This is a genomic window from Flavobacterium erigeronis (assembly GCF_054075165.1).
On the sequence record NZ_JBSKGP010000002.1, the window covers coordinates 288,356 to 346,026 of the forward strand.

At 35.2% G+C, this 57,671-nt stretch carries 54 protein-coding genes (2 of these 54 running past the window's edge); 25 read left to right on the plus strand and 29 right to left on the minus strand.

Translation table 11 applies throughout. From position 1 onward, the window contains the following. The 5 genes in view from ACWA1F_RS05255 to ACWA1F_RS05275 are tightly spaced (at most 23 nt apart) and all read left to right on the plus strand, a layout consistent with a single transcriptional unit that may run on beyond the window. Positions 1–455, plus strand: partial view of an L-histidine N(alpha)-methyltransferase gene (locus tag ACWA1F_RS05255; protein WP_456892179.1) — the 3' end only. 538 nt of this gene lie to the left of the window's left edge; the window shows 455 of its 993 coding nt (coding positions 539–993); its start codon lies off the left edge, out of view; its stop codon occupies positions 453–455. A 16-nt stretch (positions 456–471) separates the two neighbouring features. Continuing rightward, a complete protein-coding gene (egtB, locus tag ACWA1F_RS05260) occupies positions 472–1,653 on the plus strand; it encodes an ergothioneine biosynthesis protein EgtB (RefSeq protein WP_456892181.1) in 1,182 nt (393 codons plus the stop codon). Between the two features lie 16 nt (positions 1,654–1,669). Further along, complete coding sequence (locus ACWA1F_RS05265) at positions 1,670–2,593, plus strand: ABC transporter ATP-binding protein (protein WP_456892183.1); 924 nt, start codon at positions 1,670–1,672, stop codon at positions 2,591–2,593. After that, positions 2,590–4,158 carry an ABC transporter permease/substrate-binding protein gene (locus tag ACWA1F_RS05270; protein ID WP_456892185.1) on the plus strand — a complete coding sequence of 523 codons (1,569 nt, stop codon included), beginning with the start codon at positions 2,590–2,592 and terminating at the stop codon, positions 4,156–4,158. Before ACWA1F_RS05265 ends, ACWA1F_RS05270 begins: the two co-directional genes overlap by 4 nt. Before the next feature lie 23 nt (positions 4,159–4,181). Next, entirely contained in the window at positions 4,182–5,339 is a 1,158-nt protein-coding gene (locus tag ACWA1F_RS05275; RefSeq protein ID WP_456892187.1) for a MalY/PatB family protein, read from the plus strand. A gap of 90 nt (positions 5,340–5,429) precedes the next feature. Here the strand turns inward: ACWA1F_RS05275 and ACWA1F_RS05280 are convergent, their stop codons facing one another. Next, a complete protein-coding gene (locus ACWA1F_RS05280) occupies positions 5,430–6,101 on the minus strand; it encodes a YceI family protein (protein ID WP_456892189.1) in 672 nt (223 codons plus the stop codon). Between the two features lie 520 nt (positions 6,102–6,621). On the opposite strand from ACWA1F_RS05280, the gene ACWA1F_RS05285 reads away from it, so the two are divergent. After that, positions 6,622–7,734 carry an NAD(P)-dependent alcohol dehydrogenase gene (locus tag ACWA1F_RS05285; RefSeq protein ID WP_456892191.1) on the plus strand — a complete coding sequence of 371 codons (1,113 nt, stop codon included), beginning with the start codon at positions 6,622–6,624 and terminating at the stop codon, positions 7,732–7,734. Between the two features lie 103 nt (positions 7,735–7,837). Further along, positions 7,838–8,404, plus strand: coding sequence for an NADPH-dependent FMN reductase (locus ACWA1F_RS05290; protein ID WP_456892192.1), 567 nt, complete (start codon positions 7,838–7,840; stop codon positions 8,402–8,404). Positions 8,405–8,478: 74 nt separating this feature from the next. On the opposite strand, the gene ACWA1F_RS05295 is transcribed toward ACWA1F_RS05290, so the two are convergent. Beyond that, a complete protein-coding gene (locus tag ACWA1F_RS05295) occupies positions 8,479–9,366 on the minus strand; it encodes a helix-turn-helix domain-containing protein (protein WP_456892194.1) in 888 nt (295 codons plus the stop codon). A gap of 249 nt (positions 9,367–9,615) precedes the next feature. Here ACWA1F_RS05295 and panB point away from each other — a divergent pair, with 249 nt between their 5' ends. Further along, complete coding sequence (gene panB / locus ACWA1F_RS05300) at positions 9,616–10,437, plus strand: 3-methyl-2-oxobutanoate hydroxymethyltransferase (protein WP_456892196.1); 822 nt, start codon at positions 9,616–9,618, stop codon at positions 10,435–10,437. Between the two features lie 51 nt (positions 10,438–10,488). Next, a complete protein-coding gene (locus ACWA1F_RS05305) occupies positions 10,489–11,100 on the plus strand; it encodes a Crp/Fnr family transcriptional regulator (RefSeq protein ID WP_456892198.1) in 612 nt (203 codons plus the stop codon). A 30-nt stretch (positions 11,101–11,130) separates the two neighbouring features. Here the strand turns inward: ACWA1F_RS05305 and ACWA1F_RS05310 are convergent, their stop codons facing one another. The 10 genes from ACWA1F_RS05310 to ACWA1F_RS05355 form a co-directional block, all read right to left on the minus strand. Then, complete coding sequence (locus ACWA1F_RS05310) at positions 11,131–11,805, minus strand: hypothetical protein (RefSeq protein ID WP_456892200.1); 675 nt, start codon at positions 11,803–11,805, stop codon at positions 11,131–11,133. 22 nt (positions 11,806–11,827) lie between these two features. After that, positions 11,828–12,694 carry an alpha/beta fold hydrolase gene (locus ACWA1F_RS05315; RefSeq protein ID WP_456892202.1) on the minus strand — a complete coding sequence of 289 codons (867 nt, stop codon included), beginning with the start codon at positions 12,692–12,694 and terminating at the stop codon, positions 11,828–11,830. A 279-nt stretch (positions 12,695–12,973) separates the two neighbouring features. After that, on the minus strand, positions 12,974–13,063 hold the full coding sequence (locus ACWA1F_RS05320; protein WP_456892204.1) for a 6-phosphogluconolactonase: 90 nt from the start codon (positions 13,061–13,063) through the stop codon (positions 12,974–12,976). Positions 13,064–13,074: 11 nt separating this feature from the next. After that, a complete protein-coding gene (locus tag ACWA1F_RS05325; protein ID WP_456892206.1) occupies positions 13,075–13,290 on the minus strand; it encodes a 6-phosphogluconolactonase in 216 nt (71 codons plus the stop codon). Positions 13,291–13,418: 128 nt separating this feature from the next. Then, positions 13,419–14,954 carry a glucose-6-phosphate dehydrogenase gene (gene zwf, locus ACWA1F_RS05330; RefSeq protein ID WP_456892208.1) on the minus strand — a complete coding sequence of 512 codons (1,536 nt, stop codon included), beginning with the start codon at positions 14,952–14,954 and terminating at the stop codon, positions 13,419–13,421. A 17-nt stretch (positions 14,955–14,971) separates the two neighbouring features. Next, a complete protein-coding gene (gene gndA, locus ACWA1F_RS05335; protein ID WP_456892210.1) occupies positions 14,972–16,384 on the minus strand; it encodes an NADP-dependent phosphogluconate dehydrogenase in 1,413 nt (470 codons plus the stop codon). A gap of 82 nt (positions 16,385–16,466) precedes the next feature. Further along, positions 16,467–17,105, minus strand: coding sequence for a 3-hexulose-6-phosphate synthase (hxlA, locus tag ACWA1F_RS05340; protein WP_456892212.1), 639 nt, complete (start codon positions 17,103–17,105; stop codon positions 16,467–16,469). A 38-nt stretch (positions 17,106–17,143) separates the two neighbouring features. After that, a complete protein-coding gene (hxlB, locus tag ACWA1F_RS05345) occupies positions 17,144–17,710 on the minus strand; it encodes a 6-phospho-3-hexuloisomerase (RefSeq protein ID WP_456892214.1) in 567 nt (188 codons plus the stop codon). Between the two features lie 285 nt (positions 17,711–17,995). Next, positions 17,996–18,883, minus strand: a complete 888-nt coding sequence (locus ACWA1F_RS05350) for an AraC family transcriptional regulator (RefSeq protein ID WP_456892216.1) — start codon at positions 18,881–18,883, stop codon at positions 17,996–17,998. Between the two features lie 330 nt (positions 18,884–19,213). Continuing rightward, positions 19,214–19,888: an SDR family NAD(P)-dependent oxidoreductase gene (locus tag ACWA1F_RS05355; RefSeq protein WP_456892218.1), complete on the minus strand. Its 675-nt coding sequence runs from the start codon at positions 19,886–19,888 to the stop codon at positions 19,214–19,216. 154 nt (positions 19,889–20,042) lie between these two features. Between ACWA1F_RS05355 and ACWA1F_RS05360 the strand changes: the two genes are divergently transcribed. From ACWA1F_RS05360 to ACWA1F_RS05425, 14 genes are all read left to right on the plus strand, one after another. Continuing rightward, entirely contained in the window at positions 20,043–20,768 is a 726-nt protein-coding gene (locus ACWA1F_RS05360) for an IclR family transcriptional regulator (protein ID WP_456892220.1), read from the plus strand. 601 nt (positions 20,769–21,369) lie between these two features. Then, positions 21,370–21,930 carry a DUF6252 domain-containing protein gene (locus ACWA1F_RS05365; RefSeq protein WP_456892222.1) on the plus strand — a complete coding sequence of 187 codons (561 nt, stop codon included), beginning with the start codon at positions 21,370–21,372 and terminating at the stop codon, positions 21,928–21,930. A 175-nt stretch (positions 21,931–22,105) separates the two neighbouring features. Next, positions 22,106–23,179: a magnesium/cobalt transporter CorA gene (gene corA / locus ACWA1F_RS05370; protein ID WP_456892224.1), complete on the plus strand. Its 1,074-nt coding sequence runs from the start codon at positions 22,106–22,108 to the stop codon at positions 23,177–23,179. Between the two features lie 64 nt (positions 23,180–23,243). Beyond that, complete coding sequence (gene pta / locus ACWA1F_RS05375; RefSeq protein WP_456892226.1) at positions 23,244–25,337, plus strand: phosphate acetyltransferase; 2,094 nt, start codon at positions 23,244–23,246, stop codon at positions 25,335–25,337. Positions 25,338–25,484: 147 nt separating this feature from the next. After that, positions 25,485–26,669, plus strand: a complete 1,185-nt coding sequence (locus tag ACWA1F_RS05380) for an acetate/propionate family kinase (protein ID WP_456892228.1) — start codon at positions 25,485–25,487, stop codon at positions 26,667–26,669. Positions 26,670–26,770: 101 nt separating this feature from the next. After that, positions 26,771–29,515 (plus strand): helix-turn-helix and ligand-binding sensor domain-containing protein, encoded by a 2,745-nt coding sequence (locus ACWA1F_RS05385; RefSeq protein ID WP_456892230.1) that lies wholly within the window; start codon positions 26,771–26,773, stop codon positions 29,513–29,515. 244 nt (positions 29,516–29,759) lie between these two features. Continuing rightward, entirely contained in the window at positions 29,760–32,768 is a 3,009-nt protein-coding gene (locus ACWA1F_RS05390; RefSeq protein WP_456892232.1) for a SusC/RagA family TonB-linked outer membrane protein, read from the plus strand. 4 nt (positions 32,769–32,772) lie between these two features. Further along, positions 32,773–34,236: a RagB/SusD family nutrient uptake outer membrane protein gene (locus tag ACWA1F_RS05395; RefSeq protein ID WP_456892234.1), complete on the plus strand. Its 1,464-nt coding sequence runs from the start codon at positions 32,773–32,775 to the stop codon at positions 34,234–34,236. A 77-nt stretch (positions 34,237–34,313) separates the two neighbouring features. Beyond that, positions 34,314–35,690: a glucoamylase family protein gene (locus tag ACWA1F_RS05400; RefSeq protein ID WP_456892236.1), complete on the plus strand. Its 1,377-nt coding sequence runs from the start codon at positions 34,314–34,316 to the stop codon at positions 35,688–35,690. Between the two features lie 6 nt (positions 35,691–35,696). Next, positions 35,697–36,410 carry a carboxylesterase family protein gene (locus ACWA1F_RS05405; RefSeq protein ID WP_456892238.1) on the plus strand — a complete coding sequence of 238 codons (714 nt, stop codon included), beginning with the start codon at positions 35,697–35,699 and terminating at the stop codon, positions 36,408–36,410. Positions 36,411–36,420: 10 nt separating this feature from the next. Beyond that, positions 36,421–38,721 (plus strand): beta-glucosidase BglX, encoded by a 2,301-nt coding sequence (bglX, locus tag ACWA1F_RS05410; protein WP_456892240.1) that lies wholly within the window; start codon positions 36,421–36,423, stop codon positions 38,719–38,721. 91 nt (positions 38,722–38,812) lie between these two features. Beyond that, positions 38,813–39,586: a glycerophosphodiester phosphodiesterase family protein gene (locus ACWA1F_RS05415; RefSeq protein ID WP_456892242.1), complete on the plus strand. Its 774-nt coding sequence runs from the start codon at positions 38,813–38,815 to the stop codon at positions 39,584–39,586. A gap of 29 nt (positions 39,587–39,615) precedes the next feature. Further along, positions 39,616–41,535 (plus strand): discoidin domain-containing protein, encoded by a 1,920-nt coding sequence (locus ACWA1F_RS05420; protein WP_456892244.1) that lies wholly within the window; start codon positions 39,616–39,618, stop codon positions 41,533–41,535. A gap of 166 nt (positions 41,536–41,701) precedes the next feature. After that, positions 41,702–43,093: a M20/M25/M40 family metallo-hydrolase gene (locus ACWA1F_RS05425; RefSeq protein ID WP_456892246.1), complete on the plus strand. Its 1,392-nt coding sequence runs from the start codon at positions 41,702–41,704 to the stop codon at positions 43,091–43,093. Between the two features lie 138 nt (positions 43,094–43,231). Here the strand turns inward: ACWA1F_RS05425 and ACWA1F_RS05430 are convergent, their stop codons facing one another. From ACWA1F_RS05430 to ACWA1F_RS05505, 16 genes are all read right to left on the minus strand, one after another. Then, positions 43,232–43,534, minus strand: coding sequence for a hypothetical protein (locus ACWA1F_RS05430; RefSeq protein ID WP_306157593.1), 303 nt, complete (start codon positions 43,532–43,534; stop codon positions 43,232–43,234). 5 nt (positions 43,535–43,539) lie between these two features. Continuing rightward, positions 43,540–43,992, minus strand: a complete 453-nt coding sequence (locus ACWA1F_RS05435; protein ID WP_456892248.1) for a hypothetical protein — start codon at positions 43,990–43,992, stop codon at positions 43,540–43,542. Positions 43,993–44,082: 90 nt separating this feature from the next. Further along, on the minus strand, positions 44,083–44,760 hold the full coding sequence (locus ACWA1F_RS05440) for a YiiX family permuted papain-like enzyme (protein WP_456892250.1): 678 nt from the start codon (positions 44,758–44,760) through the stop codon (positions 44,083–44,085). A gap of 100 nt (positions 44,761–44,860) precedes the next feature. Continuing rightward, positions 44,861–45,766, minus strand: coding sequence for a hypothetical protein (locus ACWA1F_RS05445; protein WP_456892252.1), 906 nt, complete (start codon positions 45,764–45,766; stop codon positions 44,861–44,863). A gap of 20 nt (positions 45,767–45,786) precedes the next feature. Beyond that, complete coding sequence (gene kdsA / locus ACWA1F_RS05450) at positions 45,787–46,605, minus strand: 3-deoxy-8-phosphooctulonate synthase (protein WP_306157928.1); 819 nt, start codon at positions 46,603–46,605, stop codon at positions 45,787–45,789. Between the two features lie 267 nt (positions 46,606–46,872). Next, entirely contained in the window at positions 46,873–47,196 is a 324-nt protein-coding gene (locus ACWA1F_RS05455; RefSeq protein WP_456892254.1) for a hypothetical protein, read from the minus strand. 22 nt (positions 47,197–47,218) lie between these two features. Beyond that, positions 47,219–47,668, minus strand: a complete 450-nt coding sequence (locus ACWA1F_RS05460) for a 2-dehydro-3-deoxyphosphooctonate aldolase (RefSeq protein ID WP_456892256.1) — start codon at positions 47,666–47,668, stop codon at positions 47,219–47,221. 20 nt (positions 47,669–47,688) lie between these two features. Next, on the minus strand, positions 47,689–48,375 hold the full coding sequence (locus tag ACWA1F_RS05465; RefSeq protein ID WP_456892257.1) for a lysoplasmalogenase: 687 nt from the start codon (positions 48,373–48,375) through the stop codon (positions 47,689–47,691). Between the two features lie 8 nt (positions 48,376–48,383). Then, entirely contained in the window at positions 48,384–49,655 is a 1,272-nt protein-coding gene (locus ACWA1F_RS05470) for a sterol desaturase family protein (RefSeq protein WP_456892259.1), read from the minus strand. Positions 49,656–49,719: 64 nt separating this feature from the next. Then, the gene (locus ACWA1F_RS05475; RefSeq protein ID WP_111376979.1) at positions 49,720–49,995 is read right to left on the minus strand and encodes an ATP-dependent Clp protease adaptor ClpS; all 276 of its coding nucleotides are present in this window, start codon (positions 49,993–49,995) and stop codon (positions 49,720–49,722) included. 36 nt (positions 49,996–50,031) lie between these two features. Then, a complete protein-coding gene (prmA, locus tag ACWA1F_RS05480) occupies positions 50,032–50,865 on the minus strand; it encodes a 50S ribosomal protein L11 methyltransferase (RefSeq protein ID WP_306157611.1) in 834 nt (277 codons plus the stop codon). A 289-nt stretch (positions 50,866–51,154) separates the two neighbouring features. Continuing rightward, entirely contained in the window at positions 51,155–51,907 is a 753-nt protein-coding gene (gene tpiA / locus ACWA1F_RS05485; protein ID WP_456892262.1) for a triose-phosphate isomerase, read from the minus strand. Positions 51,908–52,051: 144 nt separating this feature from the next. Beyond that, complete coding sequence (locus ACWA1F_RS05490; protein ID WP_456892264.1) at positions 52,052–52,549, minus strand: TlpA family protein disulfide reductase; 498 nt, start codon at positions 52,547–52,549, stop codon at positions 52,052–52,054. Between the two features lie 649 nt (positions 52,550–53,198). After that, a complete protein-coding gene (locus ACWA1F_RS05495) occupies positions 53,199–53,654 on the minus strand; it encodes a DUF2750 domain-containing protein (RefSeq protein ID WP_456892266.1) in 456 nt (151 codons plus the stop codon). Between the two features lie 88 nt (positions 53,655–53,742). After that, positions 53,743–54,843: a BT_3928 family protein gene (locus ACWA1F_RS05500; protein WP_456892268.1), complete on the minus strand. Its 1,101-nt coding sequence runs from the start codon at positions 54,841–54,843 to the stop codon at positions 53,743–53,745. Positions 54,844–54,936: 93 nt separating this feature from the next. Beyond that, the gene (locus tag ACWA1F_RS05505; protein ID WP_456892270.1) at positions 54,937–55,479 is read right to left on the minus strand and encodes a DUF1599 domain-containing protein; all 543 of its coding nucleotides are present in this window, start codon (positions 55,477–55,479) and stop codon (positions 54,937–54,939) included. Positions 55,480–55,712: 233 nt separating this feature from the next. Here ACWA1F_RS05505 and folP point away from each other — a divergent pair, with 233 nt between their 5' ends. Beyond that, entirely contained in the window at positions 55,713–56,537 is an 825-nt protein-coding gene (gene folP, locus ACWA1F_RS05510; RefSeq protein ID WP_456892272.1) for a dihydropteroate synthase, read from the plus strand. A 133-nt stretch (positions 56,538–56,670) separates the two neighbouring features. Further along, positions 56,671–57,303, plus strand: a complete 633-nt coding sequence (locus ACWA1F_RS05515) for a hypothetical protein (protein ID WP_456892274.1) — start codon at positions 56,671–56,673, stop codon at positions 57,301–57,303. A 76-nt stretch (positions 57,304–57,379) separates the two neighbouring features. Here the strand turns inward: ACWA1F_RS05515 and rlmH are convergent, their stop codons facing one another. After that, positions 57,380–57,671: the 3' portion of a 23S rRNA (pseudouridine(1915)-N(3))-methyltransferase RlmH gene (gene rlmH, locus ACWA1F_RS05520; RefSeq protein ID WP_026729408.1), read on the minus strand. It continues 182 nt past the right edge of the window; the window shows 292 of its 474 coding nt (coding positions 183–474); the start codon falls outside the window, past its right edge; the stop codon is at positions 57,380–57,382.

Genomic DNA, 57,671 nt, shown 5'->3' on the forward strand with positions numbered 1-57,671 from the left:
AGGAAGCACTTCTGTTTTGTCGTACTCTTAACAGTTATCTTTCGCATGGCGATATTGTATTGATGGGATTTGATTTAAAGAAAAATCCGCACACTATATTAGAGGCCTACAATGATAAGACCGGAATTACCGCATCATTTAATCTGAATCTGCTAACGCGCATCAACAGAGAACTCAATGCCAATTTTGAGAGTGAAAAGTTTGAACACTATCAAACTTATGATCCGTTAAGCGGTGCCTGCAGAAGTTATTTAATCAGCCTGGAGAATCAGGTCGTTTCAATAGGTGGAATGTCCATTATTTTTGATAAAGACGAATCCGTGTATATGGAACTTTCACAGAAATATTCTCTGTCAGAGAGTGAAGTATTGGCAAGCAGCTCAGGTTTCGAAACAATTAATCATATAATGGACTCAAAAGCTTGGTTTGCAGACGCAGCCTGGCGCGTAGTGTAACGTTAAACTTAATAATATGCAGGTAAAAGAAGCCACAGTAGATCAAGAGTACTTTATAAAAAAATACAAAACGATCAGATTGCATTCTGAGAATATATGCAAACCTTTAGAAATTGAGGATTATGTTGTACAGCCAATTGTAGATGTTAGTCCGCCTAAATGGCATTTGGGTCATACCACATGGTTTTTTGAAACCTTCATTCTGAAACCTAACTATAAGGATTATAAAGTTTTTAATGATCAATACGATTTTGTTTTCAACAGTTATTACGAAAGTGTTGGCGCGCGTGTTGTACGTACGGACCGCGGTAATTTAAGCCGACCTTCGGTTACCGATGTGTATCGTTATCGCAGTTACGTTGACCAGAATATGGAAACCTTTCTTCAAAGTAATGAACTTTCTATTGAATTAATCGAATTGCTCGAACTTGGACTGAATCACGAGCAGCAACATCAGGAATTATTGTACAGCGATATTAAATATATTTTAGGGCATAATCCGCTTTTTCCGGTTTATAGTGCAGATGCAATTTTCGACAAAAAAAACATTCAGAACAATGAATTTGTAAAAGTCGAATCCGGTGTTTATGAAATTGGCTATCAGGGAGAAGATTTTTGTTTTGATAATGAACTGGGACGTCATAAGGTGTATTTAGATAGTTTTGAGATTTCAAAATATCCCGTAACCAATGCTGAATATCTCGAATTTATTGCAGACGGAGGTTATACCAACTTTAAATACTGGCATTCTGAAGGCTGGGAATGGGTAAAAGAAAATGCTGCAAAATCACCACTATACTGGCATTATATCGATCAAAAATGGATGAACTATACCTTTGCCGGTTTAAAAGAAATCGATTTGAACGAACCCGTTTGCCATGTCAATTTTTACGAAGCCTCAGCATTTGCTTCCTGGAAAGGAATGCGTCTGCCAACCGAGGCAGAGTGGGAGATTGCTTCGCCAAATTTAAACTGGGGACAACGCTGGGAATGGACAGACAGCGCTTATCTGCCTTATCCGGGATTTAAAAAAGCGCCGGGAGCGATAGGGGAATACAATGGTAAATTTATGGTCAGCCAGATGGTTTTGCGCGGTGCTTCCGTGGCAACTCCGCAAGGACATAGCCGTCCTACTTACCGAAACTTTTTTCATCCGCGTCATCAGTGGCAATTTATGGGCATTCGTCTGGCAAAATAATTTATCAGGACAATATATGATTAGTATAGAAGGAGTTTCCAAAAGTTTTGGTTCAAACAAAGCGGTAGATTCAGTTTCATTTGAAGCCCACGATAAAGAAATTCTGGTCGTATTAGGCACAAGCGGGTGCGGTAAAACGACCACTTTAAAAATGATCAACCGCCTTATTGAACCTGATAGCGGGAACATCTTCATTGACGGCAAAAACATTCGGGATCAAAAAACCGAAGACCTTCGTAAAAACATTGGTTTTGTCATGCAGCACGCGGGGCTTTTCCCGCATTATACTGTGGCACAGAATATTGCTGTTGTTCCCAATTTATTAAAATGGGACAAACAAAAGACAGAAAAAAGAACCTTCGAACTTTTAGAAAAACTGCAGCTGAAGGAAGATCTTTTAAGGGTTTTTCCTCATGAACTCAGCGGTGGACAACAACAGCGAATAGGTGTCGCACGAGCACTTATTGCTGATACTCCGGTTCTTTTAATGGATGAACCTTTTGGCGCTTTGGATACCATTACAAAGTCGGCGATCCATAATGAGTTTAAAAATCTGGATGAACTCAAAAACAAAACAACCATCTTAGTAACACACGATGTAGTCGAAGCCTTTGAACTGGCACATCGTATTTGTCTGATGGATAAAGGGAAAATCATTCAGATTGGTACTCCGGCAGAAATATTATATCATCCTGTAAATACTTTTGTGAAAGATTTCTTTTCCGGTAATCGGTTAATGCTGGAATATAAAATTGCTTCGGTAAAATCCGTAGCTTCTTTTCTTCAAAAACCATTATCGGTAAAAGCTCAGGAACAACTTACTAAGGATGCCAATATCTGGGAAACGCTTCAAGCTTTGAGTACGGAGAATGTTTATAATGAAGACTACGAAGCACTTTTGCAGGCTTTTAATCACTACAGAAAACTTCAAACGGTATGACACAGCAGCAAAGCCTTTGGCAATTTATGGTGTCACAGCATGAAAAGCTGTTTGTACAAATAGGCCAGCATCTGGGACTTACTTTTTTATCGTTGCTTTTGGCCATTATAGTCGGAATTCCGTTAGGCGTTTTAATTTCGCGAAGACGAAAATTAGCTCCTTCGGTATTAGGAACGGCGGGAATATTACAAACCGTTCCCAGTATTGCGCTTTTGGGGTTTATGATTCCGCTTTTTGGTATTGGTGCCACGCCGGCGATCATTGCACTGCTTATTTATGCCTTACTTCCCATTATACGAAACACTTATACAGGCATTACAGGAGTAGATTCCACAGTTATAGAAGCCGCAACGGCACTCGGAATGAATAAAACCCAGCGTTTGTTTCAGGTTGAATTTCCATTGGCAATGCCCGTGATTATTGCCGGTATTCGAACCGCTGCCGTAATCAATGTGGGGGTTGCGACTCTTGCTTCTTTTGTGGCAGCAGGCGGATTAGGCGAATTTATTTTTGGAGGAATCTCGCTCAACAATACCAATATGATTTTGGCAGGAGCAATTCCCGCAGCATTATTGGCTGTTTTGCTGGATTTGATTATTGGTTATCTGCAAAAGTCTACATTAAAAACACTTCGAAACGTTTTTTATATCATTTGTGGTGTTGTAGTGGCAACAGGTTTTTACTTTATGGTTTCTTCTAATCCTGAACGTAAAATAATTGCAGGATTTACACCGGAATTTATGGGACGTCAGGATGGTGATTTGGGACTTCGATCTGTTTATGGACTGCAGCTCAATCCGCTGGTGGTTTCAGATGCTATTATGTATGAAGCAGCGTATCAGGGAAAATTGGATTTGATCAGCGGTTATTCTACCGATGGAAGAATTAAAGCCTTTGATTTGGTCGTTTTAGAAGATGATAAAACCATATTTCCGCCTTATTATGCTGCTCCAATTATCAAAACCCAGACACTGAAAAAATTTCCGGGACTTGAAGAAACTTTAAATCTTCTTGCCGGAAAAATCAACGACAGTATTATGACGGGTCTTAATTATAAAACCGAACTTTTAAAACAGACTCCGGAGAAAGCTGCAAAAGATTTTTTGGTCAGTCGGGGTTTATATAAAAAAGCCAATCAGGGAAATGGAGAAACGATTAGAATTGGTTCTAAGATTTTTGGCGAACAATATGTTTTGGCCGAAATGTACAAAATGCTCATTGAGGGAAATACCAATTATAAAGTCGAAACCAAAACCGGACTTGGCGGCACAAAAATATGTTTTGATGCTTTAATGAATGATGGCATCGATTTTTATCCGGAATATACCGGAACAGGATTGTTAGTCTTGCTAAAACCATCAGAACAAAAAATCAAGGAAGTATCGAAAGACCCCGCAAAAACCTATAATTATGTTCAGGCAGAATTTCAAAAACAATATCAATTGCAATGGCTCAAACCGATTGGATTTAATAATGCTTATGCGCTGATGATGCGAAGAACTCAGGCGAAGCAATTGCAGATTAGCACGATTTCACAATTGAGTAACTATTGTGCTAAAAAATAAGTTTTAAACCGAAACTTAAAATTATGAAATATAATTTTGATGAAATAATACCACGTAAAGACACTGATTCCATTAAATGGGATGAAGCTCCGTTTGGAGAAGTACTGCCGATGTGGATTGCAGATATGGATTTTAAATCGGCACCGGAAATTTTGAGGGCTTTGCAGCAAAGAGCAGCTCATGGAATTTTTGGCTACACGGCAATACCCGAAGCATTTTATGCCGCCATAATGAAATGGTGGAAAAAAAGATATGGTTTTACCGTTGAAAAAGAATGGATTGTACCGGTTTCAGGAGTTATACCGGCATTATCTGCGGCCATACAATCATTATCAAAAACAGGCGATAAAGTCATCATACAAGCACCAGTTTACAATCATTTTTACAGCAGTATCGAGAACAGCGGACGTGTTGTGATCGAGAATAATCTGCTTTACAATAATGGTGAATATACTATCGATTTTGATGATTTAGCACAAAAAGCAGCTGATCCAAAAGTCAAACTTTTGATTATCAGTAATCCGCATAATCCTGTGGGCAGAGTCTGGAAAAGGGAAGAATTACAAGCCATTGGCGATATTTGTTTGCAACATAATGTTGTCATTATTTCAGATGAAATTCATGCCGATTTGGTTTTGGCAGGAAACCATCACCTTCCTTTTGCTTCGTTGGGCGAAAAGTACAGCCTTAATTCTGTGACGTTGAGTTCACCTGCAAAAAGCTTTAATCTAGCGGGATTGCAAGCCGGTTATTTTTTTACCCAAAACGAGCCATTTCGCTATGCAATTCAATCCTCCTTTCAGTTGATGGGAATAGAATTACTTAATATATTTGGCATCACAGCACTTATTGCCGCTTACGAAGAATCAGAGCAATGGCTCGATGCTTTAAAAGATTATCTCTATGATAATTATCTTTTCCTGACACAATTTATAAATTCAAATCTTCCACAAATCAAAGTTACACCTTTAGAGGCGACTTATCTGGTTTGGCTTGATTGTACAGCATTAGGGAAAACAGCAGATGAATTATCGCATCAGCTTCTTGAGGAACAAAAGTTGTGGATCAATTCAGGTACGATGTATGGTGCTTCGGGTGAGGGCTTTTTAAGAATCAATATTGCAGCTCCAAAAATTCTATTAGAAATCGGACTTGAAAGACTGGTAAGAGGATTTTCGTGATTTTTTTTAAAATAATATAATATAAAAAAAGGCGGCCTCATTTTTTAGGCGGCCTTTTTTAAGAATAATAATTAACTTTTACTTTTATTTTTATTTTTTTCCTGCCGTTACATTGATACCAATCTCGATATCTTTACTGATCATCCATTCTGCTGGATCGGCTTCAGATGCTCCAAATTTGATATCCCAATCTGTACGGTTAACTGTAAATTTAGCTTGCAATGCTGCTGTTCCGTCTGTTATAGTTACTTTTGCAGGGAAAGTCACATTAAGAGCTTTACCTTTAAGAGTAAGATTGCCGCTTACGGTTTTATTAGCACCTTCCACAGCATCTTTTGCCGGAGTATCTAAGGCAGTAACACTGGTAATTTTAAATGTAGCTGTTGGATTTTTTTCAACATCAAAAAAGTCAGCGCTTTTCAGATGGGCTTCTAATTCTGAATATTTTTTATCTTTTTCAGTTACCGATGCCGGGTCCACTTTAATAGATTTCATATCGATTACAAAATCACCTGCTGTAAGCTCATTAGCTTCAACTGATACTTCACCTGATGTAATAGCAAGCGTTCCCCAGCGAGGTGCAAAACCTCCTTTATGAAATGCTTTCCAGTCTACTTTGGATGTTTCAAGATTTACGGCTAATACTTCACCTTTTTTTTCAGCAACCTGCTGTTCTTCGCTTGTTGCTGTCTCTGATTTTTTACCACATGCTGTTAAGAATAATGTAACAGCAGCCAATGTTAAAACACTAATTTTTTTCATTTGTTTACGTTTTAAAAGATTATTAATGACTTAGTCCTTCATTAATGCAAAGTTCATTTATTAGAAAAGGATGTGGTTATACTAATCGGAAATTTAGTGATAATTTAAGGAAAAAACTACATCAGGGATTTCTAAATTGATTTCTTAGGATAATAAAATAGAATAATGTTATTAATTTCCCTTTAAATTCTAATACTGCATATAAATTTACTGCTGTTTATTTTAAAAAACAGGGACAGCAATTTGTAAATCTTTACCACCTGAGATTAAGTGTACTTCTTAAACTAAATTAAGAGTATTTCTTAAATTAGTTTAAGGGCTTATCTGGATAATAATAAAGAACTTTGATAAATGATGAGACGGATTTTTATCCCACCTTATACTCATTTTGCACAGATGCTGTTCTTTTAAAAGTACAGTCCTTCATTTTAAAAGCACGCATCTTTTTACTTATTAGTTGAATTAAAATATATTGGTATTATAAAATATACCAGATTTAGAAATCTTAAAATATAAATTTATGGAAATTACAGCAGCAGTCGTTGGTGCAAAAGGCAGTGATTTTGAGCTTAGTAAAGTTCTGCTTGACGAACCAGGTTCAGAAGAAGTATTAGTTAAAATTGTGGCAACCGGTATTTGCCATACCGATATGGTAGCACGTGATTTTATCATGGGTTCTCCAAATTTTCCGGTAATCTTAGGTCATGAAGGAGCTGGGATCATAGAAAAGATTGGTGAAGATGTTCACCATCTAAAGGTGGGTGACCACGTAGTTCTTACTTACGGATACTGCGGAGAATGTGAGATATGCCGAAGCGGTACGCCGGCATACTGTTATGAATTTTTTCAGAGAAATTTTTCAGGAGCGCGTGTAGACGGTACCCACAGCCATCATGACCACAATGATAATCCAATTAATGATAATTTCTTTTCACAATCTTCTTTTGCAACTTATTCTATTGCTCATAAAAATAACGTGATTGCGGTGCCTAAAGATGCGCCTTTAGAAATTTTAGGTCCATTGGGATGCGGTATACAGACAGGATCTGGAGCCATAATCAATACACTTAAAGTAAAAGTTGGAAGTTCGGTGGTCATATCAGGTACAGGAGCAGTAGGTCTTTCTGCAGTTATGGCCGCAAAAGCATCCTCTGCAACAACCATTATTGCTGTGGATATTAATGATGAGCGTTTAGAATTTTCGAAAGAACTTGGCGCGACTCATACTATAAACAGCCTTAATGAAAATGTTCAGGAGCGTATAAGGGAAATATTACCAAATGGTGTGCAATATGCTGTAGATACTACAGGACGTAATGAAGTTATTAATAATTCGCTTGCTGTTTTGGCTCCTGTTGGCGAAATTGCTGTAATTGGTGTAGCTACAAAACCATTACAGCTGGAAACTAATATATTTTTAACAAAAGGTTACAAAATTAAATTTGTAAATCAGGGGGACAGCGTGCCTCAGGAATTTATTCCTAAATTGATAAAAATGTATCAGCATGGCCAGTTTCCATTTGACAAGCTTATAAAAACATATCGTTTTGAAGATATCAATCAGGCGGTTGAAGATTCAGAGAAAGGAAGAACTATTAAATCTGTTCTTCTGATAGGTGATTATAAAGGATAATTAATTAAGAATCTGCCGGGTAGCCGGCATTTTTTTTGTAAATTACATAGTAATAAAACTATTCAAAGAAAGAAATTGAAAATTAATAATTAAACACTGCGTCATGAGTAAAGTAATTGGTATAATCGCAGGAAGCCTGCGTAAAGAGTCGTTTTCTAAAAAATTGGCTAAAGCCGTTCAGGCTATGGCGCCTGAGGGATTTGACTTTAGAATAATCAAATTGGATGATCTGCCTGTTTATAATCAGGATTTTGACGATAATAATGAAGTACCGCCTGCGTATGCAACATTTAGGAATGAATTAAAGCAGCTTGACGGCTTTATATTTATTACACCAGAATATAACAGATCTGTTCCCGCTGTGCTTAAAAATGCGCTGGATGTTGGATCGCGTCCGTACGGAAAAAGCGTTTGGGACGGCAAGCCGGGAGCGATTTTTAGTAATTCACCCGGTGTTGTGGGAGGTTTCGGTGCTAATCATCATTTAAGGCAGAGCCTTGTGTTTTTAAATATTCCTGTTATGCAGCAGCCTGAAGTCTATCTTGCTAAAATTAATGAGTTATTTGATGAGAGCGGATCTATTAAGGAGGGCACTACAAAAGACTTTGTCAAAAAAGCTGTCGATGCCTATACAGAATGGTTCAATAAAAACAAAAAACAGCCTGATTGATTATCATTTCTGCCTGTTTATCAGGAAGAATCACTTGGGACTTTTACTATTGCATTGGTAAAAGTCCCATTTTTTTAAATTTTTCGGTAGGCAGTCGGTGAAATGCCTCCATATTGTTTAAAGAAACGGCTGAAGTGAAATTGATTTTCAAAATGAAGCCTGCCTGCAATCTCTTTGACAGACAGTATATTTTCACTCAGCAGTACTTTTGCTTCCAGTATTACTATTTCAGTAATAAACTGCCTGGCCGTTTTACCAGATGAACGTTTAAGGAGCTGGGTAAGATACTTTTCATTTACATTTAGTTTTTCTGCATAAAAACGAACCTCTCTATGCGAGAGATAATGCTGCGACAGTAATTTTATAAATCTGTAAATAAGACCAGTTGCTACTTGATTCTCTGCAGGTATTTTATCATAATACTGGCTTACCTTTAAAAGCAGTGCCCTGAAAAGATTTTGTATGATTTCATCATCCTTGCGTGTGGATGAATTACTCATTAGAAGAGTACTAATTATCTGCGTTAATTTAATGAATATGGCATTGTCGGTCTGGGTTACTTTATTTAAGGATGCGAGTCCTTCTTTTAGAAAGCCCGTTACATTAAAGTATTTTCCAAGTATTCCTGATTTTTCGAGAAACGGTGTTGTAAAGAGAAGTGAAACAAAGTGTGCTCCAATATCCTCTGATATTATTTCGCGAATAGCATATGGTGGAATAATCAGTATCTGTTTACTGCTTAATTCATATTCGAATAAATTTACCTTTATTTTTAAGCTTCCTTTAATAATAAGGATTACCGAGAAATGGCCTGATCTAAAAGGTTTTTTATATATAAAATCACTGCGATGCTGCAGAGAATCATAAATAAGCAGCTCCTCTTGACTGTCCTTTAGCCCAATATCGTATCTGATAGAGGGGATCTCTAAGTTTACATACGCGTTTTCGGCATGGTCGCTCATAAATAGTTTAGGTATTTTTAATGTCTAAAATCTGCTGATTAATTTAATTACTAAGATTAAAGCAAAGGTATTCATATTTACAAATAAAATTACTTTTAGGTATGATTGTTTGCTGAATTTAAAGGATTTTATTTAAAATAGTTTTTTCTTTATTTATAAATGTATCTTTTAGATATGTTATAACTTCTTTTAGACATTGCAGGTGCCAATTCAAAAAAGCAAATTTGCTTCTTTTTTAATTCAATAATTATGTCAGTAACTACAGAGTCTAAAAGTAAAAAGGTTACCGTTGCGGTAATACGTAAAATGAAACATACAGGTGAGAAGATCACAATGCTGACCGCTTATGATTATACAATGGCCAGCCTTTTGGATAAGGGAGGTGTAGATGCTATTCTGGTAGGTGATTCAGCGGGGAATGTCATGGCTGGTTACGATACTACACTGCCTGTTACCCTGGATGAAATCATCTATCATGCTGGCAGTGTGCGCCGTGGTATCAAACGGGCACTTCTTGTTGTGGATATGCCTTTTGGAACGTGCTGCGGCAATCCCCTTGATTCCTTAAAAAATGCAGTTTCCATTATGAAAGCAACAGGAGCCGAGGCATTAAAAATCGAAGGTGGCGAAGAGCTCCTGCCTGATATTAAAAAAATTATAGATGCAGGTATTCCTGTCATGGGTCACTTGGGACTTATGCCGCAGTCCGTACATCAGTATGGAGGTTTCGGACTTCGTGCTGAATCAGAAATGGAGGCTGAAAAGATCAGGCGTGATGCAATGCTTCTTCAGGAAGCCGGCTGTTTTGCCATAACTCTGGAGAAAGTACCATCCGCTCTTGCCAGAGCCATAGGGCTGTCACTTTCAATACCGGTTATTGGTATTGGAGCAGGGGATGGAGTAGACGGCCAGGTGCTGGTCGTGCAAGATATGCTGGGAATGAATAATGATTTTAAGCCTAAATTTGTTAGGAAGTATGCTGATTTGCAGGGCATTATTACAGAAGCAGTAAAAGGCTATGTCAGCGATGTGAAAAGTCTTGAATTTCCTTCAGAAGCGGAATCCTACTAAACTTTTTAAAATACGGTTCACATTTCTTATATTTACTTCATAAAGCATATTATGGATACTAGTAAAGCATTAGCGGATAAAGAATCCCCCGTGGAGCAGTTAATTCATTTTTTTAATGGGTATTTTGCCCTTGATAAAAAGGAATCTGAAGAGGTCGTTCGTCTTTTCTCACAAAGAAATATCAGGCGAAAAGGATATATCCAGCAGGAAGGTGATATTTGCCGTCATTATTTTTTTATTGTCTCGGGCTGTTTTAAAATGTTTGCCGTTGATCCTGCCGGGAAAGAACACAATCTGCAGTTTGCCGCTGAGAATGAATGGATAAGCGACCTGCACAGTTTTTACGCCCAAGTGCCAAGCCGCATGTATATAGAGGCGGTAGAGCCTTCGGTAGTGCTCCAAATACAGCATGATGACCTGCTGTACTTATTTATCAATTACCACAAATTTGACCGTAATTTCAGGATTATTACCGAGCGTAAGTACATCAATTTTCAAAACAGAATCCTGCAGAATATCAGTTCTACGGCTGAGGAACGTTATATAAGCTTTACCAGTGATTATCCTGCTTTGGTTAACAGGATTCCTAATACGCAAATTGCATCTTATCTGGGAATCACTCCAGAATTTCTTAGTAAAATCAGAAAAAAAATTGTTACTTAATATTTATTTTTGATGCTGAAACTGCCCTTTTTATTCTTTAGAAATTACAAGATCTTTAAAGAATCCCTCGGTTCCTATGTCTACAAAAAGGCCAAGCGCACCTTTAGCAGCCTTACCCAGTTTAAGATCATTTACGATTAAAGAAGGTTCTTTACGTCCATCCAAATATAGTTTTGCCTGCTGTTCCTTAACTACAATTTTAATAGATATCCATTTGTTAAGTTGCATATCCTCATATGATTCATAAACTCCAGGTGCGGTTTTTCTGCTTTCTGTAAATTTAAAATCGGGATAAGCAAAATATTGTGTTGAGCGGTTTCTGCGAAGCTGGTCATTTGACATGGCATTTGCCGGCCTTAGATAAATGGCTTCAAACTTAGAATTATTTTCATTAATATGAAAAGCTATACCTATAAAGCCACGGGCATGAGAAGGGGCAGTTTTTAGAATTCTGCTTAACACTTTTACTTCAATAGTACCCTGGCTGAATTCAATATTATTGATTCTGGCGTAAGTCGCTTCATCATCAGCAATTATTGCTGAATCTTTGACTGCCCTTATCACCTTACTTCCTTTCACTTTACTCTGGGAAAGATAAACTCCGACAGGTGTGAGGTTATTATCATTAAGTTTTATTTTCTGTGAAAATAAAAAAGACGGGCTAAAAAGCAATGTAAGGATCGTATATTTAAGAATATTTATCATATTAATTATTTAGCTTCACAATTTAATGCTCTAAAAAAAAGTGTACTGCAGGCCATGCAGCAGGCCATTTTTCCAGAAAGGCACCATGACCTGCACCTGGTATGACACTCAGCTGTCCCTTTGGAAGAAATTTAGCGGCACGGGCGGCATGCTCAACAGAAACAAAATTATCATGATCGCCTACCATTACCAATACCGGACATTTGATTGTGCTGAATAATTTTTCATCTGCTACAAGTTTAGTATTGAACTCATTCTGAACACGTGTAAATAATTCCTGCAGTTTTTTGGGATCGGGCATAAGAGAGAGCTGCTGGTCCAAAAAAGGTTTGTCAAGTGCAAAAGCCTGCTCGACAGTAATTGCGTTTGCAGGATCGCCTGGATGTCTTTCTGCTGCCCCTATAGCCACAAGTTTTTTTACTTTTGCAGGATAAAGGCTGGCAAGCATATACCCGGTATACCCGCCATCACTAAATCCTATTACTGTTGCACTATCTTTAGTAACCGCATTGAGCACCGCGGCAGCATCACCGGCTTTTAACTGGTAGGTATGAGGCTGATTTCCCATTTCTGATTTCCCATGCCCTCTTGTAGAAATTGCTATTACCTGATGATTTACTTTAAGGCTGTCGATAAAATGATACATTTCAAAGGTAGATCCAAATATTCCGCCATGCAGTATCACAACAGGTGCGCCCTTGCCATAAAGTTCATAATAGATTTTGGCATCACCAGAATTTACGTAATGCCCGACTACGCCATTATTGCCGTATGGGGTTGTTTTTTCAGGTGCAGGAGCTCCCTGAAGTGCATACCTCATTTGTTTAGGCTGCTGCGCATATAATGATGCAGAGAAAATCAGTACTGCAGATAAAAGTAAATTTTTCATAAAATTAATTTATAATTATGCAAATGTAGTGCTGTGAGGATCAAATGGCGAATAACATACTTCAAGAAAAATTCTTAAACTATATTAAGAGTCAGGTATGCTTTTGGTTATTAAACATGGCTTGTGTTTCTTTTAATACTATTTATGAGTCTTTTGATGCGTAAGCGGAAATCCAGCTTAAACAGGTTTTTATTTTGTTTCTGAAATGAGCTGTCAGGGTAATAAGATTCATATTTTGAGATTTTAGATAATAGGCGGATACCCATTTCGCATTTTCTTTTAAAACCCCTGATCTGGAAAAAGTGAAGCAGTATGGCCATCGTCTCCCATTCTTAAAAATATAAAGTCAAATTTTCCGTCCTCTCCCAAAACATTTCTAATTAATTGCTCATATTAAAAGGCATATCTTCAGGTGTCACATCAGACTTGTACATTGGAAATATATTTGCTTTGGGTACGTTTACATGATTTAAAAGGAAATCATAAGACATTTTTGCGTTGATCATATCATCATCCATCGGCACCCATCGCTCGTCACCCCAAAATACAAAAACCTTATTCCAGTTTATTTTTTCCTTGTAGGGTGCTGCAGCCAAAAGTTTGTAAAAAGCAGCAGGATGTGCCTCCTGTAAGGGCAGCTACAAATTGGCAGCGCTGTTGTATTGCATTTTGTGCTGCAGAGGAAAAAATTTCAGTCGCATGTATATTTATCTCTTCCTTATTGTTAAAAATACTGATCATCTGTTACTTTTTCTTTGACTTCATTATAGGTATTCGATATCCAGGCATGTCCCTGACGTGCAAGCAAGGCATCTGCCTGATGGGGGCCCCAGCTGCCGGCCTCATATTTATGCAGGTTTAATAACTTATCATTTTCCCACGCCTGCTGAATTGTTGTCACTACGTCCCAAGCTTCTTCGACCTGATCTGAGCGCATAAATAAAGTAGGGTCTCCAAGCAGCGCATCAAGTATCAGCGTTTCATAAGCTTCCGGCGATTTGGCCGAGCATGAGAAGTAGTCGAAGACCATCTCAGCTGGTTTGAGCGATAAGGAAAGCCCTGGCTTTTTAGTCATAAACTGCAGTCTTATATCCATTGCTGGCTGAATGTTTATAATTAAGCGGTTTGGCATTAAACCTTCTTTTCCAAAAGAAAAAGTAGAATGGGGAACAGGCCTGAACTGAATTACGACAGAAGATTGTTTTTCCTTCATTCTTTTACCGGTACGAACATAAAAACGCACACCCTGCCATCTCCAGTTGTCCAGATAAAATTTCATGGCCACAAAAGTTTCGGTAGCAGAATTTTGATCAACGCCGTTTTCCTGAAGATACCCCTTTACAGGCTTTCCTTTAATTGCACCATTATCGTACTGGCCTCTGACGGTATAATGTTCGACTTCCTGAGGTGTAATCCGGCGGATCGATTTTAAAACATCGGCTTTACGGTTTCGTATTTCATCTGCCTGCAGTGATGTAGGAGCTTCCATGGCAACCATAGTCAAAATCTGCATCAGGTGGTTTTGTATCATATCCTTTAGTGCACCGGCATCCTCATAAAAGCCGCCTCGATCCTCAACCCCAACTTCTTCTGCAACGGTGATTTGAACAGAATCAATGAAATTACGGTTCCAAAGAGGCTCAAACATTGAATTACCAAAGCGGAAGGCTAGGATATTCTGTACCGTTTCCTTACCCAAATAATGGTCTATACGGTATATTTGTTCTTCCTTGAAGGTCTGCGACAATAATTTGTTTAACTGCACTGCTGAACTTTTATTGTAACCGAAAGGTTTTTCAACAATAATACGGTCCTGATCAGCATTAGAAGCTAGGTCTAATCTGTTGATGTTATTTGATATCGCTGCAATAAAAGATGGCGCAATGGACAGGTAAAAAAGCCTGTTGGCGCGCTTTCCAAATGCCCCGTCTGTACGATCGATCTCTTGTTTTAAGGCCTGATAAGATTCTTCCTGATTAATATCATTTTGCAGATAGGTGATGTGGGAAGCGAATTGCTTGTAATTTTCCAGGGAGTCTATTTTATTTCTGGAAAATGCTGTCAGATTTTCATTGACATAAGTGCGAAATTGCTCATCGGAGCTTTCAGCCCTTCCCAATGCTATGATCTTAAAGTCTTCAGGCATACGGCCATCAAGGTAAAGATTGTAAAAAGCAGGGAAAAGCTTCCTTTTAGCAAGATCACCGGTTGCTCCAAAAACAATTATGATGGCTGGCTTTATAGTATTGACGTTATTCATTTTACTGCGTTTAAAATTTAGTCATTCCACTCCGTGTGGAATATACCCGGACGATCAGTACGTTCGTAAGTATGTGCCCCAAAGTAGTCGCGCTGTCCCTGTATAAGATTTGTAGGCAGATACTCTGATCTGTAAGCATCGAAATATGCCAATGAGTTCATGAGCCCTGCTACAGGAATGCCTTTTTGAACTGCTGATTGGATGGTATTTCGGATGCTCATTTGATTATTATTCAGTGATGAGACTATATTGTCATCAAGGAGTATATTTTGAAGCTCCGGATTTCTCAAATAGGCAAGTCTGAAATCTTCCAGAACCGCGGCACGGATGATACAGCCGCCACGCCAGATTTTTGTAACTGTTTCAAGGTTCAGCCCGTAATTGTACTCTTGTGAAGCTTTGGTCAGCAATGCCAGTCCCTGAGCATAAGTGATTAATATAGAAAAATGCAATGCGCCCATCAGTTCCTGCATAACCAAAGTCAGGTCAGTACTGCTTTGAGGTGCAGCAGTCCAAACCAGCTTTTGTGCAGCGAGAATTCTTTCGGGTTTGTTTTTGGACATATCTCGCATGGCCACAGCAGCATCTACCGTAGCCAGGGGTACCTGCAGGTCCATTGCATTTTGAGAGGTCCATTTTCCAGTTCCTTTAGATTTTGCCCAATCCGAAATAACATTGATCAGCTTTTTTCCGTCAGCATCTGTTTTTGTAAGGATTGCTGCTGTGATCTCAATTAGGTAGGATTGAAGTTCGGTGCCATTCCAGTATTCAAAGGTTTTTTGTATGGTATTGTCGTCCATATTGTAGCCTCGTTTCATAAGATCGTATATCTCTGAAATAAGCTGCATGATCCCGTATTCAATACCATTATGAGCCATTTTTACATAGTTGCCTGCCGATCCGTTACCCAAATAAGCTACACATGGCTCACCATCTACTTTAGCAGATATGGCTTCAAAAACAGGACGCAGTCTCTCATAAGCTTTTCTGTCGCCGCCTGGCATTAGGCTTGGACCAAATCGTGCCCCTTTTTCACCTCCGGAAATTCCCATTCCAAAAAAATGAATCCCTTTGGATGATAATTCTGTGAACCTGCGGTCCGTATCGGTAAAGTAAGTATTTCCCCCATCGATAAGGATGTCGCCTTGATCAAGGTAGGGCAGCAGGTTCTCAATAGCATTATCTACAGGTTTTCCGGCAGGTACCAGCAGCATGATTGCCCTGGGCTGCTTGATGAGTGAAACAAATTCCTGTACTTCTGTTGTGGCTTTAATGAGCTGTTGTGCGTCTGCCTGTTTGGCAAGGGACAAAACTTTTTCTGTATCTAAATCCAGGCCTGCAACAGCAAATTTCTGATCGGCAATATTTAGCAGCAGATTGCGGCCCATTACACCTAAACCAACAATGCCAAAATCAAATGTATTGTTCATAATGGTTATAGTAATCTAAATTTATTATTGAAAAATTAAGGCTGGAATCTATAGATATATTCCAGCCTTAAAGAATAAAGTATTATACAGTTACACTGTTTATAGCATCTTTTAATGCTTTTGCAGCAGCAGCCGGATCTTCAGCGCCATAAATTGCACCACCTGCTACAGCTACATCTGCGCCTGCGGCTATAACATCTTTTATTGTATCGATGTTTACACCACCAGCAACAGAAAATGGAACTTTTGCTTCTCTTCCTTCACTGATCAGTGTTTGTACAGAGTACCCAGGCAATGCCTGCTCGTCAAGACCTGCGTGTAATTCAACAAAAGCTACTCCAAAAGCAGTTACTTCTTTTGCTCTCTGCACTCTGTCTTTAACCCCAATAGTGTCAACGACTACTTTTCTGCCGTATTTTTTTGCTGCTTCTACCGCTCCTTTGATGGTTGCATCATCGACAGCCCCCATAACTGTTACAAGGTCAGCACCAGCTTTGAAAGCCATTTCTGCTTCCAAAGCACCGGTATCGGCAGTTTTCATGTCTGCAAAAACCAATTTGTCAGGAAAGGCTGCTTTCATAGCCGTTACCACACTAAGGCCTTCTGCTTTAATAAGGGGCGTACCCAATTCTATAATATCTACGTAAGGTGCTACTTTTGCTGCAAGTTCTAATGCTGCTTCTGTAGTAAGTAAATCAATTGCGACTTGTAATTTTGTCATGTCTAAAATGTTTAAAAAAATTAATTGTAAAAAAAAAGTTATTCAAGGTTAGCGTGTTTAGGCCACAGGTCTTCTTTGGTTAAACCAGATTCCTGCCAAAGGCTCATAAAAACGCTTTCGAGTATAAATAATGTAAATTGTTCAAAAAGGCTTCCTGCATACTGGTCAGAAACCGATACGCCAAAGTCTGTTTTTGTGGCAGCATTAATCAGCACAATATTTGCTGCTAATTTCGCCAGTGCGCTTTCTCCATCGGCGGTAATGGCTACAACTCTCGCTTTTTGTTTTGCTGCTTTTTCTACCGCAGATAAAACTGTTGAAGTTGTACCGGATCCCGATGCTACAAGCAGCATGTCACCTTCAAGGATAGCCGGGGTAACAGTTTCGCCAACTACAAATACACTGTAGCCTAAGTGCATAAAACGCATTGCAGCCATTTTTAATGCAAGTCCGCTTCTGCCGGCTGCCATTACAAAGATCCGGTTGGCTGATTTAATATTGCTGGCCAATACATCAATCTGCTGAGGGTCGACCTGGTCTGCTAATTTTAAGTTTTCCTCTAAAATTTTGTGCAGGTTTTCTTTTATCAAACTATTGAAATTCATATTTTATTATTTAAAAATAAGCGTATAAATGCCTCCTATCATTCAAATAGCTTACCCTTTAGACAGGGTAGATGAATGATACTGGTGCGATTTTCTGATTATGGATATTGCCAGTTTTACAGGCAGGTTTGAATTATAATTTTAATTCCTGATCAGTAGAATTAAACAAAATAATTAAGCTGTAGTGCCTGTAAGGCAATAAGAATTTGTACATCTTTCAAACAGTAGTGTTTTACTGATGCAAAGATAGGACAGGAGAAAAGGATGGATGTTATACAAACAGGACTATGCGGTATAAATTTGCGCCAGTTCGTTTTGAAGATCTGTTGGAGTTTCTTTTAGTTTAGCCTTTACAAATTTATTAAGGGCAGAGGGAGAGCTGAAGCCCAGATCAAATGCAATTTCTTTATGTGAGAGGTGAGAGAATAATAACTGTCTTTTGATCTCAGTAAGAATTCTGTTATGTATGGCGTTTATGGCAGTTTCGCCACAGTGTTTCTTAGTTATTGCATTGAGTTTTTTAGCGCTGACCGCAAGCTCCATTGCATAATACTGGACGGTGCGCTGGGTTTTATACTTCTGGTTCAGTAATTTTTTGAAAGCGATGTAAAGATGCTGGTTTGTCAAAGCTGACTCCTGATTGAGTACAGGGTGCTGTCCATGAACGGATTCAATAAGACCCAGCAGGAAAATTTTAATGTAAAAACGTGCCTGTTCTTTCCTGACAAGGCTTGGAATATTGTATATGTCGTGAATGTTCTGAACAATGGGAAGCACCTGTTCGAATTCGGGCTTTGAAAGTGCGGTGCAGTTAAGGTGTGCCGACAGATTAACGTTGTAAGCGCTTAGTTCATTTTTAAGTATGTCCGAACAAAATAATACTTCTTCAAACAAAATGATCTTCCCTTTAAGATCATTGCTGTAATTGGAAAGAAAGTGTATCTGTTCAGGAAATGCAATTGAGATTTTACCTGAGTTTAATGCATAAATTTTATCCTCAATATGCATGTTGATATTTCCCGATTCGACTAAAATAATACAGAAATGATCCTTTTTATGGGGCTGCAGATATTGTTCAATATTGGCTTGGGTCAAGTCAAAAACCCGGAATGACAAATTCGTATCTTCCAATTTTTGAATATTTTTCTTAATTTCTAACCGCATTAAATCCATATAATATTTTTGTGTTATTGAGCTGGCAACCCTCAAGAGGGTAAACCAAATTGTTACTTTTTAAAAATTAGGTTTGGCCATACTAATGAAGCACTACTAATTCAATTAAAAAAGGAAACGACAAAAGTACGCTTTTCTGATTTTTACAGGAATGACCCAGTTTAAGAATTTATCTTAAACTACATTAAGAATATTTAAGACTGGCTTTGCGCAGAAAGGAATAAAAATTAAAACCCGAAACAGTAATTATTTCAGGTTTTAATTTCATGAGGTGAAAATGAGATATTGAAAATATCATATTTTATAAAAGAAATCTATTCTTATTAGCCCTTAAAATTCTTCAACAGCGTCCAATTCGATATTCCAGAATTTTCCTGTCTGGGTGTTTTTAGTAATTGCTTTGTAGATGCCATTTACCGATTTCTCAAGAGTTACTGGAGCTGTATCGCCTCCCATTCTGGTTTGTACCCATCCTGGATGCAGCGGAGTAACACGTATATTTTTATCTGCAAGCCTTTGGCTTAACATAACTGCATAAATGTTTATTGCAGCTTTTGACATTCTGTAAGCAGGTGCATTGGGAGATAGATTACGAAGAAGTGCCATTGCTGTTGATAAAAATACGATCTGGCCGCCATCTTGTATAAACTCTATAAATGCTTCTGTAAACAGCACAGTTCCGGTTGTATTTGTAGCAAATGTTGCATTCATTAGTTCCTGAGTAGGAATTTCATCTCGTAAATCCAGACCAACCCCTGCATTGTTTACCACACAGTCTAATTTAATCCCAAGTTGTTTAACCTCTTCAGCTGCTTTTTTAATGCTTTCTTCAGAACTTATATCAGCTTTAATAACAGTCAGCTTGGGATGTGAAAAATCGGCAATTTCTCCTGAACGTGTTATAGCAATCACTGCTGCACCTTCTTGTAATAATTTTTTGGTAAGAGCAAGACCTATACCATTGCTTGCACCGGTAACCAGTGCATTTGTAATCGGATTATTCATATGTTGTGTTTTTGTTAGTTCCGCTGCAATTTTGCAGAGCTTATTTTAATTACTTCCATTAAAAAAATGGTATATGATTCAAATGTATTAATTTTTCGAACTTTTACTGAAGAGTAAAATATAAAATGTAAATTTGTTCGTTATATGTGAACTTATGAATCAATCGGTAAAGAAAACATTTCAGATTCTAGAATATATAGCATCAAACGGCAATTTTGTAAGGCTGAATGATGTTGCACAGGCATTAGACCTAAAGAAGAATACTGCCCATGGGTTTTTGGATAGTCTTAAACAGCTAGGATATTTAGAACAGGATGATATTACTCCCAGATATAAAATAAGTTCAAAAATAGAATGCCTGTATATTCCATCATTTTCACGAAATGAGCTCAAGCAGGAACTTCGCCCGCTATTAGAGAAAATATCCAGTCTAACAAATGAGTCTTCCTATCTTGCTGTACAGATGGGATCATATTACAGGCACGAACTTAAATGCGAGCCCAACAGGGCTGTGAAAATTACCCTTAACATGGGAAAGGATTACGAAATGACAACTACAGCTATAGGTAAATGCTTCCTAGCTTATTCGGAGCATTTACAACTAAGCCTTAGTAAAGATTATGAAAAAGAAGATTTTGCCATTATGGAAAAAGAAATTATAAATATCCGCAGCAGAGGCTATGCTCTGGATATAGAAGCCTATGACCCCGATCTTAATTGTGTTGCGATCCCTATATTCTATAAAAACAGACCTATTGCGGTTCTTTGTGTTTCAGGACCTTCATTTCGATTCAAACAACCGCAGTTTCGGGAAAGTCTGCGCATAATGGATTTGGTTTTAAAAGAACATGGAAAATATGAGAATAGAGTTATTATTTAAGTCATTTAATTAAATGATATCTGACTCAACAATATGAGCTTGTAAAAATTACTTATAGAAAAGCCGCGTGATGTATTTTAAAATGAAGCACTTATTTTGAAACTGTTTTAATGTTAAAGTCGCTAATTATAAGTTTCTGTTTGCAACATAGTTATAGATTTATAATATCTTAATTGAATCAATTTCAATCTCAATCGTCTTTTGCCTATTACTAATATCCTGAATGGGTGTTGATTAATTACGTCTTTTCTTAGATTCGGAAACTTTTGAGTTCCAACGAGTGGACAAATCTTTAATTTATTAGTCAATTTACTTATTATTTTGTAGATTTATTTGTACCATATTTGTACCATTGCCTGGTAATGTGTTGCTATATATAGGTTTGTTACTTTTGAAGAGGTAAAATAATTCTTTAGTATTAAGCAATTAGTACAAAAGTATTAAGATAGAAAACCGAGTCAGAAATGACTCGGTTTTTTTGTGCTAATTTTTTATATCAATTAGACCTAATACTATTTAATTTTTTGAAATGAGGTTTTCCGTATGTTTTTTAAGGTTTTTACTATTTATTTTGTCGCAACTAAAATCAAAAATAAAACCTATGAAAAAACTATTAAGTATTGGATTATTATCCTTATCAGTATTGTTTGCAAGTTGCAGTAGTGATGAAAGTGAAGAAAGCAGCTTGGATGGCTCAGTTACAGCTACAATAAATGGCAATGTATGGAAAGCTACAAAAATTACCAGCGTTACTTTAATAAAAGTTTCAGGTGGTGGTCAGCGTTTTGATATAAATGTTGAAGATAAGTCGCAAATGATTCTATTAGCCTGCGAAAGTGAATTAACAGCAAAAGATTCTATGCCGCTCAAAGAATATACTTTTACAGATGAGGATAATGATGTTGATACTCCAATAGTAAATAGTGATGCATTATTTCTAAATTATTATTTAGTAGACGGAAATTCTTATGGTGAGCATTTTCCTAAAACAGGAAAAATAACAATTACAGCTATGGATCCTGAGAAGAAAACAGTTTCTGGTACATTTAGTTTTAAAGCGGAGAAAGTAGGTGCTTTGCAAACTAAAATTGTAACCCCAGAAGTTTTCGAAGTTACAAACGGAGTTTTTAAAAATTTGCCTTATACTGTTTATGCACAATAAATAACAGAAAAATTTTACAGTAAACCGAGTCAGAAATGACTCGGTTTTTTTATGCCAATTATTTTAATGTAAAGACGCACGGCAGTGCGTCTAACGTCAGTTTTTCCACAAACTGACAATTGTCATTTCTTGTTCAAATTCTTTTTCGTAATATTACTATTGTAAATTTCCATGAATGAGAAAGATCAAATATAAGAAAGGGCGCAAGCTGCAACCCATTACTTTAGAGTATACTGGCACGCACAAAGATCACGAAACTGAGATGCAACTTTTTGTCTATAATGACGAAGATATTGTCGAATACGATAAGTTTACAGTCTTGGCTTTAAATTCTTGTTTTGATTATACTAAAAACAATTGGCTCAACATTCATGGCCTTCACGATATCAATCTTCTTAAAACAATCGGTGCACATTTCAAATTAGATGATTTCCTTCTTGCCGATATTTTAAACACTACCAAAAGAACTAAATTAGAAGAACAGCAAGATGTTTTGTTCTTCAATATAAAATCGCTTCTTCCTTCTGAATATTCAGATAATATAAGTGTAGAACAATTGAGTTTTATTTTGAAAGACGGAATCTTAATTTCCTTTCAAGAAAAGCGAAGCGATTTCTTTACGCATATTCGGGAGCGTTTGCGTACGCATGCAGGAATTGTCAGAACCAAAAAGGTAGATTATCTCTTGTATTTGCTTTTGGATGCTGTGATGGAAAATTTCTACATTACATTGGAAGATGAAGAAGATAAAGTGGAAGAATTGATTAATCTGACTAAGCAAGGTGCCAAACCTGTTATTTTAGAAAAAATTGAAAATCATCGAGATAATCTAAATTTTCTAAAACGTTCCATTGTGCCACTTCGAGACTCGCTTTATTATCTGAAAACGAAAAAAGATGATGACGAAGATAATGGGCTAATTCAGAAAGAAACATTCAATTTCTTTATCAGACTGCATCAAAAAAGTTTAGAGCTTTTAGATCAGATAGAATCAGATATGAGTGCGTTGGAAAGCGCTTCTAATTTTTATTTTTCGGAGCAAAGTCGAAAAATGAATGAAATCATGAAAACCCTAACTATTATTTCGGCGATATTTATACCGCTTACTTTTATTGTGGGAGTCTACGGAATGAATTTTGAGAACATGCCAGAACTCAAAACGCAAAATGGCTATTTTGTAGTTATGGGTGTTATGTTTTTGCTGGTAATAGGGCTAATCATCTATTTTAAAAAACGACGCTGGTTTTAGCACTGTTTTGCAGTTTTAGAATTTGATTTTGTAAATTTGTTATTTAGAATAAATATAAATAATTATGAGTAAAGCAATATATATAGCCACTAGTGATCACAATAGCGGTAAATCGATTATTACGCTCGGTTTAATGAGTATATTAATTGGTAAAACAGCCAAAGTAGGGTATTTTAGGCCTATTATCGAAGACTTTGTTGATGGTGAGGTAGACAATCATATTGAGACGGTTTTATCGTATTTTAACTTGGATATTAAGTTTGAAGATGCCTATGCAATCACCAAAAGCAGACTGATCAAGAAAAAGAACAAAGGTAAAATAGGAGAGGTTCTCGATTTAATTATCGAAAAATATAAAAAACTAGAAGAACGCTTCGATTTTGTTTTGGTTGAAGGAACAAGTTTTACAGGAGAAGGAACTTCGATCGAATTAGATTTGAACGTTTTAATTGCTAAAAATCTCGGAATTCCGACCATAATTGTAGGTTCAGGAGTTGGTAAAACCTTAGAAGAACTTTTAGACAGTTTGTATTTGGTTTACGATTCTTTCAAAGTAAAAGAGGTTGAAGTTTTATCGGTTTTTGCCAATAAAGTGCAGCCAGAAAATATTGAGCTGGTTACAAATAGCTTGCAAAAAAGTCTGCCATCCAATGTATTGATCAATACAATTCCGCTTATTTCTAGTTTGAACAATCCGACCATGCAAGAAATTGTAAACGAATTGAATGCAAAAGTTTTGTTTGGAGAGAATTACCTAAATAATGAAATTGGACATTACAGCGTAGGGGCAATGCAATTGCATAATTATTTGGTGCATTTGCATGACAACGCTTTAGTAATAACTCCAGGAGACCGTTCAGATATTATTTTAGGGGCTTTACAAGCTAATGAATCGGCTAATTATCCAACCATTTCAGGAATTATCCTTACGGGAAATATCGTTCCAGAAGAAAGCATTTTAAAGCTTATCGAAGGACTTTCAGCCATTGTGCCAATTATTGCTGTCGATGGCGGAACGTATCACATTACAAATAAAATTGGCTCTATCAAATCGGAGATTTATGCTAATAATACCCATAAAATTGAAACCTCGATAACAACCTTCGAAAAATACGTGGATAATGATGCCTTATCAGAAAGATTAATCACTTTCCAAGCAGAAGGTATGACGCCAAAAATGTTTCAATACAATATGGTTAAAAGGGCTAAACAGCATAGAAAACATATTGTTCTTCCAGAAGGAAATGATGATCGAATTATCACGGCGGCATCGAGATTGCTTGATATGGATGTGGTGGACATTTCAATTATTGGAGACAAAAAACAAATTGAAAGTAAAGTTGTAGAATTAGGAATTACTCTTGATTTTTCTAAAGTAAATATCATTAATCCTAAAGAATCTGAACTTTATGAGGATTATGCCAATACGTATTATGAGCTTAGAAAAGCGAAAAACGTAAGTATCACAATGGCAAGAGATTTAATGGAGGATGTTTCTTATTTCGGAACGATGATGGTGTACAAAGGGCACGCAGACGGAATGGTTTCTGGCGCGGCACACACGACTCAGCATACTATTTTACCAGCACTGCAATTCATTAAAACGAAACCAAATTCATCTGTAGTTTCTTCGGTGTTTTTTATGTGCTTAGAAGACAGAGTTTCTGTTTTTGGAGATTGCGCTATTAATCCAAACCCTACGGCAGAACAATTGGCAGAAATTGCAATTTCTTCTGCAGAATCGAGTTTAGCATTCGGAATTGAACCAAAAATTGCGATGCTTTCATATTCTTCTGGATCATCTGGAAAAGGTGATGAAGTAGATAAAGTAAGAACGGCAACTGCAATTGTAAAAGAAAAAAGACCAGACTTAAAAATCGAAGGACCAATTCAGTACGATGCGGCAGTTGACTTAAGTGTTGGAAAAAGCAAAATGCCAGATTCTGAAGTCGCGGGACAAGCAAGCGTACTTATTTTCCCTGATTTAAATACAGGAAATAATACGTATAAAGCCGTTCAAAGAGAAACTGGAGCTTTGGCAATTGGGCCAATGTTACAGGGCTTAAACAAGCCAGTAAACGACTTAAGCCGTGGCTGTACAGTTGACGATATTATCAATACAGTTGTAATTACGGCTATCCAAGCACAGGGAATGTAGTTAATTATGAATTATAAATTATGAATTTGTTTGCTGTGAAATTGCTTTATTTCATTTTGAATTCGTGATATAAAATAAAAAAAGTTTGAGTTTTTGAGGAAACTCAGCACCTTAGAAACTTAGCATCTTAGAACCTTATTAATAAAAATGAAAATACTAATTATAAACTCAGGAAGTTCTTCAATTAAATATCAATTAATGGTAATGCCAGAAAACGAAGTAATTTGTTCTGGAATGATTGACCGAATTGGTTTAGAAACTTCAAATATTACTTTTAAAACCGCTAATGCTTCATACGAAGAATTGCTTCCAATTCCGAGTCATAAAGTAGGCTTGCAGAAAGTAGCCACTATGCTTTTGGATAACGAAAGAGGAGTAATTAAATCGACTTCAGAAATTACCGCTGTTGGACATCGCGTGGTACATGGCGGAAGCGATTTTAGCGATACGGTAAAAATTGATGATAAAGTAAAAGAAAAAATCAAGCAGCTTTTCGAATTGGCTCCTTTGCATAATCCCGCCAATTTAGAGGGAATTAATGTGGCTGAGGAAATTTTTAGTTCTGCAGAACAAATCGCCGTTTTTGACACTGCTTTTCATCAGAGTATGCCAGAGGTTGCGTATAAATATGCTATTCCGAATTATCTTTTGACTGAAAATAAAGTGCGTGTTTACGGTTTTCACGGAACGAGCCACAAATATGTTTCTGAAAAAGCCATTAATTATTTAAAAGATAATTCGAAAATAATTACCATTCACTTGGGAAATGGCTGCAGTATGGCCGCTGTAAAAGACGGAAAATGTATTGATACTTCGATGGGATTTTCGCCTTCAAATGGTTTAATTATGGGAACTCGCGCAGGTGATATTGATCAGTCTGTTATTTTTTATATGATTAAAAATTTAGGATATACTCCAGATGAAGTAAATGCCGTTTTATTGAAGCAAAGCGGTATGCTTGGTCTTACAGGTTACAGCGACTTGCGCGATATTGAAGCAGAGGCCGAAAAAGGAAATAAAGACTGTCAGCTTGCATTACAAATGAATGCCTACAGAATTAGAAAAACCATTGGTGCTTATGCGGCTGCGTTAAACGGATTGGATGCCATTATTTTTACTGCCGGAATTGGAGAGAATTCTTCTTTTATGCGTAAACTGATTTGTACCGATTTGAATTATTTCGGAATTGAAATTGACGTGGAAAAAAATCAAATCCGTTCTAAAGAATTAAGAGAAATCAATACAGAAAAATCTATTGTAAAGGTTTTGGTTGTTCCGACAGATGAGGAATATGAAATTGCAAATCAGGTTTATCATTTACTTGAAAATTAATAAAATAACATTTTGTTTTATAAAGCTTCTCATTCGAGAGGCTTTTTTTACGCCTTAAAATTAAATATTTGTGAGTATCTTTGGGTTTAAAAACGAATATCTTGAAATCGATACTTTTTAAATCAGTTTTCTTCTTTTTCATCGCTTTACAACTTCAAGCACAAGAATTACTTCCATTTGTCGAAAATTACAGCAAATCAGATTATCAGGGAGATAATCAGATCTGGAATGTAGCTCAGGGAAATGATAATGCCATGTATTTTGCCAATAACCATTATTTGCTTCGCTACGACGGAGTAAAATGGGAAAAATATACACTTCCAAACAAAACCATCATTCGCTCTATTCTAATTGAAGGCGATAAAATCTATTCTGGATCTTACAAAGAATTTGGTTATTGGTACAGAAAAGATGGAACAATGCATTACGTTTCTATTACCAAAAATCTTAGATTATTTGATGAAAAAGACAACGAAGAAATCTGGAAAATATTCCGATTTAATGGTTCTCTTTATTTTCAATCTTTTAATGACGTTTTTATTTATAGCGGAAAAACGATTAAGAAAATCAAATTTCCATTTCTTATTTCATACTGTTTTGGAGTAGATAAAGATTTATATGTCGCGTCTGTTAGGGACGGGATTTTTAAAATGAATGGTAAATATATTGCCAATCCAAAAGGATGGAGTGTTTTAAAAAATACGGTTGTTCATGCTATAGAAAAGTATCAAAACAAGACTTACATCTTCACACAGAAAAAAGGTGTTTTCACTATAGAAAAAGACGGATTAAAAAGCTGGGATAATCCAATAAACGAAACTTTAAAATCAGCTACAGTCAATGTGGCAAAATTCATCAAGAACGAAAAACTGATTATTGGAACAGGAAATCGCGGAATTTTCATTTTAGATTTAAAAAATAATTCATTTAAAAATATCGAACGTGATAATGTTTTAATGAATAATTCAGTCCTAAGTATAGGATTGGATAAAGAAAACGATTTATGGGTTGGTCTGGATAACGGTATTGCACATGTTGAGGTTAATTCTCCAATTTCTTTCTTTTACGATAACTCTGGGCTTTTAGGTTCTGTTTATGCTGTGGCTTCTATCAATAAAGGTTATTTAATTGCTTCAAATCACGGAATTTTTGAATACAGCGCTGGAAAATTTAATATGATGCCCAATACGCAAGGGCAGGGCTGGAATATTTCTTCAATTGACGGAAAATATATTATTGGTCATAACGATGGTACTTTTTCGTATGAAAATAATACTTTAAATAAAATAAATGGTGTCAGCGGAGGTTGGAACATGGCTAAAAGCAGCATCAATAATACTTATTTTCAGTCTACTTACAGCGGTATTTTGGTTTATGATGATCCTTCCAATATGTCTCATTATAAAATCATAAAAGATCTAGCCAAACCTATAAAATATGTTGCTCAAAACAAAAAAAATGAAATCTGGGCTGCCGATAACTATCGTGGTCTGTATCGTGTTTTGCTGGACGATAATTATAATACGCTAAAAGTTGAAAATGTTACGCAGCAGAGCAAAATAATAAATGATTTCGGAATTAAGATTTTTGAGTTTAGAAAAGAAATACTTTTCCTCATTAATAATACTTGGTATACCTACAATTCTATAGCCGCTAAATTGGAGGAAAATGAATTGTTTAATGCCAATTTCAAAAACGTAACAGATGTCGTTTCTATAGACGAAGACCATTTTATGGTTTTGCAAAACGGAATCTTGTATCATATTTATGCAGAAGGAAACAAATTTGTCTGGAATATTATTCAGGAGAAATATTATAAAGGAAAATTGATTAATGAGAATCTAAGAATTTTTAAGAAGGACAATTATTATTTATTTAATCTAGATGACGGATTTATTTCGCTTAAGCTCGAATATGAAAACAAACAGAATTCGGGAGTAAAGATTGAAGCATTTAGTAATGATAATTTGATTGCGAGTGAAGAGAAAATTAAATTCAATACCGAATTAAAGATTAATGTCATTTCTGGAATTTACGGAGCGAGCAGACCAAATCTATTTTATAAACTCGATAAAGAAAAAGAATTTATTCCAATTTCTGACGGATTGATCGTTTTGAACAATTTAAGCAGCGGATATCATACGGTAGAAATCTTCAAACACGATGGAGCAACTTATGATAAAGTTTCTTCATATAAGTTTAAAGTTGCAGAACCGTGGTATTTTTCTTTTTGGATGATTCTGCTGTATCTTCTTGTTATTGGAGCAATTTTATTTTTCTATTATAAATGGAATAAGCTTCGTTATATGCAAAAACTAAAATTGCAAGGTGAAGAATTAAAGCATCAAAGAGAAATTCTCGAAATGGAGCTGAAGAAAGAAAACGAACTTAACATCCAAGAATACGAAAAACATATTTTAGAATTAGAACTACAGGCAAAATCTTCTGAAGTTGCAGGAAAATCGTTATCAATCGCAAAACAAACTGAAATGATTGATAAAATTCAAGGTATTCTCGAGAGCGAAAAAGATTTTAGCAAGCTTAAAAACGAAATTAGAAAAGCAATTAAGATTAATGAAGTAAATAAACACGAATGGGAAACTTTTGAGACCAATTTGAATCAAATTCATAACGAGTTTATCATTAATCTTTCTAAAAAATATCCACACCTAACTCCAAAGGATATTAAATTATGTGTTTATCTTAAAATGAACCTTTCTTCTAAAGAAATTGCTCCTATGATGAATATCTCTTTTAGAGGTGTAGAATTGCATAGATATCGTCTTAGAAAGAAGCTAAACCTCACTCAGGACGAAAACCTGTCAAAGTTTTTATTAAGTCTGTAAGATTTGATTTTATTTTTTACAGAATTTATATTTTTAGATATTATTTTTTATATAATTACGATACATCATTACTACATCATAACGATATGTTAAAGCATTTTTGTTAACATTTATTGAGTTGATAATCATTATTATAACGTTAAATTTTAACACAATGATGTAGCTATGCTGTAGTGGTAATTGATGTACTACAACGTTGTAATTGCTTAATTTGGCTCTACTAACTTAAACGATTACGTACTGTATGAAAAATTTTATTTTTAGCTTTTTAGCACTCTTGCTGCTGCCTACATATATGATGGGGCAAGCACAAGCAATCAAAGGAAAAGTAGTTGACAGTAATGGAATGGGAGTTCCAGGAGCAATAATCGCTTCAGCTGACGCTAGGGCAACTGCAGACGCAGATTTCGACGGAAACTTTACTATTAACGCAAAACCTGGAGACATCTTAAAAGTTTCTATGTTAGGTTTTGATTCGGTTTCTGTACCGGCAACTGCCGCACCAATGACTATTACTTTAAAAGAATCAGGCGATACTGCCTTAAAAGAAGTAGTTGTAATTGGGTACGGTACAAGAAAGAAAATTGATAATACTTCGGCGGTAAGCTCAATTAAGTCCGAAGAAATTACCAAAATGAAGGTGTTAAATGCTTCGCAAGCTATTCAAGGTAAAGCAGCGGGTGTTCAGGTTTCTACTTCAGATGCACCAGGAAGTACACCATCAGTTGTGATCAGGGGAGCGGGTACTGCATTAGGAGGAAGAAATCCTCTGTATGTTGTAGACGGTATGCCTACTGAAAACATTAACAACATTAATACTAATGATATTACATCTTATGAAGTTTTAAAAGATGCTTCTGCATTAGCTATTTACGGTACTAGAGGTGCAAATGGTGTAATTATGATTACAACCAAAGGCGGTAAAGGAAAACTTACTGTAGATGTTGAAAGTTTTGCAGGGGTTAGAACTCCATTAAAAACTGTGAAAATGGCAAATAGTGACGAGTATATTCGTTATAGTAATGCCGCTTACAGTGCAGATTTTCCACAAGGAAGATTCTCTGCTAACCAGCCATATAACACAGATTGGCTAGATGCAATTACAAGAACAGGATCTTATACTCAGAACAATATTTCGGTTTCTGGATCTTCAGATAATGTAAAATACTTTTTTAGTGTTGGAAATTATGAAGAAAAAGGAATTTTGAATGGATCTGATTATGGACGTACTACTTTTAGAAACAATAACGAGTTCAAACTTTCAGAAAAAGTAAAATTGACTCAAAATTTCAGTGTAAGTAGTATTAAAAATACACCAATGCCTTTGAGTGCATTTACTAATGCTTACAGACAGTCTCCATTAGTTCCTGTGCGTTATGCAGATGGAAAATATGGTGTGCCATTTGTTTCAAATGGAGTAGTATCAAACACTGGAGCATCATTTAATAATGTTGGAAATCCAGTAGCTCAATTAGATTATACAGATGAGCAACAACAAAGTGTTATTTTACAAGGAGGTTTAAAATTAGATTGGGATATTATTAAGTCATTAAAATTTACATCTCAATTTAATGGAGAATTTTATACTTACAAACAATACAATTATGTAGATAACTTAGCTCTTTGGTTATCAGCAGATCCTACTCGTATCGCATCAGGGTATCCTTCAGATTTGAATAAAAATACTTTGACAAGAGGTAGAGACCAATATTTTAACTGGAATTTATCTAACTATTTTACTTATAATAAAGTTTTTGCAGAAATTCATGATGTTGAGGTTACTGCAGGTATCGAGGCTAACGTACAAGGTACAAGAGAGAAATTAACGATTGATAGAAAAAATGTAAATCCAAATTCTAACTATTGGTCATTAAAAGATGTAAATACAGTAAGTACTGTAACAGGTTATAAAGATGAAGCACTAAACCAAAGAAGATTAGCATCTTATTTCGCTCGTTTCCAATATAAATTAATGGATAAATACTTGCTTACAGGTACTGTAAGACGTGACGGTTCTTCTCAATTTGCTGAAGACAAACGTTGGGGAACATTCCCATCAGTTGGTTTAGGATGGGTAATTTCAAAAGAAAGTTTCTTAAGCAATGTTGAGACAATAAATTTATTAAAACTTAGAGGATCTTGGGGTAGATTAGGAAATCAAAATGTACCTCTTAATACTCAATTATTAACTTCAGGATTAGATTATTCAGGTTTAGGTTCTGGTACTACAGTTAATTCTCAAGTAGACCCTAATTTATCTTGGGAAATCGTAGAAGAACTTTCTGGAGGTTTTGATTTTGAATTATTGGACAGCAGATTAAAAGGATCTTTTGATGTGTACGATAAAAACACAACAAATACAATTTTAAATGTTAAGCCTTATTCATCTTCAGGAATTACAGTTGCTACACCAGCACACGTTGGAGAAGTATCAAACAAAGGTTATGAAATCGCATTACGTTGGGATGATAAAATCAATGATAATTTAAGCTACTGGGTAGGAGGGAATTTCTCTCACAATAAAAATGAACTTACTAGCCTTAAAAATGTTCAGTTAAATCCAATTATTGGAGGAAGTTTAGGAAATGGTCAAAACACTAAACTGCTTGATAATACATCTGTAGGTCAGCCATTAGGTAGTTTCTACATGTATGAGTATGCAGGTGTTGATCCAACAAATGGTCAAATGCTATACTACAAAGCAGATGGTTCTAAAGTTGCTCAAGCAGGATTAGACGAACTAAAAGACAAAAAATATGTAGGTTCTCTTTTACCAACTTCTACTTACGGAGTTACTTTAGGATTAAATTACAAAAACATAGATTTCTCTGTTGATGGTTACGGAACAGGAGGAGCAAAAGTTTACAATGGAAAAAAAGCACAAAGATTTGGAGGAGAAAATGTAGAAGCTTCTATGGCTAATGGTTTTTGGACACCTACAAATACAACATCTTCAATTCCAGCACCATCAAACTTGACTCCTTATGCGTCAACGTACTATTTGGAATCTGCTGATTTCTTTAGAATCAATAACATTACTTTAGGATATAAACTTCCATTAAGTGAAAACAGCTTTATTAGCTATTGCAGATTATATGTAAATGCAATTAACCCATTTATTACGCAAAAATTCTCTGGATTTTCACCAGATGTTGTGTCTGATGGTAAGTTAGTTGAAGGTACTCAGGGTGTTGAGTTAGATGCTTACCCATCATTGAGATCATTTGTTATTGGTGCAAATTTAAAATTTTAATATTATGAAAAGATTATATATATCAATGTTTGTACTTTCTGGGCTATTATTATCAGGATGTTCAGATGACTTTTTGGATGTAGAGCCAACAGAAGCTATTCCTGCTGATCCAGCTTTGGTAAATAGCGATGAAGGTGCTAAAGGTTTTGTTACCGCAATTTACAATCAATTTTTAGGATGGGAAATGTCTTCTTTTGGATGGAATGCCGTTTCAAGCATTATCTCAGATGATGCAGATAAAGGTTCTGACCCTGGAGATGCAGGTGGAGATAAAGATATTATCGATGCTTTAACTTATAATGCTTCAACTGCTTCATTTCAATCGACTTGGAATGCAAATTATGCTGGAATTAACAGATGTAATCAGGCATTGGCAATGTTTCCTAAATTAGATCAGGTAACACCAGCTTTAAAAGACAGATTAATTGGTGAATCTAAGTTCCTTAGAGCTTTTATGTATTTTACTTTAGTAAAAGGATACGGAGGAGTTCCTATTGTTGATCATTTAGCTACAGTTCCAATTTCTGAGGAAGATAGAAAAATGCAATTGACTCGTAAATCAGTAGCAGAAGTTTATGCTTTTATCGAACAAGATTTAAATGATGCTATCGCTGCTTTGCCTTTAAAATCAGCATATACTGGAGTAGATGTTGTGAGAGTTTCTAAAGGTTCAGCATATGCTTTATTAGCAAAAGTAAGCTTATACCAGAAAAAATGGCAGGCAGTTATAGACAACTGTGATAAAGTAACAGGTTATTCTTTAGTTTCTGATTATTCTCTTCAGTTTAAAAAAGAAGGCGAATTTGGTCCAGAATCAATTTTCGAAATTAATGGAGTAGGTTCTACTTCTAGTCCTGGATTTGGAATTGGAAACTACACTGTATCTCAAGCACCTCGTGGAGCTGGAGGATGGGGTTGGGGATTCAACACACCAACTAAAGGTTTAGCAGATGCTTATGAGGAAGGAGATGTTAGAAAAGATGCTACAATTATTTTCAGAGGTTCAGTTTTATATGATGGTAGAGAAGTTCCAGAAACGGTAGCAAATCCGAGATACAATTATAAAGCATATTCATCATCTTTTTACAATCAAGAATTTACAGATACAAATCTTAGATATTTGAGATATGCTGAAGTTATATTGATGAAAGCAGAGGCTTTGAATGAATTAGGACAAACTTCAGAGGCTATTCCTTTAGTAAACCAAATTCGTCACAGAGCAGGTTTAGGAGATACTCCTTTTACTTCTCAAACAGATGTTAGAAAAGCAATTTATAAAGAAAGAAGATTAGAGTTTGCTTTTGAGCATGACAGATGGTTTGATATCGTTAGAACAGGACAAGCACAAGCTGCTATGGCTGCAGATGGTAAAACATTTATTGTTGGAAAACATGAATTATGGCCTATACCAACTACATTCATAAGAGAAGCAAATGGGCTTTCTGAACAAAACCCAGGCGGTTATTAATCAAAAATCTTAAAAATCACTTCCCTTCAGATTTTCTGAAGGGAGTGATTATTTTACTAAAATCTTAAACTTTTATAATGATTAGAATTTCAGTTTTATTTTTAGCTTTTGCTTTTTTTAGCTGTGGAAAGAATGCTGATAAGGCGAAAGAAAATGTAGAGGAAAATACTTCTGGCGTTGCTGCATTAACAGATGAACAGCTTTTAGATGCTGTTCAAAAACAAACTTTTAAATACTTCTGGGATTATGCAGAACCAAATTCTGGATTAGCTAGAGAACGTTACCATCCAGATGGAGTTTATCCTGAAAACGATGCTAATATCGTAACAACAGGCGGCTCAGGTTTTGGATTAATGGCACTTGTTTCTGGAATGTCACAAGGTTATATTACAAAAGAACAAGGAGTAGAAAGACTTAACAAAATTGCAGATTTTTTAGGCAAAGCAGATCGTTTTCACGGAGCATGGTCACATTGGATTGACGGAAATACAGGAAAGGTAAAACCTTTTGGAACCAAGGATAATGGAGGAGATTTAGTTGAAACCTCATTTTTGGTTGCGGGAATGATTACCGTTCGTGAATATCTTAAAGATGGTTCTGAAAAAGAAAAAGCAGTTGCTCAAAAATTTGACGAGCTTTGGAAAGGGGTTGACTGGCAATGGTATACCAACAATAAAAATGTTTTATACTGGCACTGGTCTCCTAATTATGCTTGGCAGATGGATTTTCCTCTTCAGGGATATAACGAATGTCTTATTACTTATGTAATGGCTGCTTCTTCACCAACCCATACAATCGATGCAAAAGCGTATCATGAAGGATGGGCAAGAAGCGGAGGAATTGTTTCTTCAAAAACAAAATATAATCTCCCACTTATTTTAAAACACAATGGTGCGGAAGAATTTGGCGGTCCGTTATTCTGGGCGCATTATTCTTATGTAGGTTTAGATCCAAACCAATTGAGTGATAAATATGCTAACTATTGGGATTTAAACGTAAATCAGACCAAAATCAATTACCAGTATTGTGTTGAAAATCCAAAGAAAATAGCGGGTTACGGCCCTGAATATTGGGGATTAACAGCATCGTATTCAAGAAATCCTGACGGTTCTATTGGATATAACGCACATATGCCAAGTAATGATCAAGGTGTGATTTCGCCAACAGCGGCAATTAGTTCTATTGTGTATACGCCAAAAGAATCGATGACATTTATCCGCAATTTATATGAAAATCATAAAGAAGAAACTTGGGGAAATGCAGGTTTTTATGATGCGCTTAGTTTAGGAAATAAATGGGTAGCAAAACGCTATTTAGCAATTGATCAAGGTCCTGAAGTGGTAATGATTGAGAATTACAGAACAGGATTGTTATGGAAACTGTTTATGAATGCACCAGAAGTAAAACAAGGTTTAACAAAACTTGGATTTAAATCTGGGAAATACGGAATCTAAGTTTCTATGAAGAATAAATTAGCCTTTATATTTCTGTTATTTTCTATCGTTGTTTTTGGGCAGAGTGAAACAACGGGAAAAATTAACACCGTTATAATGTCTAAATATGAGCTTGGATATGTTTTGCATCGTCCAGCGAATGTTAAAGAGAAAAAGCCGTTAATCGTTTTTATTTCAGGAGATGGAGAAAAAGGAACCGATCTGGAAAAAGTAAAAATTAATGGCCCTTTAAAATATTTAAAAACACACCAATTAGACGCTTATGTTTTGGCTCCACAATGCAAGGAAGACGAAAATTGGGATATAGAATCCATTTATCAGCTGATTGTAAAAATTCAGAAAGAAAATAAAATTGATTCAGAAAGAATATATGTTACTGGTTTGAGCTCAGGAGGTTGGGCTTCTTGGAATTTGGCTTTTGCACATCCAGATCTATTTGCCGCAAATGTACCTGTCGCTGGCTTTGTAGATTTGATTCAGTTAGAAAAAACTTGTGAAATAGCCAATATTCCAACCAGAATTTACCACGGACTTTTAGATGATGTGGTCAATGTCAATTATGCAATCGCGATTTATAAAGAATTGAAAAAATGCAATGCAAAAGATGTTAAGCTGACCATTTTTGATGATGCGAATCACGATAGTTGGACAAGAGTTTATGATAATGCAGCAATCTATGAATGGATGTTGCAGCAGAAGAAAACGAATACAAACAAATAAATAGAATAGAATGAAAAACAAATTAGTCTTACTTTTTTTAGGATGCGCTGTTTTGGGTTACGCTCAAAAAAAGCCTGCTAAAAACACAGTAAAAATTAAACCAAAGTCTGAATTTGTGGCGGAGTTGATGTCAAAAATGACTTTAGACGAGAAATTGGGCCAGTTAAATTTGCCAACATCTGGAGATATTACAACAGGACAGGCAAACAGCTCAAATGTGGCAAAAAATATTGCTGAAGGAAAAGTGGGTGGTTTGTTTAACATTAAATCTGTTCAAAAAATTAAAGAAGTGCAGAAAATTGCGGTTGAAAAAAGCCGTTTAAAAATTCCGTTGCTTTTTGGTATGGACGTTATTCACGGTTACGAAACAACGTTTCCAATTCCGTTAGGATTATCTTGTACTTGGGATATGGGCTTGATCGAAAGAAGTGCTCAAATCGCTGCTAAAGAAGCAAGTGCAGACGGAATCAACTGGACATTCTCTCCAATGGTTGACATTTCTCGTGACCCAAGATGGGGAAGAGTTTCTGAAGGTTCTGGAGAAGATCCATATTTAGGAAGCCAGATCGCAAAAGCAATGGTAAACGGTTACCAGCAGCGCGATCTTTCTAAAAATAATTCAATTTTAGCGTGTGTAAAACACTTCGCTTTATACGGAGCTCCAGAAGGAGGACGTGATTACAACACCGTAGATATGAGCCACATTAGAATGTTTAATGACTATTTTCCTCCTTACAAAGCAGCAGTTGATGCTGGTGTAGGTTCTGTAATGGCATCTTTCAACGAAGTTGACGGAATTCCAGCAACAGGGAACAAATGGTTAATGACAGATGTTTTAAGAAAACAATGGGGCTTTAAAGGATTTGTAGTTACAGATTTTACTGGTATTCCAGAAATGATTCCTCACGGAATGGGAGATCTTCAAGATGTTTCAGCTTTAGCTTTAAACGCTGGTGTTGAGATGGATATGGTTGGAGAAGGTTTCTTAGGTACTTTGAAAAAATCTTTAGATGAAGGAAGAGTAAAAATCGAAACAATCGACAATGCTGTAAAACTTATCTTAGAAGCAAAATACGATTTAGGATTATTCCAAGATCCATACAAATACTGTGACGAGAAAAGAGCTAAAACGGAGATTTTCACAACAGACAGCAGAAAAGAAGCTCGTTCAATTGCGGCTCAATCTTTAGTATTATTAAAAAATCAAAACCAAGTTTTACCACTTAAAAAATCAGGAACAATTGGTTTAATCGGACCATTGGCAGATGCTAAAGAAAACATGCCAGGAACTTGGTCTGTGGCAACAAAAATGGAAAATGCCGTTTCATTATTGAGAGGTATTAAAGAAGTTGCAGGGGCTGGAACGAAAGTTTTATATGCTAAAGGAAGTAATTTAGATTACGATGAAACTTTTGAAACAAACGCTACAATGTTTGGAAAAACATTACACCGTGACGCTCGTACAAAAGAAGAATTATTGGCAGAAGCTTTAAAAGTTGCTGAACAATCAGATGTAATTGTGGCAGCTTTAGGAGAATCTGCAGAAATGAGCGGAGAATCTAGCAGCCGTACGAATTTAGAGATTCCACAAGCGCAGAAAGATTTATTGAATGCTTTATTAAAAACAGGAAAACCTGTTGTATTAGTTTTATTTGACGGACGTCCGCTAGTAATTACTGACGAAGAAAAAACAGTTCCTGCTATTTTAAATGCTTGGTTTGCTGGTACAGAAGCAGGTTATGCTATTGCTGATGTATTATTTGGAGATGTAAATCCTTCAGGAAAATTAACTTCAACTTTCCCAAGAAGTGTTGGTCAATTGCCAATTTACTACGCACACAAAAACACTGGAAGACCGCTTGAGAATAAAGAAGGAAAATTCGAAAAATTCAGATCAAATTATATTGACGAAAGAAACGAGCCTTTATTCCCATTCGGATTCGGTTTAAGTTACACCACTTTTGATTATTCAAACTTGAAAATTTCTTCAGATAAAATGAATGCATCTGGAAATTTGAAAGTAACAGTTGAGGTAACTAACACTGGAAATTTTGACGGAAAAGAAACAGTTCAATTATACATTAGAGATTTAGTTGGTTCAGTAACAAGACCAGTTAGAGAACTAAAAGGTTTCCAAAAAATAGCACTTAAAAAAGGTGAAAAACAAACAGTAAGTTTTGACATTACTGTTGAAGATTTAAAATTCTACAACTCTGATTTACAATTTGTAGCAGAGCCAGGGCAGTTTGATATTTTCGTTGGAGGAAATTCAAATGCCGATAAGAAAGTTAGTTTTGAGTTAACTAAATAGTTGGTTTATTTGATTAGTGAAAAGCCCTTCATTTGGAGGGCTTTTTTTCTAAAATGGATGGCCTTTTTGTAATTTTTTAACTACGATTATTATGAATACTTTGAAAATATTTACCGCTGTATGTCTGATTGCTTTTTCATACAGTAATGCACAAAAAAATGCTATCGTAGCACATCGCGGAGCTTGGAAAAAAAATAATCTGCCAGAAAACTCGATTGCGGCTTTAAGACATGCAATCGATCTAAAATTGCCAGGTTCAGAATTTGATGTTTGGAGAACCGCAGATGATTCGCTTGTCATTAATCACGATGCGCATTATAACAAACTGCTTATTGAAGAAACGAATTATGCAGATTTGATAAAATTTAAACTTTCTAACGGAGAGAAACTTCCAACACTTCATGAATATATTTCAGAAGGAATGCGAAACAACAAACACACGCTTTTGGTTTGCGAAATCAAACCTTCAGAAATTAGTAAAGAAAGAGGACAAAAAACGGGTGTAGCAGCAGTCGAAACCATTAAAAAATTAAAAGCCAATAAAAATACCTGCTACATCAGTTTTGATTATGATATTCTAAAGAAAATCAGATCCATAGATTCTAAAACTTCTTTGCAATATTTAGAAGGAAACAAATCTCCAAAAGAAGTAAAAGCAGATAAAATTAATGGAGTCGATTATCATTATTCTGTCTTTCAAAAACATCCAGAATGGATAAAAGAAGCAAAGGATAACAAAGTTATTCTAAATGCTTGGACTGTAAATGATGCTAAGGATATGGATTGGATTATTGCACATAAATTCAATTACATTACCACAAACGAACCCGAACTTTTGAAGGAAAGAAAGGAGCTTAAAAAATAAGCTCAAAACTTAACTAAAGAAATCTAACCATGAAGAATATATTTAAACAAATTAAGCCATTTGTAATGTTTTCGATGCTTTTCGGAAGCAGTCTTATGGCGCAAAATTCTGGTAAAACAGAATGGTTTGATCCTAACAGACCAGCAACAACTTATTGTAATCCGATCAATATCGGATACAATTTTACAACACATAATCATAATAGAATTCCAGAATCACGTCGTTCAAGCGCCGATCCGGTTATTATAACTTATAAAGGTGAATATTATTTATTTGCTACCAATCAGGCAGGTTTCTTTTGGAGTAAAGATATGTCAGATTGGAATTTCGTTTACGGAAGTTTCCAAAGACAGCCAGGCGACGACGATCAGTGCGCTCCTGCGGCTTGGGTTGTAAATGATACTTTATTTTATGTGGGTTCGACTTGGAAAAGAGATCATCCGATTTGGAAAACAGCAGATCCAAAATCTGGAAGATGGACACGCCACGTAGACAAAGCAATGTTGCCAACTTGGGATCCAGCAATTTTTCAAGATGATGATAAAAAAGTATACATGTACTACGGTTCAAGCGGAAAATTGCCACTTGTAGGAGTTGAGGTAGATTATAATACTTGGCTTCCAAAAGGAAATCAAGCCGATTACGCGACATTGTACAAAGCTACTGAAGTAGAAGATATTCAGCGTCCTTACGGGCAGATCAAAGAAGTTGCTATTCTTGATCCTTCAGCTCACGGATGGGAACGTTTTGGACCAAATAATGATATGGAGCCAGCGCCGTGGGGGAATTTCATTGAAGGAGCTTGGATGACCAAACACAACGGAAAATATTATATGCAGTACGGAGCGCCAGCAACCGAATTTAAAGGTTATGCAAATGGTGTTCACGTTGGAGATAATCCGTTAGGGCCATTTACGTATCAAAAGCACAATCCAATGTCGTATAAACCAGGCGGATTTGTAATTGGAGCTGGACACGGAAATACTTTTGCTGATAATTATGGTAATTACTGGAATACCGGAACGTGCAAAATTTCTATAAAAGACCGTTTCGAGCGCCGTATTGATATGTTTCCTGCAGGATTTGACAAAGACGATGTCATGTATTCTATTACTGCTTACGGCGATTTTCCAATCGTTTTGCCGACAAGCGAGCGCGATCAGACCAAAGGCGCTTCATCTGGATGGATGCTGCTTTCGTACAAAAAGCCTGTAACAGTTTCTTCTTCTGAAGAATGTATGGAAGTAGAAACGCACAGAATGGATCACGGCGGTAAAAAAGTATACGAGAAATTCTGTTATGGCCCTGAAAATCTTACTGATGAAAACATTCAAACGTATTGGTCCGCTAAAACAAGCAATCCTGGCGAATGGCTTCAAATGGATTTAGGAAGATCGATGGAAATCAATGCTCTTCAGATCAATTACGCAGATCATAAAGCTACACAGTTTAATAAAGCTATGGATATTTATTATCAGTACAAAATTTTTATGTCTGATGATGCCCAAAACTGGACTTTGGTTGTCGATAAATCTAAAAACGATAAAGATGCGCCTCACGATTATGTAGAGCTTTCAAAACCATTTAAAGCGCGTTACATTAAAATGGAAAACATTCATAATGCATCTGGATTATTTGCAATTTCAGATTTCAGAGTTTTCGGAAACGGATTGGCGGCAAAACCAAAAGCAGTTGCTTCTTTCAAAGTAGACAGAAACAAGGCAGATTCTAGAAACACTATGATTTCGTGGAAAAAACAAACGGATGCAATTGGTTATAATATTTATTACGGAATTGCTCCAGACAAATTGTACAACAGTATTATGGTTTATGGAGATAATACGTATGACTTTAGAGGTTTAGATAAAGGAACAAAGTATTATTTTACAATAGAACCTTTTAATGAAAACGGAATCGGGACAAAAAATAAGATTATAGAAGTAAAATAATCTTTATTTATTGAATATATAAAAGCTCTAATTGCAAATTGAAGAATTTGCAATTAGAGCTTTTTTTTGAGAAAAGGTTGAAGAAAAAGCGCTCTAACTGTCAGGAATTTTGTTCCTTTGTGAACGTGCCCAAAGCACAATAAACTCCAAAATTACTATCAAAACTATGAAAAAAACGATTCTTTTAACTGCTTTAGTTTTAAACGGATTGACATCTTTTGCACAGACAAACGATGAAAAAAACATCAAATTATTTTACAAAAAAGCTTTAACCGAAGCAAAATGTTACACTTGGCTAGAATATTTGTCAAATGACATCGGTGCTCGTTTATCTGGATCTAAAGGAGCAGAACAAGCAGTGGATTATACTAAAAGACAATTGGAAGGTTTAGGACTTGACAAAGTTTACCTGCAAGAAGTTATGGTGCCTCACTGGGTTAGAGGAGAAAAAGAAACGGCATTTATCCTTGACGGAAAAGTAAAAACAACTGTGCCTATTTGTGCATTGGGAGGTTCTGTTGCAACACCAAAAACTGGTCTTACTGCAGAAATTATCGAAGTTCAAGGAATTAAAGAATTAGCAGAATTAGGAGCAGATAAGGTAAAAGGAAAAATTGTTTTCTACAACAGACCAATGAATCCTGAAAACATCGAAACTTTTACTTCTTACGGAGCTTGCGTTGACCAAAGATATGCAGGAGCAAAAGAAGCTGCTAAATTAGGAGCTGTAGGAACAATTGTTCGTTCTATGAATTTACGTTTAGACGATTTTCCACATACAGGTGCGCAAAGTTACGGTGACTTGCCAAAAGAACAATATATTCCAACAGCGGCAATCAGTACAAATGGTGCAGAATTGTTGAGCAAATCTTTAAAAGTAAATCCAGCTTTAAAATTTTATTTCAAACAATCTTGTGAGACTTTGCCAGACGCTTTGTCTTATAACGTAATTGGAGAATTGACAGGAAGCGTAACTCCAGAAAACATTATGGTTGTTGGCGGACACTTAGATTCTTGGGATTTAGCAGACGGTTCTCACGATGATGGAGCAGGAGTAGTGCAAAGTATGGAAGTAATTCGTATTTTGAAAAACCTAAACTACAAACCTAAAAATACGATTCGTGTAGTATTGTTTATGAATGAAGAGAACGGAGGAAGAGGCGGTGCTAAATATGAAGAAGTTTCTAAACAAAAGAAAGAGAATCACATTTTTGCACTAGAAAGCGATTCAGGCGGATTTTCTCCAAGAGGATTTTCAATTGAAGCTGACGATGCTAATTTGAAAAAAATACAAGGTTACAAAGATCTTTTTGAGCCTTATTTAGTGCACAGTTTTACAATTGGGCACGCAGGTTCAGATATTAGCCATTTGACGTCTCAAGCTATTGTTAAAGCTGGTTTAAAACCAGATTCTCAGCGTTATTTTGATTATCACCACGCAGCAAACGATACTTTTGATGCTATCAATAAAAGAGAATTAGAGCTTGGTGCAGCAACAATGACTACATTAATGTATTTATTAGACCAAAACGGAATCGAAATCAAAAAAGCGAATTAAGATTCTAACGACAAACAACGAAAAGCCATAAGTTTTACTTGTGGCTTTTTTGTTTGAATTCCGTAGGAATGATTCCTATTGTAGTGACGTCCCGATAGCTATCGGGATTAATCCGTCTGAGGTGGGTGAATGTGCCAATTATGATTTCATCACAATCAAATAATAGAAAAAGAGGATCGGAATATTAGAAAGCAGGATTAGAATTTTCATTCCAATATCTTTTCGGTGTTGAGGTAAATGAATAAACTTTTCCATTAAATGAAAAAACATGATCGTATTGACAACAATGCCAGCCAAAGCAAATGGCCAAGCAATAACCAAAACCATGGCATTTCCATGTGAAAGAATGTAGAGCATAAATAAAAGTGTGCTAATGATAAAGGTTCCAACAGCTAATTCAATAGATTGTTTTTCTTCAAAAGGATTATGAATTGTTTTCATGATTTTTAAATTTTAAAAGTTTGCTGAATAGTTAGAATAGGCATCCAAAGCATTTTTGAGAAATCCATATAATGAAAAGAATGCGCTTGTTTCCCCCTTTTAAATTGCTGAATAAAGTAACGCATACGTTTCGGATAGAAAACAGTGCCAGTTAAAATGACCATAAACAAATACAAGCTTGTCTTTCCATTTCCAAGTAAATAATACTGCATTCCGATTTCTTCATAAACGCTTACGCCTGTATTGGTCAAAACATGAATAATGTCGTGATCTTCCAGTTTTTCCTGAAGATCAAAATGATTTTTGTATAGAAAATTTCCCAGCCCAAATCCTAAAGTTCCCTCTGGATAATCCATTAAACTATCTTTGTCAATATTCCAAGGTTCATTTTTCTTGAAATATTTCTGATAGGGTTTTTTAGAGCATTCATACAGTTTTTCAATTAAATAGTCTCTCATAGGTTAGTTTTAAAAGTTCTTTGAATTTCAAAGTAAAATAGTAAATAAAAAAGCTAGAAATGATAAAGCAATCTAGCTTTTTAAAATATATTAATAAGTATCTATTACGGTTTTCAAAATATCAGAATCGGCAATATCAGAAGGAGCAACGACTTTTTCTTCTAACGGAATTTCGTTTCCATAACGCTCTTTCAATATTTTCTGAACTCTCGGATCTGTTAAATTGAAATCTTTCAGCTCACGAAGTTTAGACAATTCAATTCCTGCCGCATTTTTATAAATTTTCCAGATCAATTCAGAACAATAAATTTTATTGTCTGTCCATTCAAAATAAGCATCATATTCTTTACCATCAAACTGCTGACTGTAGTCTTTCATTTTTTGCAAAACTTCAGGTTTTAAAACGCTTTCATCTTTCAATCGTTTCACCACATAGTTGCTATCTCTTCCATGTTTAATCCAATCTTCAAGAGGTGTTAGTTTGACAGGCTGAACGGCTTCAAAAACAAACCATTTTCCTTTAATATCATAAATAATTCCGCAATGAGAAAACTTCGAATTTGTCGCAATACGAACTGCTTCACATTGCTTAGATTCTGAAGTCTGAAAAATCAAATCGCCATCTTTAAACTTGCTTGCTACTGTTTTTTCTGTTTTAGATTTCCCAGTAAACGGATTATTTGGAAAAACCTTTATCGCAACAAATAGCGCACAGCCAAAACTCAAGATAAAAGTGATGATGGGAAATAGATATTTTTTGCTTTTCATAAAGTATAATTTAAAGTACTTTGAGTTACAAAGTAAATAATAAAAAAAATAGCTGCCAAATAAAATGACAGCTATTTTTATAAATATATTTTACGAAATATTAGATTCTAAAAATACCCCCAACAGCAATAATACGTTGGAAATAAGTAAAGTGCTGAGAAGCTTTATCCTCAGGACTTGTTGTAGTTTTAATATCCTGCATGTTGATGTAACCACCTTTTAGCTCTCCTTGAAGATAGAAGTGTTTAAAAAAGGTAATGTTTAAACCTGCTTTTGCAGAAACACCGTAACCAGAAACGTGAAAATCATCATGACGTTCTTTACCTAAAAGTGTAGTATTTGTTTTGGGATACAAAATACCAGCTCCTAATCCTTCAGTTAAATTAATTTGAACTTTATCAATATTTGGCAGTCCAAACCATTTTGAAATATCATCAAATCTTGCCACCTCAGTATGAACGTAATTTAAACCGTCAGTGTGCTCATACATTAAAAAAGCAGGACCATCTAAATTAATATCACCTTTACCGTAACCACCTTCTCTAGCACCACCTTGAGACATGTCTACAGGTCTATTATTGTATTCTCCATTGTAGATTGACCCAGGATCATCTGCAGGCAAATTGATATTTCCGTTTACGTTTGCAATTTGATTCTGTGACATTACGTACTTCATGTGGTCTACACCAATTGAAACACTGTAATGATCGCTGAAAAAGTAACCAAATCTCAAATTTGTTTGAGGAATAGTCATGTTAGCAGGATTTATATAGTCCACGTGCCAACCTTTTGGTTTGTCATGAGCTTGCATATTTTCAACTGTAAAGTTGTAATCTTTACCTCTAAAGTTTACATCAGATTTTGAATAGCTTTCTCTATTTCCGCCCCACATTACAAAGAATTTTCCTTTGTTGTGAGCTGCGTATTTTTGTACTGGTATTTCTTCCTGAGCAAATGTGTTTAGAGAAACACAAGCCAGTAAGAAAAATAAAATTTTTGTTTTCAAAGAACTTAGTATTATAATTTTTAGAATGCGTTAACTGTTTTTCTGATAGCAACTAACTTGTTCATTAAACCTTCAAAATAGTCTAAATGAAGCATATTAGCACCATCACTTTTTGCGTTAGCAGGATCAAAATGAGTTTCAATAAAAATCCCATCAACACCAACTGCAATTCCCGCCTTAGCAACGGTTTCGATCATGTCAGGTCTTCCTCCTGTAACACCAGCAGTTTGATTTGGCTGTTGTAAAGAGTGCGTTACGTCTAGAACTGTTGAAGCATATTGTTGCATAGTAGGAATTCCTCTAAAATCAACAATCATATCTTGGTACCCAAACATTGTACCGCGATCTGTAACCATTACATTTTCATTATTGCAATCTAATACCTTCTGAACAGCATGTTTCATGCTCTCTGGACTCATAAATTGCCCTTTTTTCAAGTTTACTACTTTTCCAGTGTTGGCAGCTGCCACAACAAGATCAGTTTGGCGAACTAAAAATGCAGGAATTTGTAAAACGTCAACGTACTGTGCTGCCATGTCAGCATCTTCGTTTGTATGGATATCTGTAACTGTCGGAACATGAAAAGTTTCTGAAACTTTTCTTAAGATTTTTAAAGCTTTTTCGTCACCAATTCCAGAGAAACTATCAATTCTAGATCGGTTTGCTTTTTTAAAAGACCCTTTAAAAACATAAGGAATTTGAAGTTTGTCGGTAATACCAACTAATTTTTCAGCAATTCTCAATGCCATTTCTTCTCCTTCAATAGCGCAAGGCCCAGCAAGTAAAAAGAAATTTCCGCTTTCAGTATGCTTAATTTGTGGAATATTGTGTATGTTCATCATATGAATTTTTGGTAGTGCAAAGGTAGGTATGATTTATGAGTTTCAGATTAAGATTTAAGATTATTTTATGAAGCTATTCCTGCTATTCGCTTCAATCTTTTTATCGTAATCCTTTTTTTCTTGGTCGTTGCAGGAGCTTCCGTTGGTCGCTCTGCAACGACCAGAAAAAATAGGCTTTCTCAAAAAAGGATTTCCGCTCCTATCAGGGCTAGGAGTTTAGTGGAATTAAGAAAAATTAAGTTAATTGTTTTCTTTTAATCAAAACTATTGTTCTAATTTCTTGTCTCTAAATCTCTTAATAAAAAATTGTACGACAATAGTCAGCAAAAGCAATAGTCCAGCTAAGAAATTTGCTGAAACAATAGGAAGCATAATCAAACCGCATCTAGTTTGAAATTCAGGATTAGCATTTAGATTTTCTGATGCGATATAAACCGAAAGAAAAGATAACGGAATTTGAAGCAAAACAGTTGTGATGCTAATAGGAACGAATTTTAGGTTTGTTGTTTTATTAATCGCTTTAGTGCCCCAGATTATCTGAATCAATAAAGGAATTAGAAGCAATACAAAAGGAGATATTCCGTACATCGTAAATTTTTTATTGAGGATTTTATTGTTTTAACCTCAATCCCATCGGAACCATTAAAATTCCTTTTTCATAAATATTCAAATACAGCTTCACAGGCTTTTTCTGTCCGTCCCATTTCAATTCATATACATTCAAAAAACCAGCGCCCATATTGCTTCTTTTAGTAGGGAAAGGGCAGCAGGTTTCTAATCTTTCATAAGTTATTTTTTCACCATTTGGACCTGCCAATGCGTTTAAGAAACGTGTTTCATTTAAAGCCTCATTGTTCGTATTTTGAAAAAATATATTAATAGGATAATCTGGATCGTAACCGTACTTTTTATCTTTAGCAAATTGTGTTATAGCAAAAGTATTATCCTTCTTCAAAATCAAATCTGGTGCATTGTCATCCACATTTTTTAAAGTGGATTTTGTGCTTACGCAAGAAGAGGCGCTAATTAATAAAACAATTAAAAGAGCTATTTTTTTCATGGTTGAGGTTATTGCAAAAGTTAAACGGTTTGCTGTATTTTTTTCGGATTTAGTCTTAAAACACCAACTACAATCAGATATTGTGCCAGAAGATACGTTAGCATAATAAAAAAGGAACTTTTAGGAATTGGAGCATAAAATTTATTTACGGCCAAAATGCTGTCAGAAGCGATAAAGAAAATGGCGCCTAAAAACACAAGCTGATTGCCTGGTTTTTCCCAAACTAAAAATCCGTTAAAAGCAAATAAAAGCATAATTGAAATTACCGAAGCGTAAATAGAAACTGGAATTTCAAGATCTCCCAAATAAGGCATTAAAACGGCTACCATTCCAATTAAATAGACAGCAATTAAGATGCTCCCCAATATAAAAACAGGTTTGTTTTGCTTTTTTCTGATTCTTTTCTGCCTATTAAAAAGAATGCAGTAGATAATATGCGCCGTTAGAAAAAATACGAGTCCTAGAATAAAATAAATTTCGCCAAGATCTGTAAAAAGCAGAATAACATCTCCAAGCCATGAAAGTGCGAGCGCCGCCAATAAAATATTCTGACTTGGAAATTTTCTATAAAAATAAGCTCCAAATCCGATGGTTGGTATCAGAATCGGTTTAAGAAAGAGATCAAAACGCTCGTAACCGCAAAGCAGAAGTATAAGGTAAACTATACTAAATGCGACATAGATTTTAAAAAAAGAGGAGTTTCTCATAATAGGGGTTATGAATTGATATATTGGTTTTGGTTGGTTTTAAATTCAAAATTGACAAAATAAAGTGTCATTAAAAAAGGGATGATCAGGTAGGTAAAAATAATATAATTACCAATTGGAATTACACGATTTAAACCAAACCAATCACCATAATAGCCTACAATGCAAATTGCAATCGCTAATCGTATGCCTTCCCATAAAGGCGCAAACCTACTTTTGTCCATTAACTCTGTATAGCTATATATGGTTGCGAAAATAAAAAAGCCGTAGACAAAAATATTCGGAAGACCAATTTTTGCAATATTCTCAAACAGATAACTTACAAATAACAATGTTATTAAGACTTGGACAACAGACCAGTATATTAATTTTTGAGAATTTTGCGTGCCGTATTTTTCAAAATTAAAAACATCTTCAATTTTGTTGACAGGATACTTTTCCTCAAAATTTTCAGGACGCCAGCCTGTTGGTTTGAACCAAATGGTGAGTTTATCTTTCCATTTTGGAGCTCGCCACGCATCTTTTATCAATAAACTCAAATGCTGAAAATTTATTTTAATAGGGTTCCAAGTATTTGCAGGTCTTGTAATTCCGAAAACAGGAGGAACATCATCCAATTCTTCTTGAAAAGTGCCAAAAAGCTTATCCCAAAAAATAAAAATCTGTGAATGATTTTTGTCTAAATATTCTGGATTAATAGCATGATGCACACGATGATGCGAAGGCGTTACCAGAATATGCTCAACAAATCCCATTTTCTTGATATGTTTGGTATGGTACCAAAACTGCAAAAATAAATGAATAGGAAGCGTAATGGCAATTACCGAAGCAGGAACGCCCAATAAAGCTGCTGGAATCAATAAAAACGTAAAAAGATTAACCAGACTCGCAATAGGTTGGCGCAATGCACAGGCAAGGTTAAATTCTTCGCTGCTGTGGTGTATGGCATGTTTGTTCCAAAGAAAATTAATCTGATGTGCCAGACGATGGCTCCAGTAGCCGTAAAAATCAATTACAAAAAAAGCGATGAAATAGGAGAGAACGCTTGGTTCTAAATGCTGCAAAGCGATTTTGGAAACTAGCCATTCGTAAGAAAGAAAAGTTACGCTAAGTCCCAAAACATCTTTAACCGAATTGGTAATGCCAGAACTTATGCTGGATACGCTGTCTATTAATGGAGCAGTGTCGTTTTTTTTATAAATGCCATAAATTTTTTCAATAATAATCAAGGCTAAAAAAACCGGCATTGCAATAATTAATATTTTTCCGTATTCTTCCATAAAAAAAGCATTCTATTTTTTCCAAATATAGAATAAAATAGAATGCTTTTTAAATTATTTGCAATTAAACGATTTCGGCGCTAAGACCCGCTTCTAAAAGTTGTGTGCATTGAGGTTTAAGTTTTTCAATCGGGCCTGTTTTTACAGTGCATTTCCCGTTGTAATGTACAATCAAAGAACATTGCTCGGCTTGCTCAGCGGTGTGGCTGCAAACACGCATAAGAGTATCAATTACGTGATCAAAAGTATTTACATCATCATTGTAAACAATGATCTCGTTATTAAAAGCAATGGCTTCTTTTTCGCGAACTCTTTCTCTTACTTTTTCTTTAGTACTCATATTATATGGTTTTTGTACTGAATTGATTATCAGTATCTAATTTACGTATTTTAAAGATACCCAGTTGTTTCTCTGAAGCTTTTTAACATAAGTTAAACCTTTCTCAACACAGGAAGCATCGATAAACGGAATGTCTTCTTCATAAAAACCGCTAAAAAGAATTATCCCTTTCGGATTCAAAGCATCAGCATACGCCTGCATATCATTCAATAAAATATTTCTGTTGATGTTGGCAATAATCAAATCGTATTTTTTTCCTGCCAATAAAGCCGCATCGCCCTCATAAACGCTGATATGTTTGCAATTATTGCGTTCCGCATTTTCAATTGAATTCAAATAACACCAATTGTCAATATCAATAGCGTCGATTGGTTCTGCGCCTTTCATCTCTGCCAGAATAGCTAAAATTGCTGTTCCGCAGCCCATGTCAAGTGTTTTTAAACCTTTTACGTCCATTTCTAGTAAATGCTGAATCATCATGTGAGTCGTTTCATGATGACCAGTTCCAAAGCTCATTTTTGGTTCAATTACAATATCAAACTCTGCATCCGTTTTTGGGTGAAAAGGAGCGCGAACATGGCATTTTCCATCAACATCAATAGGTTCGAAATTTTTCTCCCATTCCTCGTTCCAGTTAATCTGATCGATTTCTTCAATTGTATATTCAATTTTAAACTCTTCAGACTGTAAAATGTAAATATCATCCAGAATATTTTCGTCCCATAAATCCTTCTTCACAAAAGCTGAAATTCCGTTTTCTGTTTCCGTAAAACTTTCAAACGCTTTTTCGCCCAATTCCGCAACTAAAATCTCCGATCCAAGTTCTTTTGGCTCAATCGTAAAATGATATCCTAAATATATATTTGACATAAAAAAAATTTTTGCAAAGATAAGAATAGAAAGCAAAAGTTCTTCATTTTTTAAACCATATAAGTGATATAAGTATATATAAATTCTCTCTACAGCTGTAGCCGTGATAATTAATAGCACATATAAAAAAGAACATAAAAAAAGCGTTCGCTTTAGCGAACGCTTTTTTTATAGAGATTTAAAAATCTAAAATCTAAAATCTAAAATCTAAAATCTAAAATCTAAAATCTAAAATCTAAAATCTAAAATCTAAAATCTAAAATCTAAATCTAAATCTAAAATCTAAAATTTAGATAGCCGTAACGATAGCTAAGAAATCGTCTGCTTTTAAAGCTGCACCTCCAATTAGACCACCATCAACGTCTGGTTTACCGAAAATTTCTTTAGCGTTTTCTGGTTTAACAGAACCACCGTATAAAATAGAAACTTCATCTGCGATGTCAGCTCCGAAAGCTTTACGGATAGTTTCTCTAATAAATTCGTGCATTTCCTGAGCTTGTTCTGGTGAAGCAGTTTCTCCAGTTCCGATAGCCCAAACTGGTTCGTATGCCAAAACAATTTTAGACCAAGATTCTTTTGCAATATGGAAAACTCCGTCACGCAATTGGTTTTCAACAATGTTGAAGTGATTATCAGACTGACGGTCTTTTAATTCTTCTCCAAAACAGAAAATAACTGTCATATCGTGTTTTAATGCAGTATCAACTTTGTTTGCGATTAAAGCATCTGTTTCGTGAAAAATAGCTCTACGCTCAGAGTGACCTAAAATTACTGTGTTTACGCCAATGCTTGTTAACATATCTGCAGAAATTTCTCCTGTAAATGCACCGCCTTCAGCTTGGTGAACGTTTTGAGCAGAAACTCCGATAGTTGTATTTTTTAATTTTGCAGCAGCAGCCTGTAAGTTTACAAAAGTTGGCGCTACAATTACTTGTGCATTTGTTTTTGCTGGAATTTTAGCAATTAATTCATTTAATAATTCTTCAGTTTGCGCTGCGTTTTTATGCATTTTCCAGTTTCCTGCAACAATCGATTTTCTCATTTTGGTAGTTTTATATTATTTTTTTTGTTTTTGTTTAAATTTTTAATTTCAACGAAATCTATTCAAAATTAAAATTGATTTTTGTCATTATCATTGAAGTTGTCATTGAAATTGATTTTTGACATTGACATTTGATATTGAAAATTATTTTAATCCTTTTAAAGTAGAGTCGATTTTATCGAAATCAGTTTCAATTGCACGGTATAAAACGATTTTTCCAGTTTTGTCTACAACAATGTATCTCGGAATCCAGTCTAAGTCGATCGCTTTTCCAAAAAGACCTTTCATTCCGTCATTCATCATATAGTGATCGCCTGTGTTCAATTCGTGTTTTTCGATTCCTGCTTTCCATTTTTCAGCCGTTTTATCAGCAGAAATAAATAAGTAAGACACATCAGGATTGTTAGCTTGCAATTCTTTTAATTTTGGCATTGCTTTTACACAGTCACCACACCAAGAAGCCCAAACTTCGATAACCAAAGTTTTTCCTTTATATTTTTTTAAAATGTTTTTGAATGCAACCTGACTTCCATCAGAGGCTAATAATTTCTCAGATAAAGCTTCTTTAGAAAAAGCCGTTTTCTGAGCTTGCGAGCAAGAAAAAGTAATAAATGCAATTACTGCAAGGACTAATTGTTTCATATTTTAATTAAATTATATTTTTAGTAAGGTACTGAATTCACAAAGTTAAACAAACAAATGGAATGCCAATTGTAGATTAACAAAATTTGAACAGTCGGTTATTTTGTAACAAATCGACAGTTTTTGGTTGAAAAATCGGTATTGAAATCGTAATAGTTGAGGTGGAAAATGATGTTTTTTTCTAGCGGAGCTATTTTAGAAATAAAAAAAGGATGAAAATTTTATTTTTAAAAGAAGATTTTAAGTGAAAAAACGTCAGGTTTTAATCAAAAAAGTCTTCAATAATTTAAAATTTACTGAAGACTTTTTTGTGTTTTTTGAATGCTTAATTCAATTCATAGTTTCCATTTGCCCATTTTTTACTTGGAACAATCCAAGCGTCGAGAGACTTATACAAAAATCCATGTTTAAGGCCTGTATTCAATTCAATTTGTTTGAAATGATTGATCTTTAGTTTTGAAAGTCCAAATTTAAATGGACTTTGCTGTTTGTTTTGTAAATGTAAGATTATATTTCAAATTTAAAAATTAAGGAATTGACTTCTTTTTGTTTGTCTGATTCCATGATTTTTAAATTATTTAATTTTTTATTAATTCTAACTTTAGAATTGATGTTAGTCTTTTTCTTAATTGATTTCATAGTCATTTTTTTATTTTAAGGCTTCTTTAACTTGATTTTCTAAATCTAGAATTCCTTCATAATTTTGAAATTCTAACTCTTTTTCCGTCTTTTTTAATTCTGCTAGCAGTACTAATATTAAATCGTATCCTTCAATTTCATAGCCAAACATATTTTGGTCAAAATTTAATCCAACAAGTAATCCGTCATTATCCATACCGACACACCAGTTTTCAATAAAATCATTTAATTGTATTTCTACTGGTTTATAATCTTCCCATCCATTTTTAGAACAAACTTTAGCTCTAATTTCTTCAGACCAAAAACAGATTATTTCAATTGGATTTCCTTCTTCATCTTCAAGTTCGTTGGAAGCTGAGGTAGCAAAACCCATTTCATTTTTTAATCCATATACAATATTTGTTTCACAAACTTTTTTTATGAACTTTTCATAATTTAATCTTACATCAATATGATTTTTAAACATTGCTTTTTGTATTGTAGGTTAGTAAAAAAAACTCCAATTCAAATGTAATTGAATTGGAGTTTTAAAGTTTTCTATTTTGTGAGAAATTTTACAATTTCAAATCCTCAACATCATTATAATGTACTTTTTGAGCTATAGTTCCGTCATGAACCACAACAATGCTTGGATTGGCTCTTTCAACTGTTTTCAAAGCGGTTCCGTCACAGAAATAGAAATCAATATCTAACGCATAATTCTTTTTAGCTTTAGCAATTTCCTCAGCTCCAGAAGCCGTCATTCCAATTACTTTGTAACCTTTAGCTTTTGCATCTGTTGTAACTTTTGCTAGTTTTTTCATTCCCTCAGGATTCGATAAATTCAAATCGTAAGTTACGTAGATTAGCAATTTAGGCTCTTTTAATAATTCTTCTTTATAATCAGAATCGTCTTTAGTCATCGTGAAATCGTGAATAGGAGGAATGTAGCCTTCAGTGATTACTTTGTCTTTACGATCAACGAAAGTTGCTCCTTCAGGAATATTCATCAAATCTTTTTCTGTAAATTCTTTATCGACACCATTTACTTTGTAGATAAAAATCATTTCTACAACCGATTTTGGAGCCCCTTCTGGAATTTCCATTCCTTTCTCGATGTTAGTTCCCACTTTGTACGGACGGAAATCTTTGATCGGATTATGGTTGATAACCCAAACAGCCATTAATACGCATAAAACTATGCTTATTAAAACAATAATGTTAGTTACAATTTTTGAAAATAAAGGTTTTACTAATTTTTTATTGATGAATAAAATCAAGATAAAGAAAAGTAAAACAACATCTTTGGTGAAAGACTGCCAAGGTGTTAAATGTAAGGCATCTCCAAAACAGCCGCAATCTTTTACTACGTCAAAATAGGCAGAATAGAAAGTAAGGAATGTAAAGAAAACAATCAGCAATAATAAAGCCCAAATAGTCAGTTTTGATTTATAGCCAACCAAAAGCATTACACCCAAAACAACTTCTAAAATCACTAAAAAGATTGCTAATCCTAAAGCTAAAGGCTCTAAAAATGGCATATTGAAAACAGGTTCGCTAAAATATTCTGCCAATTTATAAGAGAAACCAACTGGATCGTTTAATTTTATTAATCCGGAAATGATAAAAAGTACACCGACAAATAAGCGGGAGAATTGAGTAATGATGTTTTTCATAAAAATTTCATTTTTAAAATTCCTCCCGATAGCTATCGGGACCAAATTCCAATTTTAAAATGAGGTTGGAATTTGGAATTTAAATATTGGAATTTATTTATTGATGGGGTTTAGAATTAGGGCAAAAACAGAATAATTAATCATATCCTGATAATTGGCATCGATACCTTCAGAAACGATTGTTTTTCCTTTATTGTCTTCAATTTGCTTAACGCGAAGGATTTTCTGCAAGATCAAATCGGTTAAAGAACTAACGCGCATATCACGCCATGCTTCGCCGTAATCGTGATTTTTGGCTTCCATTAAATCTTTGGTCAATTTTACTTTAGCATCGTATAATTCAGTTGCTTTTTCAACGTCAAGATCTGGCTGATCTGCAACTCCAAGTTCTAACTGAATTAAAGCCATAATAGAATAATTGATGATTCCGATAAATTCGCCTTTTTCATCCTCATCAACTTTACGGATTTCGTTTTCCTGCAAACTTCTGATTCTTTGCGCTTTTATAAAAATCTGATCGGTAAGCGATGGCAGTCTTAAAATTCTCCATGCGCTTCCGTAATCTGTCATTTTATTGATAAACAAGGTTCGGCAAACCGAAATTACATTATCAAATTCTTGAGAAGTATTCTTCATTTATTGCTGTATATTTGCTAAAATTTCTTCAAAAATAGGGATTATATTAAATAGTTTCAAGTTTCGGGTTTTCTTTGTTTCAAGTTTTTTCCAAACAAATTGTTAACGCTGTAACTGGAAACAATTTCAAATAGTTTCAAGTTTCAGGTTTCAAGTTCTTGAACTTGCGTAATCTGTGATAACTTTAAACATATAAAACTTGAAACTTGAAACAAATTAAAACTTGAAACAAAATGTTTATTAATTGTAAAGGCCGTTTGATAGATTTGGAAATTCCTAAAGTAATGGGAATTCTGAACGTGACGCCAAATTCATTTTTCGACGGCGGAAAATATAAAAACGAATCAGAGATCATTTCGCAAGTAGAAAAAATGCTTTCTGAAGGCGCTGATTTTATAGATATCGGAGCTTATTCAAGTAAACCGAGCGCTGAATTTGTAACCGAGCAAGAAGAAATCGATCGAATTGTTCCTGCGATCGAATTGATTTTAAAGCATTTTCCAGAAACATTATTGTCGATTGATACTTTTAGGGCTGAAGTGGCGAAAGTAAGTATAGAAAGCGGTGCGGCGATTATAAATGATATTGCTGCTGGTGAACTGGACGAAAAAATGTTTGAGATTATTGCCCAATACAACGTTCCGTACATCATGATGCACATGCGAGGCAATCCGCAGACGATGCAGAGCTTGACGCAATATGATGATATTATAAAAGAAATGCTTTTTTATTTTTCTGAAAAAGTAGCAAAAGCAAGAAGTCTCGGAATCAACGATTTAATTCTAGATCCAGGTTTCGGTTTCGCCAAAACAACCGATCAGAATTATGAAGTGATGCAGAAAATGGAGCTTTTTAATGTTTTAGAATTACCTGTTTTAGCAGGAATTTCAAGAAAATCAATGATTTATAAAGCTCTTGACATTACGCCACAAGAAGCTTTAAACGGAACAACATTTCTAAATACAATTGCGTTAACAAAAGGTGCAAAAATTCTTCGTGTTCATGATGTAAAAGAAGCGGTGGAATGTGTTACTTTGTTTGAAAAAATGAGTTATTAAATTTCTAGTATGTCATTGCGAGGAACGAAGCAACCTCATTAGCAAAATAAAACTGTGTGTTATCGCAGTGTGTTTGCTTCGTTCCTCGCAATGACATACTTTGTGTAGATTCTTTGTGTAAAAAAAAATAATTATGAAATACTTCAGTTTACTTGTAATTTGCCTATTATTCTCCTGCGGAAAAAAACAAGATGTTTTATTGCCAAAATCAAACTTGACCATTGTAAAAGACGTTCAGGATCATTCGCCAATTTATATTTTCTTTAAAAAAGAAGGAAATGATACAATTGCCGATTTGAATCGAAAAAGTGCTATCATTTCGACAAACTGGATTTTTAATATCGATAAACGTTTGCCTTTGAAATTGGTAATGCCGCATGTAATTAAAATGCAGGAAAAGAAAAGAGCCGATAGCGCGCACAAAAACGAAAATGCTGAAAACTATTATTCGTATGCCGATTCTGTAGGAAAGAATTTAGCTTTTTTTCCTTTCACGAAAGTGTATTATAAAATGGAAAAACCTACAGCAGGAAGTTTTGTGGTTTACTTAAAAAAAGGAGACGGGCAGGTTTTTATCGGAAATAAGAAAGTTTTAATATCACAAATATTGCCCTATTTTTTTAGTTTAAAGTTTGAACAAGTACCAGATTTGGTATTCTTATTTGATAAAGAAATGAGTTATCAAGAATATATGAAGTATAAAATTGTACTTCATAAATACGTGACTTTCAACCTAGATAAACTTCCAGTAGAATTTGTTTATTAGTCTTTAGTCCCTAGTACTTAGTGGTTGGCTCTTAGTTTTCTAGGGACTAAGGACTAAGTAACTAAGTGCTAAAAAACTATTGGTGATGATAAGGCTCATTTCGTAAAATCGTAAATCCGCGGTACAATTGTTCGATAAAGAATAAACGAACCATTTGATGTGAAAACGTCATTAGCGAAAGCGAAACTTTTCCCTGCGCTTTTTTGTAAACCGTTTCAGAAAATCCGTATGGGCCGCCAATTACGAAAACCAGTGTTTTGACACCCGAATTCATTTTCTTTTGCAATTCTTCTGAAAAGCCGACGCTCGAGAAGTTTTTTCCATTTTCATCCAATAAAATCAGCTGATCAGTTGCTGAGAGTTTCGAC

Excerpts from the sequence above, each read along its gene's own strand:
- egtB (WP_456892181.1), top strand. The coding sequence starts at position 472 with ATGCAGGTAAAAGAAGCCACAGTAGATCAAGAGTACTTTATAAAAAAA.
- ACWA1F_RS05265 (WP_456892183.1), top strand. The coding sequence starts at position 1,670 with ATGATTAGTATAGAAGGAGTTTCCAAAAGTTTTGGTTCAAACAAAGCG.
- ACWA1F_RS05270 (WP_456892185.1), top strand. The coding sequence starts at position 2,590 with ATGACACAGCAGCAAAGCCTTTGGCAATTTATGGTGTCACAGCATGAA.
- ACWA1F_RS05275 (WP_456892187.1), top strand. The coding sequence starts at position 4,182 with ATGAAATATAATTTTGATGAAATAATACCACGTAAAGACACTGATTCC.
- ACWA1F_RS05280 (WP_456892189.1), bottom strand. The coding sequence starts at position 6,101 with ATGAAAAAAATTAGTGTTTTAACATTGGCTGCTGTTACATTATTCTTA.
- ACWA1F_RS05285 (WP_456892191.1), top strand. The coding sequence starts at position 6,622 with ATGGAAATTACAGCAGCAGTCGTTGGTGCAAAAGGCAGTGATTTTGAG.
- ACWA1F_RS05290 (WP_456892192.1), top strand. The coding sequence starts at position 7,838 with ATGAGTAAAGTAATTGGTATAATCGCAGGAAGCCTGCGTAAAGAGTCG.
- ACWA1F_RS05295 (WP_456892194.1), bottom strand. The coding sequence starts at position 9,366 with ATGAGCGACCATGCCGAAAACGCGTATGTAAACTTAGAGATCCCCTCT.
- panB (WP_456892196.1), top strand. The coding sequence starts at position 9,616 with ATGTCAGTAACTACAGAGTCTAAAAGTAAAAAGGTTACCGTTGCGGTA.
- ACWA1F_RS05305 (WP_456892198.1), top strand. The coding sequence starts at position 10,489 with ATGGATACTAGTAAAGCATTAGCGGATAAAGAATCCCCCGTGGAGCAG.
- ACWA1F_RS05310 (WP_456892200.1), bottom strand. The coding sequence starts at position 11,805 with ATGATAAATATTCTTAAATATACGATCCTTACATTGCTTTTTAGCCCG.
- ACWA1F_RS05315 (WP_456892202.1), bottom strand. The coding sequence starts at position 12,694 with ATGAAAAATTTACTTTTATCTGCAGTACTGATTTTCTCTGCATCATTA.
- zwf (WP_456892208.1), bottom strand. The coding sequence starts at position 14,954 with ATGAATAACGTCAATACTATAAAGCCAGCCATCATAATTGTTTTTGGA.
- gndA (WP_456892210.1), bottom strand. The coding sequence starts at position 16,384 with ATGAACAATACATTTGATTTTGGCATTGTTGGTTTAGGTGTAATGGGC.
- hxlA (WP_456892212.1), bottom strand. The coding sequence starts at position 17,105 with ATGACAAAATTACAAGTCGCAATTGATTTACTTACTACAGAAGCAGCA.
- hxlB (WP_456892214.1), bottom strand. The coding sequence starts at position 17,710 with ATGAATTTCAATAGTTTGATAAAAGAAAACCTGCACAAAATTTTAGAG.
- ACWA1F_RS05350 (WP_456892216.1), bottom strand. The coding sequence starts at position 18,883 with ATGGATTTAATGCGGTTAGAAATTAAGAAAAATATTCAAAAATTGGAA.
- ACWA1F_RS05355 (WP_456892218.1), bottom strand. The coding sequence starts at position 19,888 with ATGAATAATCCGATTACAAATGCACTGGTTACCGGTGCAAGCAATGGT.
- ACWA1F_RS05360 (WP_456892220.1), top strand. The coding sequence starts at position 20,043 with ATGAATCAATCGGTAAAGAAAACATTTCAGATTCTAGAATATATAGCA.
- ACWA1F_RS05365 (WP_456892222.1), top strand. The coding sequence starts at position 21,370 with ATGAAAAAACTATTAAGTATTGGATTATTATCCTTATCAGTATTGTTT.
- corA (WP_456892224.1), top strand. The coding sequence starts at position 22,106 with ATGAGAAAGATCAAATATAAGAAAGGGCGCAAGCTGCAACCCATTACT.
- pta (WP_456892226.1), top strand. The coding sequence starts at position 23,244 with ATGAGTAAAGCAATATATATAGCCACTAGTGATCACAATAGCGGTAAA.
- ACWA1F_RS05380 (WP_456892228.1), top strand. The coding sequence starts at position 25,485 with ATGAAAATACTAATTATAAACTCAGGAAGTTCTTCAATTAAATATCAA.
- ACWA1F_RS05390 (WP_456892232.1), top strand. The coding sequence starts at position 29,760 with ATGAAAAATTTTATTTTTAGCTTTTTAGCACTCTTGCTGCTGCCTACA.
- ACWA1F_RS05395 (WP_456892234.1), top strand. The coding sequence starts at position 32,773 with ATGAAAAGATTATATATATCAATGTTTGTACTTTCTGGGCTATTATTA.
- ACWA1F_RS05400 (WP_456892236.1), top strand. The coding sequence starts at position 34,314 with ATGATTAGAATTTCAGTTTTATTTTTAGCTTTTGCTTTTTTTAGCTGT.
- ACWA1F_RS05405 (WP_456892238.1), top strand. The coding sequence starts at position 35,697 with ATGAAGAATAAATTAGCCTTTATATTTCTGTTATTTTCTATCGTTGTT.
- bglX (WP_456892240.1), top strand. The coding sequence starts at position 36,421 with ATGAAAAACAAATTAGTCTTACTTTTTTTAGGATGCGCTGTTTTGGGT.
- ACWA1F_RS05415 (WP_456892242.1), top strand. The coding sequence starts at position 38,813 with ATGAATACTTTGAAAATATTTACCGCTGTATGTCTGATTGCTTTTTCA.
- ACWA1F_RS05420 (WP_456892244.1), top strand. The coding sequence starts at position 39,616 with ATGAAGAATATATTTAAACAAATTAAGCCATTTGTAATGTTTTCGATG.
- ACWA1F_RS05425 (WP_456892246.1), top strand. The coding sequence starts at position 41,702 with ATGAAAAAAACGATTCTTTTAACTGCTTTAGTTTTAAACGGATTGACA.
- ACWA1F_RS05430 (WP_306157593.1), bottom strand. The coding sequence starts at position 43,534 with ATGAAAACAATTCATAATCCTTTTGAAGAAAAACAATCTATTGAATTA.
- ACWA1F_RS05435 (WP_456892248.1), bottom strand. The coding sequence starts at position 43,992 with ATGAGAGACTATTTAATTGAAAAACTGTATGAATGCTCTAAAAAACCC.
- ACWA1F_RS05440 (WP_456892250.1), bottom strand. The coding sequence starts at position 44,760 with ATGAAAAGCAAAAAATATCTATTTCCCATCATCACTTTTATCTTGAGT.
- kdsA (WP_306157928.1), bottom strand. The coding sequence starts at position 46,605 with ATGAACATACACAATATTCCACAAATTAAGCATACTGAAAGCGGAAAT.
- ACWA1F_RS05455 (WP_456892254.1), bottom strand. The coding sequence starts at position 47,196 with ATGTACGGAATATCTCCTTTTGTATTGCTTCTAATTCCTTTATTGATT.
- ACWA1F_RS05460 (WP_456892256.1), bottom strand. The coding sequence starts at position 47,668 with ATGAAAAAAATAGCTCTTTTAATTGTTTTATTAATTAGCGCCTCTTCT.
- ACWA1F_RS05465 (WP_456892257.1), bottom strand. The coding sequence starts at position 48,375 with ATGAGAAACTCCTCTTTTTTTAAAATCTATGTCGCATTTAGTATAGTT.
- ACWA1F_RS05470 (WP_456892259.1), bottom strand. The coding sequence starts at position 49,655 with ATGGAAGAATACGGAAAAATATTAATTATTGCAATGCCGGTTTTTTTA.
- ACWA1F_RS05475 (WP_111376979.1), bottom strand. The coding sequence starts at position 49,995 with ATGAGTACTAAAGAAAAAGTAAGAGAAAGAGTTCGCGAAAAAGAAGCC.
- prmA (WP_306157611.1), bottom strand. The coding sequence starts at position 50,865 with ATGTCAAATATATATTTAGGATATCATTTTACGATTGAGCCAAAAGAA.
- tpiA (WP_456892262.1), bottom strand. The coding sequence starts at position 51,907 with ATGAGAAAATCGATTGTTGCAGGAAACTGGAAAATGCATAAAAACGCA.
- ACWA1F_RS05490 (WP_456892264.1), bottom strand. The coding sequence starts at position 52,549 with ATGAAACAATTAGTCCTTGCAGTAATTGCATTTATTACTTTTTCTTGC.
- ACWA1F_RS05495 (WP_456892266.1), bottom strand. The coding sequence starts at position 53,654 with ATGTTTAAAAATCATATTGATGTAAGATTAAATTATGAAAAGTTCATA.
- ACWA1F_RS05500 (WP_456892268.1), bottom strand. The coding sequence starts at position 54,843 with ATGAAAAACATCATTACTCAATTCTCCCGCTTATTTGTCGGTGTACTT.
- ACWA1F_RS05505 (WP_456892270.1), bottom strand. The coding sequence starts at position 55,479 with ATGAAGAATACTTCTCAAGAATTTGATAATGTAATTTCGGTTTGCCGA.
- folP (WP_456892272.1), top strand. The coding sequence starts at position 55,713 with ATGTTTATTAATTGTAAAGGCCGTTTGATAGATTTGGAAATTCCTAAA.
- ACWA1F_RS05515 (WP_456892274.1), top strand. The coding sequence starts at position 56,671 with ATGAAATACTTCAGTTTACTTGTAATTTGCCTATTATTCTCCTGCGGA.